The sequence below is a fragment of the Mycolicibacterium confluentis genome (assembly GCF_010729895.1).
In the GTDB taxonomy this organism is placed as follows: Bacteria; Actinomycetota; Actinomycetes; order Mycobacteriales; family Mycobacteriaceae; genus Mycobacterium; species Mycobacterium confluentis.
In genome coordinates, this window is sequence record NZ_AP022612.1 from 4,800,280 (window position 1) to 4,857,566 (window position 57,287).

The window sequence follows — 57,287 nt, forward strand, 5'->3', positions numbered from 1 at the left end:
TCGAGTCGGCGATCGGGTCGGCGCGGTTCTTCAGTCCGGTGATCAGCTTCTCGAAGTTGACCACGGTCTCGTCGAAGTCCTTCTGGTGCTTGACCGTGGTCGCCAGCACGGTGTTGAGGTTCTCGATCACCTCACCGATGGCCTGATCGCGGTCGGCCAGCGCCGACGTCAGCTGAGCGGTCTGGTCAAGGATGTCGCTGATCGTGCCGCCCTGCCCCTGGAAGACCGTGATGATCGACTGTGCGATCGTGTTCACCTTCTCGGGATCCAGGGCGCGGAAGACGGGCTTGAACCCGCCGATGAGAGCGTCGAGGTCGAGCGCGGGGGTGGTCCGCGACAACGGAATGAACCCGCCGGGCGGCAGGACCTTGTCCGCACCTTCACCCTGGCCTCGCGCAAGATCCATGTAGCGGTTGCCGATCAGGTCCTGATACCGGATCTGGGCCGTCGTCGACTGGTACAGCGGAAGGTTCCGGTCGACGTTGAAGGTGACCTTGACCCGCTGTCCGCCATCGACGAGTTCGATGTCCTCGACCTTGCCGACCTCGACTCCCGAGGCACGGACGAACTGGCCCGCACGAAGCCCGCTGGCGGTCTTGAACTCCGCGGAGTAGGTGCTGGTGCGGTCGAATCGGATCTGGCCGAAGACCACGATGATGATCGCCGTGAAGAGCAGCAGCACCAGGGAGAAGGCGCCGAGTTTGATTGCGGTTCCGGTGATTTTCATGGGTTGATCGTGTTCTCCCCGACTTGGCGTCCCCAGACGTACTCGGTGAGGATGGGCTGCCCGAGTTCAATGTGGTTGTAGGGCGCGATCGAGGCACCGGTGTCCATCACGAGATACGGGGCGGGCCACAGGTTCCGATCGATCGACTGCCAGCATCCCGGCGCACCGCCCGGACCGCCGCGCGCGTTGACCCTCGGAAGGTTGTCGGGATACACGTACGGATTCTCGGCCCCGAGGAAAGTGGTGTTGGTGTTCAACGAATACCCGTTGCCACCAAGCGAATCGGCCACCTTGGGCGCCACTCCGGCGTAGTTGCGCACCGTGCAGAACAGCGCGGGACTGTAGGTGTCGAGCAGTTGTGCGGTCGGCACCAGGTCGGCCGCACCGCGGATCAGATAGGGCCCGCCCCGCTCGAACACGTCCGCGCCGGTGTTACCGAATCCGGCGGCCGCCAGCAGGGCCGCATCGAGCTCGCCGCGCCGCTCATTGAAGGTGCGGGCCGTGGTCACCGCGCCCTCGAGCGAGTTCCACAGGTCCGGGGACGCCGCGGAGTAGACGTCAGAAAGGTCAGCCAATCGCTGTAGGTCGTAACGGATCTGCGGCATCTTCGGATTGATGTCGTCGAGGATCGTGTTGCCGTTGACCAGCGACTGACCGAACTTGTCACCGAGGCCGGTGAGTGACTCGGCCGCGGCCGACAACGTCAGGTTGAGTTTGATCGGGTCGATCTGCTCGGCGATCGAGGTGATGGTCTCGAACAGCGTGTTGAACTCGGTCGTCACGCCGGTCACGTCGATCACGTCGTCCGCGGTGATCCGCTGCGGGTCGGGGTCATCCGGTGAGGTGAAGGACACGTACTTGTTGCCGAACACCGTGGTGGCCTGGATGTTGGTGACCACGTTGGCCGGGATCAGGTCGATGTAGCGGGGATCGACGTCGAGGGTCAGCTTGGCCCGTGTGGTGCCGTCCTGGTCGAGCGGGTCCACCGCGGCGACGCGGCCGACCTGCACACCGTTGAACGTCACCTTGGACCCCGGGTCCATCACGAGGCCGGCGCGGTCGGAGACCAGCGTCAACTCGGTCTTGGAGTCGAAGCCGCCGCGGAACTGGATGTAGAGCGCGGTGGCCACGAGGACCGTGATGAGAAGCAGCACCAGACCCGCGAGCTTGTACGGCGGCGTGCGGGGTTTGTTCTCCCCCATCCGGACCTGGTCCATGTTCGCCGTCATGGCGCTACACCGTGAGGTTGAAGTTCGGGTCGGTGCCGTAGAGCGCCAACGATGCGAACAGGACGACCACCACGATGGCCACCAGCGAGGTGCGCATCGACTTGCCGACCGCCTCCCCCACGCCCACGGCGCCGCCGCTGGCGAAATAGCCGAAATAGCAGTGGTTCAGCATCACGATGATCGACATGATGATCACTTCGAGAAAGGACCAGAAGACGTCGTCGACGCGCAGGAACGTGTTGAAGTAGTGCGAGTAGGTGCCGACGGACTGGGCGTAGAAGACCGTGGTCACCAACTGCGCGGAGAAGAACGACAGCAGAATGGCCATGGCGTACAGCGGGATGATGACGACCGCGCCGGCCAGGATCCGCGTCGAGACCAGATACGAGATCGACTTGATGCCCATGACTTCGAGCGCGTCGATCTCCTCGCTGATGCGCATGGCACCGAGTTCGGCTGTGGCACCGGCCCCCACTGTCGCGGCCAAAGCCTGGCCCGTCACGATGGGCGCAACGACGCGGACGTTGGCCAGGGCCGCGAAGAAGCCGGTGAACGCCTCCACACCGATGTTGCCCAGCGAAGCGAAACCCTGGATGGCGATCAGCGAGCCCGCGGACAGCGTGACGAAACCGATGATCGCGACGGTGCCGCCGATGACCGCCATGGCGCCTGTGCCCATGCCAATCTCGGCGATCAGGCGCAGGAGTTCGCGGCGATAGTTGCGCAGCGCGTGCGGGATCGAGCCCACCGCGGTCAGCGCGAACCATGCGACGTGGCCCAGGGTGTCGAGGAACCGCCCCGGCCATCCCGCGACCTTCGTGACCTCGGTGTACCCCCGGGGGAAGCGACTTCGCAGGACTTGGGTCGTCGACACGTCAGTTCCCCGTTCCGAACCGCACACCAATTGTCGTGAGCACGACGTTCACCGCGAACAGTGCGACCACGCACAGCACCAGGGTCTCGTTGACAGCCGTGCCGACACCCTTCGCGCCGCCCGCGACCGTCAGACCGCGGTAACAGCCGACGAGGCCCGCGATCAGCCCGAAGGTCAGCGCCTTGATCACCGAGATGAGCACCTCGGGAAGTCCCGTGATGAGGGTCAGCGTCGAGACATACGCACCCGCAGAGACGTTCTGGATGTAGACGCCGAAGATGAAGCCGCCCACCAGACCGATGGTGATGACCGCGCCGTTGAGCAGGAATGCGACGAACGTCGAGGCGACCACGCGGGGCAGCACCAGACGGTGGATGGGATCGATGCCGAGCACCTCGAGCGCGTCGATCTCCTCGCGGATGGTCCGGGCTCCCAGGTCGGCGCAGATGGCCGTCGACCCCGCGCCTGCCACCACGAGAACCGTGACGAGCGGGCCCAACTGGGTGACCGCGCCGAGCGCGGCCCCGGCGCCGGACACGTCGGCCGCGCCGAACTCCGCCAGCAGGATGTTCAGCGTGAAGATGATCAGCACGGTCAGCGGAATGGAGACGGCGACGGTGGGCAGGAACGCCACCCGCATCAGAAACCAGCTCTGCTCGATGAATTCGCGCCATTCGAACGGGCGCAGCAGTGCCTTTCCGGTGAGCACGCACATGCGGAAGAAGCCGCCGACCAACTCAAGGGGTGTGCGCAGCTGGTCGCGCACATAGCCGGTGAGTCCGCCCGTCGACGCCGTCACAGAGCCGTCCCAACCCGGACGGCCGTGTGGCCGTGCAACGCTAAGCGGAACTCCACGCCCCCTCCTGCCCCCCGCCCCGAATACGTGACGGCCGCCTCCCTACCCGGGAGTAGTAAGGCGGACCACAGGAATGTACCTGATCTTGGTGCGGCGGTGTGGCCCATCGGTGGGAATGACCCACCTTTGTGACCTCGGCGTTTTCTTCGCCTACGTCAATCGGATTCAGCCGCCCCCGAAAGCCTTGAATCCGAACCCAATCCGCACCTAGAACATCATTCTCCGCCGGTGGCGAACCGCGTGCGCAACTCGGTCTTCAACACCTTCCCGGCCGGATTCCTGGGCAGCGCGTCGACGATCTCGAGTGCCTTCGGGTGCTTGTAGCGGGCCAGTCGCTCGTTGAGGAAGTCCTCCAGGTCGGCCAGCGCCAACTGATCCGACACGGCCGCCACGGCCACCGGAACCTCGCCCCACTTCTCGTGCACGCGCCCGATCACGGCGACCTCGACGATCGCCGGATGGGCGGCCAGCACGTTCTCGACCTCGGCGCAGTAGATGTTCTCGCCGCCGGAGATGATCATGTCCTTCTTGCGGTCGACGACCCAGACGTAGCCCTCCTCGTCCTGGCGGACCAGGTCGCCGGAGTGGAACCACCCGCCCGCGAACGCCTCGGCGGTGGCCTGCGGGTTATTCCAGTACCCGGCCATCAGAGTCGGTGCACGATAGACGATTTCACCCACCTCGCCGATCGGGACGTCGTTCATGTTCTCGTCGACGACACGGGCCGCCACGGTCGGGATCACCCGACCGACCGAGCCCAGCTTCCGCAGCGCGTCCTCGCCCAGCAGCATGCAGGTCACAGGCGACATCTCGGTCTGGCCGAACGCGGCCAGGATCTTGGTGTCGGGGAAGGTCTCAGCCATATCGCGCAGCAGCGTGTCCGAGGCCGGTGCCGCACCCCAGGACATGACGCGCAGCCTGAGGTTGCGTGGTTGTGCCCGCTGGGCTTCGCACACCGCCTGCCACTGCGCGGGCACCAGGAAGATGCCGGTCACCTGCTCGGCTTCGAGGACGTCGAGAAGCTGGCCCGGATCGAAGGCGCCGAGCGGGTGGATCACCGTCGGGTGACCGAGGGTCAGGCCGGTCAGCATGTTGCCGACGCCGGCGATGTGGAACAGCGGCACACCGATGAAACCGACGTCGTTGTTCAGGTCGGCACCGTTGGTGAACAGCGCCGTCATGGTCTGGCCGAACAGGTTGGCGTGCGTCAGCACGGCGCCCTTGGGCCGACCCGTGGTGCCCGACGTGTACATGATCAGCGCGGGGTGGTCGTTCGGAATGTCGACCACCGAATGGGCGTCACCCTCCTCAGCGAGCAGGTCCTCGTACCCGAGCAGATCGCCTTCGGTCGGCGCGCCGGCGACGATCACGGTCTCGGCCAGTGGCGCGATCTCACGCACGGCGCTGGCGACGGGGGCCAGCAGGGGCTCGGTGACGACGACGCGCGATTCGCAGTCCTCGACCAGGAATCCGAGTTCCGGCGGGGTGAGCCGGAAGTTGACCGGGACGGCGATGGCACCCAGCCGGTTGGCGGCCAGCACGGTCTCCATGAACTCGGGGCGGTTGAGCATCAGGATCATCACGCGGTCGCCGAACGCGACGCCGCGGCGGCTCAGGGCGTCGGCCAGCGCGCTGACCCGCCGGTCGAGTTCGGCCCACGTGATGCTCTTGCCCATGAAGCGGATCGCGGTGTCCTCGGGCTGCATGAGGGCGTGCCGTGACAGCTGGTTGGTCCAGTTCTGCCGACGGGCCAGGTAGGGCTGTTCGGTGGGCGTCTGGGCACCCACGGCTTGAGCCAGCTGCGCGGTCAACGTCGTTCCCCTCACTTCGGATCTGTGCGGACTTGCGCGAATATTACATTTGATCAAACATTGGGGTAGTCCTGGTCACACTATGAGTTCAAATCGGTCCAGACAAGCCCGAAGGATGTAGAACCACACTGTGAACGCACCGGCCAAGTCGCAGCGGTCCGCGCTGCAGCGGCCAAAGCTGCGCCGCGAACAGCTGTCCGAGGAAGTCGCCGCGCACCTGCGCGCCGAGATCATGTCGGGCGCCCTGCGGCCCGGGACGTTCATCCGCCTCGACGAGACCGCAGCCCAACTCGGCGTGAGCATCACGCCCGTCCGCGAGGCTCTGCTGACGCTGCGCGGTGAGGGCATGGTCGAACTCGAACCGCACCGCGGGCACGTCGTGGTGCCCCTGGACCGCCAGGACGTCGAGGACATCTTCTGGCTGCAGGCCACGATCGCCAAGGAGTTGGCGTCCTCGACCGTCGAGCACATCACCGACGAGCAGATCGACCATCTCGACAGCCTCACCACCACGCTCGCCGAGGCGGTGCAGGCCGCCGACGTCGACGCCGTCATCAACGCGGAGTTCGAGTTCCACCGCGCGCTCAACCGCAGCGCGGGCCGGATCAAGCTGGCATGGTTCCTGCTGCATGTGTCGCGCTACATGCCGCCGCGGGTCTACGCGGGTGACCCGACGTGGGGCACCGACGCCGTCGAACACCACCGCAAGCTGATCGGCGCGCTGCGCGAACGCAACCTGCCCGCGGTGGCGGAGCTGACCGAATGGCAGTTCACCGACGGCGTCACGCGGTTGACCAGCATGCTGGAGAAGACCGGGATCTGGGAGTAGCTCCACACCCCGGCCTCAGAACTAGACCGCGAGCTCCTCCGCACGCTTCTTCAGGTTGTCCGCAAGATGTTCGAGGGCCTCGTTGGCCACCTTCTTGACCATCATGGCGGGCACCGGGAACGTGGTCTCGACGTCCATGTCGACCGTCAGCAGCGACGTCGGGCCCATGCCCACGACACTGAACAACTGTTCCTGCTTGGAGAAGTGCTCACCCTGCTGCATCACGGTCTGGATCTGATTGGGCGCCGGGTAGTAGACGGCCTGGATGTAGGTGCCCGCGTTGCCCTGGATCAGGGTGTCGAGCCGCAACTGACTGGGCCGGCCGTCGTCGTAACGGTGCAGGATCCAGCAGCCCTGGACCTCTTCGTTCCACTGCGGGTAGGCCTCGAAGTCGGCGACGATCCCCAGGATCACGTTCTCGTCGGCGGCCACCTCGACGGTCTTGCTCACGATTGGCATGCGATGAGTGTAGGAGGGCCGAACCGTCAGGCCCGAGCCACCGAGCCTTCGCCCAACGGCGTCTCGACGCGGACCTTCTCGTCGCGGATCAGGCCACGCAGCAGCGCGGTGCTGAACTCGGCGGCGATCTCCTTCTCACTGCGGCGGCCGTGCGGGCGCAACCAGCGGTAGGCACCGAGGGTCATCCCGATGTAGCCCAGGGCCAGCACATGCGAATCGCACGGGTAGAACTCCCCGCTGGCGATGCCCCGGTCGATCAGACCGTGCACGTGCTCGTAGACCTGGGTCTCCTTCTCCCGAACCATGGCCACCTGCTCCTCGGTGAACCATTCGGTGATGTAGGGCTGCTCCTGGAAGTAGACCGCGGCACCCTCGGGGTTCTCCGCGATCTGCTCGAGCAGGCGCACGGTGTACTGGTACAGCGCCTCACGCGCCGACCACGTCGGGTCGTCGTGCACGGCGGCCAGCGTGCGTTCGGCGGCACGCTGATAGATGTCGAAGAGGATCAGCGACTTGCTGGCGTAGTAGTGGTACACCGTCGCCTTGTTCAGGCCCACGACGTCGGCCACATCGTCCATGCGCGTGCCGTGGTACCCCCGGGCCGCGAACAGCTTGGTGGCCACGGCCAGAAGCTCTTCGCGGCGGCTCAAACCGTTCTCAGGCGGCATACTCGACTCTCTGTCCCGGCCGGGGTCCCCCAGCCTCCCAATCAACTAGTTGGCTAGTTTATGCAATGCCGCCGATAAGTACTGCGTCGGTGCCCGCGTGGTTAGACTGCTCACACCGGTGACTGGGAGGTTGGCTGATGGATCCGAATCCGGATTATGACGCGAGCGACGAGATTGAGTACTTCTTCTCGTGGCTCCCGTGGGCGCTGCGCGGCGCCTATCCGCCCCCCGCATACCCGCCGGTCTAAATCGCGGGAGTGCGCTCGACCTCGCAGTGTTGGCTCACCGACATGGACGGTGTGCTGGTCCATGAGGATCGGGCCCTTCCCGGCGCCGCGGAATTCCTGGCCCGCCTCATTGAGAAGGCCAGACCGTTTCTGGTTCTGACGAACAATTCGATCTACACGCCGCGTGACCTGGCCGCACGCTTGGCCCGCACGGGCCTCTCGGTCCCCGAGCAGGCGATCTGGACGTCGGCGCTGGCCACCGCGACGTTCCTCGACGACCAACTCCCCGGCGGATCGGCCTACGTCATCGGCGAGGCCGGCCTGACGACCGCACTGCACGAGGTCGGCTACACCCTGACTGATGTCGACCCGGATTTCGTCGTCCTCGGCGAAACCCGCACCTACTCGTTCGAGGCGATCACCCGCGCCGTCCGACTGATCGGCAACGGGGCGCGGTTCATCGCCACCAACCCCGACGTCACGGGCCCCTCGGCCGAGGGTCCACTGCCCGCGACCGGAAGTGTCGCCGCGATGATCACCAAGGCGACGGGCCGAGAGCCCTATTTCGTCGGCAAACCCAACCCGATGATGTTTCGCAGCGCACTCAACCGGATCGAGGCGCATTCGGAGAGCACGACCATGATCGGCGACCGGATGGACACCGATGTGGTGGCCGGCATCGAGGCGGGCCTCGACACGATCCTGGTGCTCACGGGTTCGACCCGCGAGGCCGACGTCGAGCGCTATCCGTTTCGTCCCGGCCGGGTGCTGCCGTCGATCGCCGAGGTCATCGACCTGGTGTGACGGCTCGTCCGTCGAAAAGGCGAAATGGCGAGTCACACTCGCACTGTCGCACCCAAAGCCTTGGGCGGGAGAAGCGCGCTATGCCGCGGCGGCCTTGACGGCCTTGCCCACCTCGACCCGAAGCTTCGTGTACTCGGGTGAGCGCCGCAGCTCGTCGGGGTCCACGCCGGTGCGCGGCAGGTCGACGGGCAGGTCCAGGGCCACCTTGCCGGGCCGCCGCGTCAGCACCACGATGCGCGAGCCCAGGAAGGCGGCCTCGTCGGCGCTGTGGGTGACGAACACCGTGGTGCGTCCCGACTCCGCGCTGACCTGCCGGACATCCTCCTGCAGACGTTCCCGAGTCAGCGCATCCAGCGCCGCGAACGGTTCATCCAGCAGGAACAACGGCGTCTCGGCCGCCAGCGCCCGCGCGATCGCGACACGCTGCTGCTGACCGCCGCTGATCTCCCAGATCTTGCGGTCCGCAGTGCCCTCGAGGCCGACCCGCTCAAGCAGTTCTGCGCGACGCTGCGCGCGTCGGTCCCGTGGCACCTTCGCGTACTTCAGCGCCAGATCGACGTTCCCGCCGACCGATCGCCACGGGAACAGGCGCGGCTGCTGGAACACCACACCCGCGGTGACGCCCGGCGTGGGCGTGCGCCCGGACACCTCGACCTGTCCCTGCGTGGGCGACTCGAAGCCGGCGATCAGCCGCAGCAGCGTGCTCTTGCCGCAGCCGGACGCGCCCACGAGTACGAGGAACGCGCCCGGCTCGACGTCGAGGTCGACGGGACCCAGCGCCGTCACATCGCCGTAGCGGTGCTCGACACTGTTGATGCGCAGAGCACCGTCGGCGTCACTGGGTGATGGCACCCGGCAGCCCCTTGGTGTAGATCGCCTCCTGGAAGACCTCCAGTGGTGCGGCCGACGGGATCTGCTTCTGGTCGGCGAGGAACTGCGAGGCGCTCTGCAGGTTCGTTGCGAGGTTGCCCGGCTTGCCCTCGGTGCCCAGCCACTCCTCCGAGACCACCTCGGCCGGCGTCAGGAACACGGTCTGCTTGATCTGACCCGCGACGTCCTCAGGCGTCAGGCCGATCTCGGCGGCGATGGCCTTGGCCGCGACCTCGGGCTCGTCGTGAATCACGTTGAGCGCCCGGGCCTCCTGCTGGCGCCAGACGTCGACCACCTCGGGATGCGCGGACGCGAACTCGTCGGAGACCGTCGCCAGGTCCAGCGTGGGCTTGCCTGCCTCGGCGAGCTGGCGGCTGGAGATCAGGTCCTTGCCGGTCTTGCGCAGCTCGTCCAGCGTGGGCAGCCAGGAGTAGGCCGCATCGATGTCACCGCGCTCCCAGCCCGCCAGGATGGCCTGCGGCTGCAGGTCGATCAACTGAACGTCCTTGGCGGACAACCCCTCCTGGTCCAGCGCGGCCAGCAGGCTGTAGTGCGCGGTGGACGCGAACGGCGTGGCGATGCGCTTGCCCTTGAGGTCGGCGACGGTGTCGATGCCGGAGCCGTCACGGGCCACAAGGGCCTCGTTCTCGCCGGCGACGCCCAGGATGAACGCGACCTTGTACGGAATGTTCAGCGGCTCAGACAGACCGCGGGCGACCGGGCTGGAACCCAGCGTGCCGAAGTCCAGTTCGTTGGCGATGAACGCGGTGTTGACGTCGGCGCCGGAGTCGAACTTGGTCCACTTGATGTTGTAGTCCGGCAGGGCCTCTTCGAGCCACTTGTTGTTCTTGACGATCAGGTCACCACTGATCAGCGCCTGGTAGCCGATGCGCAGGGTGGGCTTGTCGGCGCTGTGTTCCGACTTGTCGACCGAGCAGGCCGAAAGGCCGACCACAGCAAGCGAACTCGCCGCAATCGCGGCAACCAGGGATTTGATCTTCATATCTTTCCTCTCCAGGGAACAGCGCGCCGTTCGAGGGCGCGAAGCAGACCGTCGATCACCAGGCCGGAGAATCCGATGGCGAAGATTCCGACCAGGACGACGGGGGTGTTGTTGTAGTTGCTGGCGTCTTTGACCAGGCCGCCCACGCCGGGGATGCCGTTGAACAGTTCGGCCGCGACCACCGACGAGTACGCCATGCCGACGGCCAGGCGAATGCCGGTGAAGGTCTCGGGCAGCGCCGAGGGCACCACGACGTCGCGGATCACCTCTGCGCGACTGGCGCCCAGCGCGCGGGCGGCCTCCTGCAGGCCGACCGGCGCCGCGACGACTGCGGCCGTGGTCGCGACCGCGGCGGGCGGCAGCGCGGCCAGCGCCAGCAGCGTGATCTTGGGCGCCTCGTCGATGCCCAGCCAGATCACCAGCAGGAAGAAGTACGCCAGCGGCGGCAGCGCGCGCAGAAACGTCAGCCAGGGCTCCAGCACGCTGCGCACCCAACTGACCGAACCCATCACCAGACCCAGCAGCACACCGACCGTGACGCCGATGAGGACACCGGCGAACACGCGTCGCAGCGTCATGTAGAGGTGTTCCCACAGCAGGTAGCCGGCGTAGCCGCGGACCCCGTCGTGCGTGCTCGAGATCTCCAGGAAGGCGCGCCACACCGTGGCCGGGTACGGCACGAAGGTCTGGTTCCACACTCCGGTGGCCGCGGCGATCTGCCAGGCGGCAAGGAAGACCAGCACCGACAGCACGGGCAGCGCGGCCCGGGTCAGCCGACCCTTCCAGGGATTCTTCCGGGCGGCCGCGACCGCAGGGGTGTCGGCGGCGTCAGGAGGCGTGATGTCTACGAAGACGGACACGTGGGGTTCCTTCGGGACTGAGGGCAGGAGAGGACGAGTGACCAGCCTTCAGCGACAACAGCAGTGCCCCGACGTGTTCTTCACCGCAAAGAGGTACCGCGCCTCCGACACCAGCGGCAATATTCCGACTCATCGTGAATCTAAACGCCCCCTCGCCTTGACGGCAGGCGCTGCCCGTGCGGATGGCTCCACGATCCCGGCGACCCACAGCGCTGATTCGTGCCACCATGGGTGTCATGCCCACCCACGGCAGCTCCGGCAGTGACATGAAGTCACGCCGAATCGACTTGGGGCCGGCGTCCCTGCTGTGGCGCTGGGCCGGCGACATGCGCATCGCCTTCGAGGGCGGGACGGCCGGGCTGATGCAGACCATGCACCCCGCGATCGGCCAGGGTCTGATCGATCACTCGAACTTCTTCGACGATCCCGTCGACCGGGTGTTCCGTTCTCTACCAGGGATTCTGGGGACGGTGTACGAGGGGCCGACCGCATACGACACCGGAGCGAGGGTCCGCGACTTCCACCGCGACATCAAGGGCGTCCTGCCCTCCGGCCAGCGTTACCACGCGCTGACGCCCGAGACCTACTGGTGGGCGCACGCGACCTTCCAGATGATGGTGCACCGCCTGGCTGAACACTGGGACACCCACAGGCTCACCAACGCCGAGCGGGAACAGCTCTATCTGGAGGGCTGCGAGTGGTATCGGCGCTACGGGATGACCGAGTCGGTGCTGCCGCCCACCTTGACCGAGTTCAACCGTGAGTACGAGCGCTACTGCGGCGAAGTGCTGCAGCCCAATCCGGCATCGGACTACCTCATCGAATTCATCGGGCGCCCAGCCATTCCCGACATGAGCATGTCACCGGACTACCCGACGCACCCAATGATGAAGCCGCTCACGGACCGCCTGCTGCCCAGCCTGCCGGTGCGTGTCGCGCTCGCCCCGCCGATGCGTCTGGTGATCTTCGGCGGTCTCCCACCCCTTGTTCGCGAGCGGTTCGGCATTCGGTGGCGGCGGGCCGACGAGTCGAGCTACCGCGCGGTGCGCACCGCCATCAGGTCGGGCTGGCGCACCATGCCGGCGTCGTTGAGGTGGCACAAGGCCGCTCGCAAGGGCTGGCTCCGCGAACTCGGCCGGGTGCCGCGCACCGCCCCCGTCAGCGCCCCGCGGTCTCCGGCAGCGCGAGCACGCTGACGAGACTGACCGTCGCGAGCGCGCCCATCATCACCGCGAGCGACCATCCGCCGTAGGCGTTCAACAGCATCGGTGAGACCACCGGGGGCAGCGCGCCACCGATCACCGCGCCGAAGGTGTGGCACAGCGCGGACCCGGAGTAGCGGTACTGCGGCGCGAAGATCTCCGGAAGGAACGCGGCCATGGGTCCCATGCACACGCCGATCAGCGCGTAGGTGGCCACGATTGCCACGCCGAACACCGCCTGGCTGCCCGTCTCCACCAACGGGAAGAGCGCGAATGACCAGGGCACCGCGATGGCGAACCCGATCGCGAGGATGCGCTTGCGTCCGTAGATGTCACTGAGCATCGCCGAGGCCACCACCAACAGCACCTCACACAACCCGCCGAGCACGCCCGTCAGCAGCACGAAGTTCGTCGAGAAGTGCAGATGATCGGTCGCGTAGTGCGTGAAGAACGTAGTGGCCTGGAACACCAGCATCGGCGCACACACCGCGACACCGGCGGCCAGCAGCACCTGGCGGCCCTGCCGTCGCACCAGGGCGATGATCGGGGTTGCCGGGTCGGCGGGCGTCTCGTCGGATACCGGCGACTCCTCGACGCGCAGTCGGATGTAGAGCGCCGTCACGATCAGTACCGCCGACAGTAAGAACGGAATACGCCAGCCCCACTGCAGGAAGGCCTCGCTGCCCTCGCCGAAACCGAAGTGCACGAGCAGGAACACCAGGTTCGCCATCACCACCGCGGTGCCCAGTCCAAGTTGGGTGAACATGCCGAAGAAGCCGCGCCGGTGCGCCGGCGCGTTCTCCGCGCTGAGCAGCACCGAACCGGCCCATTCGCCGCCGACGGCGAAGCCCTGGATCAGCCGCAGCGTGATCAGCAGCAGCGGTGCGGCGACACCGATCGACGCGGTGCTCGGGATCAGGCCCACGCCGACGGTGGCGACACCCATCAGCAGCAGCGTCACCACCAGCGTCTGCTTGCGGCCGATGCGGTCGCCGAAGTGGCCGAACACCGCCGCGCCCACGGGGCGCGCCAGGAACGCCGCGGCGAATGCACCCAGTGAGGCCGTCATGGCCATCACATGACCCAGTTCCGGGAAGAACACCGTCGGGAACACCAACGCCGCGGCGGTCCCGTAGATGAAGAAGTCGTAGAACTCGATGGCCGACCCGACGTAGCTCGCCATCGAGATGCGGCGCAACGACGGGGAGGGGGCGGTTGGCACCGTCACTGAAGTCATGGCGTCGATAATCGCGCGATCCGCGCGCATGCTCATCGGGCGGTTGGTGGAACGTCCGGGGGAATGCGTTGTCCCCCAATCGGAGGACCCTCACCTCTGCGTCCGGGGCGCGGTGTACTGCACCGATACAGACTGGTACCGGGGGTTACTGCTTGTGGCCTGCTCCTACACTTGCATCTTTGACCCCGCCCTGAGCCAACGAGATCGGATCTGACAAACGATGATCATCGGGATACCACGCGAGTCCCTGCCTGGGGAGACGCGTGTCGCAGCCACGCCCGCGACGGTCGCGCAGCTGATCAAGCTCGGCTATTCCGTGCTGGTGGAATCCGGCGCGGGAACCGCCGCGAGTTTCTCCGACGGTGCCTACAGCGAGGCAGGGGCTGAGATCGGCACCGCCGAACAGGCCCTGGCCTCCGACGTGGTGCTCAAGGTCAACGCCCCCGACAACGGTGAGATCGCGGCCCTGCGCGACGGCGCAACGCTGATCAGCCTGCTCTCCCCGGCCCTCAAGCCCGAGCTTGTCGAGCAGTTGGCCACCCGCCCGATCACCGCGCTGGCCATGGACGCTGTCCCGCGCATCTCGCGCGCACAGTCACTCGACGTGCTGTCCTCGATGGCCAACATCGCCGGCTACCGCGCCGTCGTCGAGGCCGCGCACACCTTCGGTCGGTTCTTCACCGGTCAGGTGACCGCCGCGGGCAAGGTGCCGCCGGCGAAGGTGCTCGTAGTCGGCGCTGGCGTCGCCGGTCTGGCCGCCATCGGCGCCGCGGGCAGCCTGGGGGCGATCGTGCGCGCCACGGATCCGCGTCCAGAGGTCGCCGACCAGGTCAAGTCCCTGGGTGGGGAGTACCTGGCGGTGGACCCAGCGGCGGCCGAGGTGTCGGCCACGGGCTACGCCAAAGAGATGGGCGACGACTACAAGGCCCGCGAGGCGAAGCTCTACGCCGAGCAGGCCGGCGACGTCGACATCATCATCACCACGGCGCTGATCCCCGGTAAGCCCGCACCGCGCATCATCACCGCCGAGATGGTGGCGTCGATGAAGGCCGGCAGCGTGATCGTCGACATGGCCGCGGCCAACGGCGGAAACGTCGAGGGCACCGTCAAGGACCAGGCCGTCGTCACCGACAACGGCGTGACCATCATCGGCTACACCGACCTGGCCGGCCGACTGCCCGCGCAGGCCTCCCAGCTGTACGGCACCAACCTGGTGAACCTGCTCAAGCTGCTGACCCCGGAGAAAGATGGGACTCTCCTCCTAGATTTCGACGACGTCGTGCAGCGGTCGGTGACCGTGGTCCGCGACGGCGAGATCACCTGGCCGCCGCCGCCGGTACAGGTCTCGGCCGCGCCCGCGGCCGCGGCCGCTGCCGCACCGGTGGCGCAGAAGCCGGCCAAAGAGCCCATCTCGACCGGACGCCGCCTCGGGCTGACCTTCGGGGTCGCCGCCGTGCTGTTCGCGCTGATCGCGCTGTCGCCCACCGCGCTGCAGGTGCACCTGACGGTGTTCGCGCTCGCGATCGTGATCGGCTACTACGTGATCGGCAACGTCCACCATGCGCTGCACACCCCGCTGATGTCGGTGACCAACGCCATCTCCGGAATCATCGTGGTCGGCGCGCTGCTGCAGATCGGGCACGGCAACGTCCCGATCACCGCTCTGGCCTTCGTGGCGATCCTGCTCGCCAGCATCAACATCTTCGGCGGTTTCGCGGTCACGCGCCGCATGTTGGCCATGTTCTCCCGCAGCTAGACGCCTGCATCCACCCACACTTTTCGGAACGGATTCATGTTCACTCTGGAAACCGCCGCCACCGCGGCCTACGTCGTTGCGGCCCTGCTGTTCATCCTCGCGCTGGCCGGCCTGTCCAAGCACGAGACGTCGCGGGCGGGAAACACCTTCGGCATCACAGGCATGGCGGTCGCGCTGGTCGCCACCATCGCGCTGGCCATCAACCACCAGATCGAGCCGCTCGGCCTGGCACTGCTGATCGGCGCGATGGCCGTCGGTGCCGCGATCGGGTTGTGGCGGGCCAAGGTCGTCGAGATGACCGGCATGCCCGAACTCATCGCGCTGCTGCACTCGTTCGTCGGCCTGGCCGCGGTCCTCGTCGGCTGGAACGGCTACCTGCACGTCGAAGGTGACGCCGGCGGGGCCGAGGCCGCGCTTCTGAGCGAGCAGGGCATGCTCGGCATCCACTCGGCCGAAGTCGTCATCGGCGTGTTCATCGGCGCCGTGACCTTCACGGGTTCGATCGTGGCCAACCTCAAGCTCTCGGCGCGCATCAAGTCCGCGCCGATGATGCTGCCCGGCAAGAACATCCTCAATGTCGGCGCGCTGGTGGCATTCCTGGCGCTGACGGTGTGGTTCGTCATCGACCCGTCGCTGTGGCTTCTCGTCGCGGTGACCGTGTTGGCGCTGCTGCTGGGCTGGCACCTGGTCGCCTCCATCGGTGGCGGCGACATGCCCGTCGTCGTGTCGATGCTCAACAGCTACTCCGGCTGGGCCGCGGCCGCCTCGGGCTTCCTGCTCGGCAACGACCTGCTGATCATCACCGGCGCACTGGTCGGCTCCTCGGGTGCCTACCTGTCCTACATCATGTGCAAAGCCATGAACCGATCGTTCATCTCGGTGATCGCAGGCGGCTTCGGCATCGAAGCAGGCCCCAGCGAAGACAAGGACTACGGCGAGCACCGCGAGATCAACGCCGAGGCCGCCGCTGACATGCTCACGTCCGCGAGCTCGGTGATCATCACCCCGGGCTACGGCATGGCCGTCGCCCAGGCTCAGTACGGCGTCGCCGACCTGACCCGCAAGCTGCGCGACCGCGGCATCGACGTCCGCTTCGGCATCCACCCGGTCGCCGGACGCCTGCCCGGGCACATGAACGTGCTCCTGGCCGAGGCCAAGGTGCCCTACGACATCGTGCTCGAGATGGACGAGATCAACGACGACTTCGACGGCACCTCCGTCGTCCTGGTGATCGGCGCCAACGACACCGTGAACCCGGCCGCCTCCGAGGATCCCAGCAGCCCCATCGCCGGCATGCCGGTGCTCACGGTGTGGGACGCCGACAACGTCATCGTGTTCAAGCGTTCCATGGCTTCCGGTTACGCCGGCGTGCAGAACCCGCTGTTCTTCCGGGACAACACCCAGATGCTCTTCGGCGACGCCAAAGACCGGGTCGACGCGATCCTGGCCGCGCTGTAGGTCAGTCGCGCACGAAATCGCTGATCGCGGCGAGGAACTCATCGGGCTTCTCGACCATCGGGGTGTGCCCCGACCCGTCGATCAGCACCGGCGCCAGGCCCACCGCGGTGTAGCGCTCGACGTTCGCGGCGGTCGGCGTCAGCACGTCGCGCTCACCCCAGATCACCAGCGCGGGCTGTTCCAGCGCGGCCAGGCGATCGGCGATGTCCTGCTGCCCGTCGAGATCCTGGACCACGTTGGAGTCGCACACCCCGGTGTGGGTCAGCCGCTGCAGTGACCGGTAGGCGAAGTCGGGTACGGGATAGTCGTCGGCGAATCCGGTCTGCAGTGAGCTGGTGTCGAACGCGTCGATGGCGCGGAACCGATCGAGCGCTGGACCCACGACGGGCCAGCAGACCATCTCCTTGAGCAGCGGCAGCGCACCCTGGTCGACCCCGGCGGGGGTGTCTGAGACGACGATCCGCTCCACCAGTTCGGGCTCGTCCTCCGCGACCGCGACGGCCACCGCGCCGCCCATCGAATGGCCCACCAGCACCGCCTGCCGGATTCCCAGGGCGTGCAGCGCCCCGCGGACCGCACCCGACTGGCCGGCCGCCCCGTAGGCGTCCTCGTCGCGGGGCGCTTCGGATCCCCCGTGACCGACCAGGTCGATGGCGACGACCCGGCGACCGTCAGCCGCCAGGGCCGGAGCGACCTGGTCCCACCACTGGACCGAGGCCGAGTAGCCGTGCAGCAGCACGATCGCCGTGTCGCTGTCTGCCCGCCCGTACTCCCGGACATTGAGGTCAGGCCCGTCGAGTGGCAGCACCCGGCCGCCACCGAAGGGTTCGGCCACATGACTGTCCCGATCCACAGCGACGGCGTTGACCAGCAGACCGGCGGCGACAACGGCCAGCACACCCACGACGATCTTGATGCCCACGGGGCCGAATGCTCCGCCGAAGGTCGGCCCCCCGTCAAGCCATTTCGGCGCTGCAATATCGTGGAGCGCGCAGCGACCAACCAATCGGTTGGGAGCATCTCGGAACGAGAGGCCATTCGGATGGATTTCGCGATGTCGGCGAAGGGTCAGGACTACCACAAGCGGCTCACCGAGTTCATGGTTGAGCACGTCCTGCCCGCCGAGAAGTCCTACGACGAGTACCGCGAGGAGAAGGGCCGCAAGGACTTCACGGTCCCGCCCGTCGTCGAGGAACTCAAGAAGATCGCCAAGTCCCAGGGCCTGTGGAACCTGTTCCTGCCCTCGGTGTCCGGGCTGACCAACCTCGAGTACGCGCCGCTGGCCGAGATCTCTGGGTGGAGCACCGAGATCGCCCCCGAGGCCATCAACTGCGCCGCACCCGACACCGGCAACATGGAGACCCTGCACCTGTTCGCCACCGAGGAACAGCGCAAGCAGTGGCTCGAACCGCTGCTGGCCGGTGAGATCCGCTCGGCGTTCTCGATGACCGAACCCGCCGTGGCGTCCAGCGACGCCCGCAACATCCAGACCGAGATCGTCCGCGACGGCGACCATTACGTCATCAACGGTCGCAAGTGGTGGACCTCGGGCGCCAACGATCCGCGCTGCAAGCTGCTGATCGTGATGGGCCGCACCAACCCCGAGGCCGCCAGCCATCAGCAGCAGTCGATGATCCTGGTCCCCTCCGACACCCCCGGTGTCAACATCCTGCGCTCGACGTCGGTGTTCGGTTGGCAGGACCAGCACGGCCACGCCGAGATCGTCTATGACAACGTCCGCGTCCCGGCCACCAACCTGCTGGCCGAGGAGGGCATGGGCTTCGCGATCGCCCAGGCCCGTCTGGGCCCGGGCCGCATCCACCACTGCATGCGCGCCATCGGTGTGGCCGAGCGCGCACTGGCGCTGATGGTCGACCGCGTGCAGAACCGCATCGCCTTCGGCAAGCCGCTGGCCGAGCAGGGCATGGTGCAGCACGCGATCGCGTTGTCCCGCAACGAGATCGACCAGGCCCGCATGCTGTGCCACAAGGCCGCCTGGGTCATCGACCAGCACGGCAACAAGGCCGCGCACGGCCTGGTGTCGCAGATCAAGGCCGTCGCTCCGCAGATGGCCTGCAACGTGATCGACCGCGCCATCCAGACCCATGGCGCCGCGGGCGTCTCCGACGACACGGTCCTGGCCAAGATGTACGGCTGGCAGCGCGCCATGCGGATCTTCGACGGCCCAGACGAGGTGCACCTGCGCACCATCGCGCGCCACGAACTCGGTGCCGAGAAGAGCCCGCTGGCCGCGGCGGTCACCCCCAAGTGACGGCAGAACTGTCCGGGGGCTGGAACTTCCGCGATGTCTCCACGTCGACCTCGCAGGCCATCGCTCCCGGACGTCTCTTCCGCGCTGGTGAGCTGAGCCAGCTCGACGACACGGGCGTGCAGCAGTTGCGCACGCTCGGCGTCACCGACGTCGCTGACCTGCGCACCGCGATCGAAGTCGAGAAGCACGGCGCCGACCTGGTTCCTGACGGGATCGTCGTGCACCTGCTGCCGTTCGTCGAGGTCGTCGTGTCGGTCGACGGGGATGCCCCGCACGAGAACGCCTTCCAGCGGCTGATGACCGAGAAGCCCGACGAGGAGTCGATGTTCGACGCCGCGCAGCGCTACATGACCGAGGAGTACACGCGCTTCGCGAAGGCGCCCGGCGCCGCGCGGGCCGTGAACCGCATGGTCACGCTGCTCGCCGGCGGATCGTCGGTGCTGACGCACTGCTTCGCGGGCAAGGACCGCACGGGCTTCTCCGTCGCGGTGATCCTCGAGGCCGCGGGCATCGACCGCGACACCGTGATGGCCGACTATCTGGCCAGCAATGCCAGCGCACCGCGCCTTCGTGAGCTGATCATGGAGCGCATCGCCCAACGCTTCGACGGCCAGATCCCCGACGAAGCACGCGAATTCACCGAGGCCCGACTCTCCGACGACGTGCTCGGTGTCCGCGCGGAGTACCTGGAGGCCGCCCTGCGCACGATCGAGACCGACTTCGGTTCGGTCGAGGGGTATGTGCGCTCGACATCGGTCAGCGACGAGGACCTCGCGCGCCTGCGCACCGCCCTCCGCGGGTGATTTCGGCGCGGTAGAAGGCGCCCAGCGCCGGAAAGCGCGCCGAAATCACGCGCTCTCAAGCGCCTCCCCGACCTCCTCCACCATCCTGCTGTGCTCGTTCTGCATCAGCAGGTGCCCGGCGCCGACAAGCAGCGCGACCGGCCAGTCGATGATCTCAAGCGCTGCCAGAATGCCGAGCGCGCCGTAGTAGGCCAGCTGCTCGGGCGGCGGCACCTGCACTCGGCCGAGCACCGGCAGCGTCGCGGTGAACCCACGCGCGTTACGCACGACGTGCACCGCGTCGCGATGCCCCTTGACCTGTGTCGAGTTTTCGGCCATTGGTCACCTTCCCGTCATGTCGACGTCGACGATTCGACGCGTCGAGTCCGCAACGTGAGTGGCGTGAAAGCACTAGGTTCAGGCGCGGCCGCCGATCCATTGACCGACGCCGTCACCCGCGCCCTGGTTGTTCCGCTGCGGGAGTTGTACGCGGTGCTGTGGCGCTGGGGACTGCTCGACATCGACGACTGAGCTGACTCGGTCGGGGGCGGCGGGTTGAATCTCGTCAGGAGCCTGGGAGCGGCCGCGGCAACACCGGTGGCCAGTCCCGCCGCGGTGAGCGCCTGCGCCCACCCCAGTGGGTCCAGCGGTGTGCATCCCAGCAGTTGGCTGATCCCGGGCGTGCTGATCACGGCTCCCAACGTCAGCAGGGACCCGGCCGCGGTGGCCACCACCAGGGGGCTGTGCGAATCGATCAGGGTCTGAGCAAGCTGAGTGGACACCAACGCCACCAACGCCACGGTGGACGCCCGGCGCGGTGCCACCGGAAATCCCGAGACCAGCCAGGCGCCGGTGGCCGCACCCGCGGTCGCGGCACCACGGATCGCCACGGTTCGCCACAGCTGCGCTTCGCGGGGACCGTGCAGGGCAGCCGAGGACCCAGCCCTGGTGGGGCTGACCGCCAGCGCGGCGGCCGGCAGCGCATCGGTCATCATGTTCACCAACAACAGTTGCCGAGTGTTGAGCGGTGATCGGCCGGTGAGTGCGCTGCCGACGATGGAGAACGCCACCTCGCCCGCGTTGCCACCCAGCAGCACCGACACCGCGGCCTGAACCCGGTGCCACAACTGCTGACCCTCATCCAGGGCGTCGATCAGCGAGCCGATGCGCCCGTCGAGCAGCAGCACGTCGGCCGAGCTGCGCGCGGGGTCGCTGCCGCGTGCGGCCACCCCGATCCCCACGGTGGCCGCCCGGATTGCGGCGGCGTCGTTGGCCCCGTCACCGACCATGGCGCAGACCCGGCCGGCGCGTTCCAGGGTCTGCACGACCTGCACCTTGTGCTCCGGTGTCATCCGGGCGAACACACGGAGTTCCCGCACGGCACGCTCCTGGCTGCGACGTGACATCGCCGCCCATTCCTCACCGCTGATGACCTGGTCGGAAGAGACGGGCAGGCCCAACTCCGCAGCGATCGCCTTTGCGGTGACAGGATGGTCTCCGGTGATCAGACGCACCCCGATCTTCCTCTGCTGCAACGTCTTCAACACCTCAGCGGCGTCAGGTCGCGGGGTGTCGGACAATCCCAGCAGGCCGACGAACCGCAACCGGCTGCCGCACAGCGCGGCGAGTTGGTCGGCGTCGGCTCGGCCCCGTTCGGCCTGCGCCGGGGTCAACGTGCGACGGGCGACCGCCAGCACCCGCAGACCGTCGCGCGCCATCTTCTCGACTGCCCGCCCGACCGCGGGGTCCAGCTCCCGGCATGCGGCCAAGACCACCTCGGGCGCCCCTTTGATCGCCAGCTCGTCGCCGATCATCGCCGCCGAGAATTTCCGGCCGGATCGGAACGGCAGGTGACTGCCGATCTCTGCGGCGGCCGGACGACCCGCTGCCGCCTCAGCGATGGCGGAGTCGGTCGCGTGTTCATGATGAGCGCCGTTCTTGGGCGGCGTGGCACGCGCGGCGCAGTCCAGTACGTCCTGCTCGGAGGCCGCTCCGCCTACCGTGCTCACCCGCGACACGCGCAGTCGGTTCTCGCTCAGGGTGCCGGTCTTGTCGAAGCACACGACGTCCACGCGGCCCAATGCCTCGACCGATCGTGGGCTGCGGACCAGCGCTCCAGCAGTGGTCAGCCGCCGCGCCGAAGCCTGCTGAGCCAGGGTGGCCACCAGCGGAAGCCCCTCCGGCACCGCCGCCACCGCAACCGCGACACCGCTGGTCACCGCACTGCGCAGGGGCAGCCGGTGCAGCAGACCCAGCCCGCTGACCAGTGCGCCACCGGCCATGCTGTAGGGCAGGGCGCGGTTGGTCAGTTCCCGCAGCTGGGTCTGTAGGCCGACCGTGGGCCCGGCACCGCGCCCGACGTCGGTGGCGCGCCGCGCCTGCGTCGCGCCACCCGCCTCGGTCACCACCGCAACGACTCGTCCGGCGACCAGCGTCGTCGTGGCGTGCAGCATGCAGTGCCGTTCGGCAAGCACCGCGCCGGGCGTGGCCGCGGCCTGTTTGGGCACCGGCAGGGATTCCCCGGTGAGCGCAGCTTCATCGGCCTCGGCGTCGAGCGCCTCGATGATCCGCGCGTCGGCCGGAACGACCTCCCCCGGCCACACCTCGATGATGTCGCCGGGTCGCAGCGCGGTGGCCGGCACGTTCTGGTAATCGACATGGTCGGGGCCACCGACGACCCTGCGGGCGGTGGGATCCTGCACGGCGAGCAGCCGACGCAGCAGCCGCTCCGCCCGAACCTGTTGAGTCGCGGCCAGCAGGGCGTTGCCGGTCAGCACCGAGCCGACCAATACGGCGTCGACCGGTGAGCCGAGCATGGCGCTGGCGACCGAGCCCACCGCGAGCACGGGAGTCAGTGGATCGCCGAGTTCGGCCCGCAGTGCCGTGACGAACTCGGTCACACGTTGCGGCATGACAGCACCTCGTCCCCGCCCGCCGACGCTCTTCGCCGAGCGCTGCACAGCCGCCGCAGCCCGACCGTCACCAAGGCGCTCGAGCACCTGCTCGGCGCTCATCGCATGCCAATCCTCGACCGACTCCGGCTCGGGTTCAGGATCCCGGAGCACACCGCGGGCCAGCCAAAGTCCACTCACCAGGCCCATCACGGCGCCCGCGGACACCGGCCCCGGGCCCCGCCCGCGCACGCCCGGGACCATCAGCAGCGCGCCCAACAGCGTGCCGCCGATGGCGAGTTCCACCCCGCGCTCGCTTGCCCGCCGTGCGGCGGGCAGGGCATGCAAGAGGCGCCACACCGCCATCAGGTCGGTGGCCAGGACGTCGGCGTGCCACGGAATGACAGGGCCCTGGCCGAGCACGCCGACCGCGAAGTCCGCGGCCAGGAGTGCACGAGGTGCAGCGGCCGAGAGCACCGCCACCGTGCGACCTTCGCGCTGCAGCGTGTCGACCGCCCGCGCCAATGCCGCATCGATACCGTCGCCACCGGGGTGCAGATCGTCGAACGACGAACGCAGCTCGCCGAGTTGGTCTAAGTCCACAGACACCGCGTGCACTCCGGCCCGGCGCATCTCGGCAAGCACCGGGCGGGCCAGTGGGTCGTGCCTGTTGCGCACCAGCACCCGTCCCCGGGCCCCGCCGTTCGTTGTCACGGTGTCGAACTTCGGCGCCACCTCGTGCCAGCCGGCGGCCAGCCGGCCCGCGCGCAGCTGCTCCTGCGCCCACTGCCAGACCGCCGCGCGATTCGATTCGTCCACATCGCGAAACTCCCCGACCTTCAGCTCGTCCCCGGCCAGCACGCGCGGGTCGACGACCACCGTGTCGACTCGATCAAGCATGCGTAATGCGTTGGCCTGTAACGGGATGAATTCGTTTCGATCAGCCAGGCCACGCCCCAAGGTGCTGGCGAACGCCTCCCGCGAACAGCGCGCCGCCTTGGGCGCGGTCACCGCGGCCGCGATCGCAGCCGAGTCGAGATCTCGCGTCAGCAGACCGACCGCCGCCGCGGCGGCCACTTGAGCCTGCGCGCAACGTTCGGCATGCCGCTCCAGCGGCCCATCCGGCAGTGCGCAGGGCCGGGGCGCGACGGGGGTTGCGGTGCGGCACTCGGCGTTCGCCGCCAACCTGGGTTCCATTGCCTGCCAGGCATTTGCGCCTGCGGCCGCCTCGGCCAGCTGCGACAGGTGCCGCAGGAATTCCACGGTGACCGCGGCGGGAGCTTGAGTCAGGGCGTAGATCGTGGCCACGCCCAGGCTCAGCGCGGCGTCGGCGGCCTGCGTGCCGAGCCGTCCCTCCACCAGAGCCCGCACCTTCGGTTGGTAGTCGACGGCGGCGAGTACGGCGCTCACACCGGTGGGCAGTCGTGGCAGCATCAACGTCCTTCCAGCGACCGCCACACCCACACCGACACCGCTGGCGACTGCGGAGATGCCCTTGAGCGCCAAGAGAATTCCGTCCCCCGGCAGATCGTTGGGCCGCCGACTCGCCGCCTGGTTCCCCGCCGCAGACTCAGCCGCGGCGACCAGCTCACGCAACCGAGCCAGCTCGGGCACGTCGGGACGGGTGCCGTCGAGTTCGACGACAACGCGTGACAACGGACAGTTCAACCGCGCTGAGCGCACCCCCGGCTGGGCCCGGAGTCCTTTCAGCACCGCCGACCCGACGCGACGGCCACCGGGGTCGTTCAGTCCGCGCACCTCGATCCAACACCGGTCCGCCCCCTGCCAGCAGCGACGGGCCGGTGGCCCACCGGCCATCTCCACGGCCGCGGCCAGGACCGTCTGCACGGGCTGCGCCAAGGGCGACACCGCCAGCGCGACGGCGCCCTGGACCTTCCGGCCGAGCGCGGTGATCACCGCGAGCGGGTTGCTGCCCCAGCGCGGCGGGCCGCAGTTTTAGCGGCGCCGGTGGTGGAGGCGGGCCGCTTGGCTGTCCTCGACGACGACTTCGCTGACGACTTCGACGGCGACCGAGACGACGACCTCGGCGACGACCCGGACGACGTCGACCGGGACGAGGATCCTGCCGCCGAAGAGGTCGACGCCGCCGATGCCGGCGGTCCCGATGATCTCTCGACCTGCCCGTCGTGGGCACGCTTGTTCAGTTCGTGGACGACGAGCGCAGTGCCGCCGACGGTCAACAGCAGCGGCCACTCGATCAGACCCGCGGCACCCACGGCGGCCAACGTGAGTGCGGCCGCCGTGGACGAGTGGCTGCCTTCACTCATTCCGTTGCGAATTCCGGCGCCGACACCCTTTACTCCTCCAATCACCCCGTTGATCGCAGCCCCGCCGATCGCGCCGGCAGTCGCGGTGGCGGCGTCCGCGGTCCGGCTGACCATCTGGGTGGCCCCTGAGACGATGTTCATTTCGGTCTCCTCCCGTTGACCGACTTCCTCACTACTCCGTATACCCAGGTTGGGAGGGGTTATCGGGGAAGTGTCACGAAAAACCAAGGAACCGCGACTGACATCACGCGCTCACGGCCACGACTGGATCCCTCGCAGGTGATTTCGGCGCGGTTACCGGCGCACAGCGCGGGAGAACGCGCCGAAATCACCAGAGGACGACCGACACCGCCCAGACGATCGCAGAAAGCAGGGCGCCGGTGAACTCCACACCCACCGACAAGGCCACGCCCTTGAGCGCGTGCACCGTCGAGACCCAGGCCCTCCGGGTGTCCTGACGCGAAGCCAATTCTGAGACAAAGACTCCCAGCACGAAGCCGATCAGCAGGCCGATCACCGGGATCACGAAGAATCCGATGACGCCGCACACCGCGCCGATCACCAGGATCGACGTGCGCACCTGCGCCTCCCGCATGCGCCGGACGGGCCAGGTGTACTTGATCACCTCGGAGGCGATGAACAGCGCCGCGCAGATGCCGAGCGTGACCCATGCCGCGGTGGTCTGCTCGACGATCGCCCACACGATGATCGCCCCGATCACCAGCAGGCCCCCGGGCAGGATCGGAATGATGATGCCAGCCAGGCCGACAGCGATCGCCAGGGCGACCAGGGTGATCCCGAGCGTGCTCATCTACGGCTCGAGGACGAGCTTGCCGTAGACCCCGCCGTCGTCGAGGGCCTGCAGCGCTGCGGCGGCCTCGGACAGCGGGTATCGCACGGGCGGAGGGGGTTTGAGGCCCGCAGCCACCAAGCCCGCAAGACCTGAGGCGACCTCCCCGGCGGTCTCGGGATGGCGCCTGATGTATTCGCCGTAACCCACGCCGAGCACACCGACGTTGCGCAGCAGCAGACGGTTGACCTTGACGGTCGGGATGCCGCCCGCGGCGAACCCGATCACCAGCAGGCGCCCGTCGGTGGCCATGGTGCGGATCGCGTCGTCGAACGGTTCGCCACCCACCGGGTCGACCACGACGTCGACGCCGCGACCGTCCGTGGCGTCCATGACGGCCTTGGCCCATCCGTCGGCGAGCGGGATCACGGCGTCGGGGCCCAGGGACTCGACGAACTCGACAGCGGCGGTGCGGTGCACCACCGCGATGACCTTCGCGCCCATCGCCTTGGCGATCTGGATGGCCGCGGTGCCCACTCCCCCGGCCGAACCGAGGACCAGCACCGTCTCACCAGCCTGCAGCGCAGCGCGCCGGGTGTAGGCGAAGTACATGGTGTTGTAGTTGACCAGCAGCGAAACCGCCTCGGCGTCATCGAGTTCGGCCGGGCTCGGCGTCACCGCGGTCACCGGGACGGCGACCTGTTCGGCGTAACCCCCGATGCCACACGAGGCCGAGACCCGGTCGCCGACAGCCAGTCCCGAGCCTTCGGGGGCCGCGGCCACCACGCCCGCGATCTCCATGCCCGGGGTGAACGGCGGCTCCAGGCGAAGCTGGTAGGCGCCCTTGGTCAACAGCAGATCGGGGTAGCACACGCCCGCGGCACGCACGTCCACCACAACGTGATCGGGCCCGGGAACGACGTCGGGCACGTCCGTGAAGGACATGCCCGACGGTCCCGAAAGCTCCTGTACTACACAGGCTTTCATCGAATCATCAACGCAGGTTGAACGATGCCTGCTTGGCGGCCGACAGATCGTCGATCTCCGACCAGCGCGACGCGATGTCGTCGACCGACGGCGGCGCGGTGAACGTGACACCCTCGTTCTGGAAAAGCGCGGTGCGCTGCACCTTGCCGCCACCGACGATGAACACCGACGCGGTGTCCGGCACCTCTTCGGTGCACAGGTAGGCGACTACGGGAGCGACGTACTCCGGCGTGAGGTTCTTGAGCACCTCCGGTGGGAGGATGTCCTCGGTCATCCGCGTCGCGGCGATCGGGGCGACCGCGTTGGCCTTGATGTCGTACTTCGCGCCCTCCTGGGCCAGGGTGTTGATCAGACCGACGAGCCCGAGCTTGGCAGCGCCGTAGTTGGCCTGACCGAAGTTGCCGAACAGGCCGCTCGTGGAGGTGGCCACCACGATTCGGCCGAAGCCCTGCTCCCGGAAATGCGGCCAGGCGGCGCGCACGACGTTGTATCCGCCGTACAGGTGGACCTTGAGCACCGAATCCCAGTTGTCGTAGGTCATCTTGTGGAACGTGCCGTCCCGCAGGATGCCCGCGTTGCTCACGATGCCGTCGATCTTGCCGAACTCGTCGAGCGCGGTCTTGACGATGTTCTCGGCGCCCGCGGACTCGGCGACGCTGTCGTAGTTGGCGACGGCGCGGCCACCGGCGGCCTTGATCTCCTCGACCACCTGATCGGCCATCGCCGACCCCGCACCGGTGCCGTCGCGAGCGCCACCGAGGTCGTTGACCACGACGGCAGCGCCCTCCTTCGCCAGCGTCAGGGCGTATTCACGCCCCAACCCGCCACCGGCGCCGGTGACGACGACGACACGATCCTGAACTCCGGGCATGAGCTTCCTTTCTCGAATCCTCTACACAGCTCGGGCGGGCATCGGCCCTAGAAGATTCGACGGGCCAACTTCCACGCCTTCTCTGTATACGGGGGGTAGATCATGGCTGTGACGTCGGGTCGGGTCGGCTTGGTCATCACGGTCTTGCGGTGGCTGAACTCCTCGAAGCCCCACTTGCCGTGGTACGCGCCCATCCCCGATGGTCCGACGCCACCGAACGGCAGCTTCGCGGTCGCGAAATGGAACAGCAGGCTGTTGACCAGCATGCCGCCGGCGGGCACCTGCTTGACCACGCGCTCGCGGACGGCCTTCGACTTGGTGAACAGGTAGGCGGCCAGCGGTTTGGGCCGCGAGTTGACGAAAGCGATTGCCTCGTCCAGAGATTGAACGGTCACCACCGGAAGGATGGGTCCGAAGATCTCGTCGGTCATCAGCGGCTCGTCGAGCGCGGGATCGACCACGACGGTCGGGTGGATCTCGATGGCGTCGGCGTTGGACTGTCCGCCGACCACCACCTGCCCCTTCGTCGCGGACAGCGCGTTGGTCAGGCGGGCGAAGTGCCGCTCGTTGACAATCCGCTTGCCGCCCTTGTTCTCGGCCTCGAACTTGGTGACGGCCTTTTTGAGCTCGTCGACCAGCTGATCGCGGACGCTGGCGTGGGCCAGCACGTAGTCGGGCGCGATGCAGATCTGGCCCGAGTTGATGAGCTTGGTCCAGGCGATGCGCTTGGCCGCGACCTCGACGTCGGCGTCCTGCGCCACGATGACGGGGCTCTTGCCGCCCAGTTCGAGGGTGACGGGGCTCAGGTGTGCGGCCGCGGCCTGGTAGACCTTGCGGCCGATCTCGGTGCCGCCGGTGAAGAACACGCGGTCGAAGCCCTGTTCGATGAGTTCCTGGCTGACCGCACCGTCGCCCTCGATCACGACGACGGCGTCACGGTCGAGGTAGCGCGGGACGAGTTCGGCCATCAGCGCCGACGACGCCGGGGCCACCTCGGACGGCTTGAGCACGATGGTGTTGCCCGCGGCCAGCGCGCCGACGGCCGGGCCCAGTGTGAGGGCGAACGGGAAGTTCCAGGCGCCGATGATCAGCACCGTGCCGTAGGGCTCGTACTCGACCCAACCTCGGCCCGGAAGCTGCGAGGACTCCAGCAGCTTGTACTTGCGCTTGGTCCACTTGCCGACGTTCTTGGCCGCATCCTTGGCCTCGGTGGCGGTGCTGGCGATGTCTGCCAGCCAGGCCTCGAAGGGTGAGCGGCCGAGGTCCTTGGCCAGTGCCTCGGCGATGGCGGGCTCGTTGTCCACCATGAGCTTCTCGAGGGCGAGAAGCTGCCGCTTGCGCCATTCGATGTCGCGGGTGCGGCCGGAGGCGAATGTCTTGCGAAGCCCGGCGACGACGGCCGGGATGTCGGGGGTGTCCGAGGCCTTCAGAGGCGCTTCGGAGAAGTCTGTGGTCACGGCGTGCCCTTCCTGGCGTTGCGGAGCCTGCAGTCCTGGGCGCCATGGTAGCCAACCATCCGGTTGGGCGGTATAGCGCCCAGTCCAAGGCCCGGGCAGCACACGTCGAGCGCGCGGTCAGGTACGGACTTCGGTGACGGAACCGTACCTGGCCGCACGCTCGCGGAGGGCAGGAACGAAGGTCAGCGCTGGGCGACGACGAAGGTCGAGAATGCGTCGTCGTTGTCACCCGACGGCACGGTCTCCTGCCAGCGGCCGAGCCTGCGCATCTCATCGGTCGACTTCAATGCGGTCGCAGTCCAGCCGTGGGCGTTGAGCCATTCGGCGACGTCAGCACGGTTGGGATCGTCGTAGACCAGCTCGGCGATATCGACATCGGGCCGTTCGATGCCCACGGTCTCGGCCAGCTTCTCGAACCGCTCCTTCATCTGCGCACGGCGGTCCATCGACTGCTTTCCGGCGGTCTCGGCGGCGATCCGACTGCCGGGGGCACTGAGCTCACCGACGTTCTCGAACAGCCGGTCCTGAGCCTCGCCCGGCAGATACATCAGCAGACCCTCGGCCAGCCACGCCGTCGGCTGCTGCGGATCGAAGCCCGCGTCCTTGAGGGCCTTGGGCCAGTCGAAGCGCAGATCCATCGCGACCTGGATGCACTCGGCGGCGGGGGCCACGCCGTGCTCGGTCAGCCTGGCGGCCTTGTACTCGAGCACCTTGGGCTGGTCGATCTCGAAGACCCGCGTGCCCGCAGGCCACGCCAGCCGGTACGCCCGCGAGTCCAGGCCGGAGGCCAGGATCACGACCTGGCGGATGCCCGCCTCGGCAGCCTCGACGAAGAACGCGTCGAAGAAGTGCGTGCGCACCGCCTGGTAGTTGCGCATATGCCGGAAGAGGCCGGCGGCCTCGAGGTCGACGTCGGCGACCTTGGCGATGATGTCCTCCTCGAGGAGGTTCTGCCACGACAGCCCCGAGACCCCGTCGACCAGCAGCCGAGCGTAGGGATCCGAGATCAGCGGTTCGGGCAGTTCGGACTCGGCGGCACGGGCGGCGGCCACCATCACTGCGGTGCTTCCGACGCTCGAGGCGATGTCCCAGCTGTCGTCATTGGTGCGAAGAGTGCTCATGAATCCTCCCAGAGTTCATCAGCCAGCCTACCTAATAAACTTAGGCAAACTATCCGATGCCCCGGAGGAGCGTCACTCGGCGACCGTCGGGTCGGTCCGCAGCTGCCACAACCGCTGCTCGAGCAGCAGCGACAGCTGCTCGGTGATGCTCTCGAGTTCCTCGTGGCCGCCGACGAAGCCAGCATAGAAACCCATGCCCCACAGGACTGCCACCAGCATCTCGACCACTGCGTCGACGTCGGTCTCCACGGTCAGTTCGCCGGAGGAGATCGCCTCTTCGACGGCCCACTTCACGAACTGACGTGAACTCTCCAGCGCGTCGTTCTGGCTCAGCTTCAACTCCGGATGGCGCTGCGACTCGAGCACGGCCGTGACGAGGAACGCCGCAGCCGAGCGATCATCGGAGTCGGCCGCCACGGCGGCGGCGATGAACGCCTGTAGCCTGCCGACCAGAGACGTGGCTGCCTGCGCCCGCTCGCTGCCCGCGGCGACAACACCTTTGTTGGTGAGCTCAAGGACTTCACCGAACAGAATCCGTTTGCTGGCAAAGTAATGGTTGATCGCGGGGCGCGTCAGATCGGCGCGGATCGCGATTGCCTGAAAGGTTGCAGCGTCGTAACCCAATTCGCTGAAAACCTCGCGAGCGGCTCGCAAGATGCGCTCACGCGTCTCCGCAGCCTTCGCTGCTGGGGGGCGGCCTGGGCCTCGACTGGCGGTATGCGGCACAGTCAAATTGTGCCATAACTCACCGTCGGCGAATTTCGGGATTTCCGCGAGACCGACAACCCTACGAATCCGTCTGCCGTCGTCCTGCAGGCCGACAATTTCGGCAACGACTGTCGGATTTGCCGACTGATTCGGTACTCGGCGTCGGCCACTGAGTGGCCGAATTCGCTGACGCATCTGTGCCCCAGGGCCGTATTCGGGCTCTCGCCGGGTCCGACATGGCAGCGTGCGTGTACTGGTGAGCATTTGCGAACTATCGTTCGAGGATGGCTACCGTCGTTTCACGGGAGGCGTACTTCCAAACGGGACTCGACGTGCTGGCCGACCAAGGCTATGGGGGTTTGAAGCTGGCCGAAGTGTGTGGCCGGCTGGGGGTGACTACGGGGTCCTTCTACCACTATTTCGCGAGCTGGTCGGCCTTCACGACCGAGTTGGTTGAGCACTGGCAGAACGACCTCACCGGTCAGCGGATCACCACGCTGCAGGAAGAACCCGACCCCCGAAGACGGATCGACCGCGTCGTGGCGATCGGTCTGGCCCTGCCGCACAGCGCCGAGGCCGCGATCCGCACGTGGAGTTCGATCGACCCGAAGGTGCGCACGCTGCAGGAGCACGTGGACCGCGAGCGCTTCGAGGTCATCAGGCAGGCGGCCATCGAAATCCTCGGCCACCCGCGGCAGGCGGAACTGTTCGCGAAGTCGATGGTCTACATCCTGGTGGGCTACGAGCAGTCGACCCTGCCGCCGGACACCCACGGCCTGGCCTGGATCAGTGCACAACTGCTCGACGCCTTGGACGACGGTCGATTCTCGACACTGCCGGACTGACGGCCGCGCTCCATGCGGGTTCCGACACCACGGCGCCTGCTCGAGCGTGTCAACGATCGTGACCCGGAACTCGACGCGCTGCGCCGCGCCGCACGGGCCGGGCTGGTCATCCCCGTCTCGGCGGCCACCGGCTTCGCGGCCGGCGGCGACCAGACCCCGCTGTTCGCGATCTTCGGATCCATCGCACTGCTGATCGCGGCCGACTTCCCCGGCAACCGGTACGGACGGGCCACCGCATACGCGGGCCTCGCGGTGCTCGGCGCGGTCCTCATCACGCTCGGCACGCTGATCTCGCCGCACGCCTGGCTCGCGGTGCTGACAATGCTCATCCTGGGTGTGCTCGTGACCTTGGCCGGGGTGCTCAGCAGCGCGATCGCCGCGGGCCAGCGCGCCACCCTGATGACGTTCGTGCTCCCGGTGTGCACGCCGCCCGGCCCCATCGACGAGAGACTGCTCGGCTGGCTCATCGCCGTGGCGGTGTGCGTACCCGCATCGTTGTTACTCCTGCCGCCACGACACTTCGACGATCTGCGCCGCTACGCGGCCGAGGTGTGCGCGACGGTGGCGGCGCGACTGGAGGGCCGGGCCACGGACCGCGACGTCAACGCCGCGATGAATGCCCTCTACGCCCATTACCTCGACAGCGACTACCGCCCGGTGGGCTTGACCGCGGGCAGTCGCGCGCTGGTCCGCGTGGTCGACGACCTCGGATGGTTGAGCGACCGGGTGCACTCCGAGACCGCGGCCGACCTCGGGGTGATGGCCGCCCCCTCGGTGCGCGTGCTGCACGCCAGTGCTCGACTCCTCCGGATCACGCGCGTGGCCGATCGGGCCGCGAGCCGGGCGGAACTCGACGACGCGCTGGCCGAGTTGCGCGCCGTGGCCCGGGGTCGGTACCGCGAGGACCTGCGCGAAATTCTGCGCGAGTCCGACGATGCCGCGGCCGTGACTGCGGGGGCGCGACTGCTGGGGCGCCGCGCATTCGGCGCAACGGTCGGGGTGACGGGCCGGGTGATCGCCGCCGCAGCGGCCGCGGACGCCCGTCCCGTCCTCATGCGCGTGCTCGGCCGCCAGCTTCCCGAGACCGGCGCCGCGGACCGCGTGCTGTCGGAGACACAGGCGATGACGACGATCCCGTCCGGATACGTGGCGACGCGGGCCGTGGTGGCCCGAAACAGCCTGCGCACGGGCCTTGGCCTGGCGGCGGCCGTCGCGACAACGCACATATTCCCTGTGCAGCATGGCTTCTGGGTGGTGCTCGCCGCGCTGTCGGTGTTGCGCAGCAGCGCGCTGACGACGGGCACCAAGGTCATGCGCGCGGTGTTGGGCACCCTGATCGGGTTCGTGATCGGCGCCCTGCTCATCGAACTTCTCGGCGTGGATCCCGTGGTGCTGTGGGTGGTGCTCCCGATGGCGGCGTTCATCGCGGCCTACGTGCCGGAAGTCGGGTCGTTCGCTGCCGGGCAGGCCGCATTCACCATGCTGGTGCTCATCGTCTTCAACCTGATCCACCCCACGGGCTGGCAGGTGGGCCTGGTACGCATCGAGGACATCGTCGTCGGCGGCGTGGTGGGTCTGATGGTGTCGACACTGCTGTGGCCGCGCGGAACCAGTCGGGCCGTCTCCGCCGCCATCGACGCGGCGTACACCGTGGGCACGCGCTACCTGCGCACCGCGGTCACCCGTGTCACCCATGACACCTCGGCGGCTGCGGTCGGAGTCCTGAGCCACCAGGCGTTAACCGCCTCGCGCACCGTGGACAGCGCTGTGCGGCAGTATCTTTCCGACAGCGGCGGGCCGGCCGACGACCGTGCCCCGGTCATCCGGCGCGCCACCCGCGCGATCCGGCTGCGGGCCGCGGCCGACCTGATCACCGACATCCCCACACCCCCATCGCCCGGTTCCTATCCGCGGACCCGGGAGGTGCTGGATACGCACACCGCGCTGGTCGCCGACCGGATGTCGGGCCTCTCGGACCAGCCCCTGCCGGTCACAGCCCTCGTCCACGATTTCGTCACCGCACTGCGCGCCGAGTCGACGCAGGCGGCCCAGCCGGTCGCGGATGCGCTGCCACTTGTGACGGTGGCAGCCAACATCGGCGAACTGGAACTGCTGTACCCCGCGCCGAGATGATCAGCGCATCCGGTGGGGCTTCAGGGCATCGGCCGGGATGGCGCCGAACCTGCCCGCATTGAAATCCTCGAGCGCCTCGACGATCTCGGACTTCGAGTTCATCACGAACGGCCCGTAGGCGAACATCGGCTCGCGAATCGGCTTGCCGCCCAACAACAACACTTCCATGGCAGGCCGGTTCGAATCCTGGCCCGCATCCGCCGCGACGGTGATGCGGTCACCCGGGCCCAGCACGGCCAGCTGCCCCTGGTGAATGGGGTGCCCCACGGGCCCGACGGATCCCCGGCCCGACAACACATACACCAGTGCGTTGAAGTCGCGGTTCCACGGCAGGTTCACTCTCGCGCCGGGCTCAATGGTCGTGTGGGCCAACGTGATCGGCGTGTGCGTCAGCCCCGGTCCCGGCAGGCCGTCGAGTTCACCGGCGATGACGCGGATCAGGGAACCCCCGTCTGGGGATGCCAACAGTCTGACCTGCTGGCCCTCGATCGCCTGGTATCGCGGTGCGGCGAACTTGTCCGCCTTGGGCAGGTTGACCCACAACTGGATGCCGTGGAACAGGCCGCCGCGTTCGACGAGTTCGGCGGGGGGAGTTTCGATGTGCAGGATTCCCGACCCCGCGGTCATCCACTGCGTGGCGCCGTCGGAGATCAGACCACCGCCGCCGTGCGAATCCTGGTGGGCGAATCGGCCGTCGATCATGTAGGTGACCGTCTCGAAGCCGCGGTGCGGGTGCCAGTCGGTACCGCGAGGTTCACCGGGTTGGTACTCCACCTCGCCCATCTGGTCCATGTGGATGAACGGGTCGAGGTCGGCGGCACTCACGCCGGCGAACGCGCGCACGACGGGGAAGCCCTCCCCCTCGAAGCCGCGTGGACCGGTGGTCAGGGACCGCACGGGGCGTTCGGTGTCTCCGACGGCGGGAGCCTGCAGGCGGGGCAGGGTGACGGCGTCGGCTGTGATGGCGGGCATTGGGCACCTCCTGGTTAGAGTCACCCCATATAACCGGACTGCGGTCCGGTTATTCCGCGGGCCCTAACCGAGCGCTGCCAGCGCCGCGGCGCGGGCCTCCGTGGCACTCGAGGTCGCGAGCACCGCCTCGGCGGCCCGCTGACACTGTTCGAGCGTGACCGAGGCCAGCTTCGCCCCGACGGCCGTGACTGCGGCGGATGCCGCCGACAGCGAGGTGATACCCAGGCCCGTCAGCACGCAGGCCAGCAGTGGATCGGCCGCGGCCTCCCCGCACACGCCGACGGGCTTGCCCACTGCGGCCCCGGCCTTGGCGGTCATGGCGACCAGCAGAAGCACCCCCGGCTGCCACGGGTCGGTCAGCGTCGCGAGGTCGGGCGACATCCGGTCGGCCGCCATCGTGTACTGCGCCAGGTCGTTGGTGCCGATGGACAGGAAGTCGACATGCTCGAGGATGCGGTCGGCCAGCAGGGCCGCAGCCGGAACCTCGATCATCACACCGGGCACCAGTCCGTGCGCGCGCACCTTGGCCGCGAAGTCCTTGGCCTCGTCGGCGGTCGCGATCATGGGTGCCATCACCCACGGCGAATTTCCGGTCTGCTCGGCAGCGGCGGCGATTCCCGCCAACTGGTTGTCGAGGATCGCGGGGTTGTTGAAGGACACCCGGATGCCGCGCACGCCGAGTGCCGGGTTGGCCTCCTCGGGGTGGCCGGCGAACTTCAGCGGTTTGTCGGAGCCGGCGTCCAGGGTTCGGATGACGACCTTGCGCCCCGAGAACGCCTCCAGCACGTCACTGTAGATGCGCGCCTGCTCCTCGACCGACGGCTCGGACTCCGCGTTGAGGAAGCAGAGTTCGGTGCGGAACAGACCCACGCCTTCGGCCGGAGTGTCACGCGCGGCACGGGCCGCGGCGCCGTCCTGCACGTTGGCCAGCACCCCCACCGCGTGACCGTCGGACGTGGCACCGGGGCCGTGCCAGCTTGCCGCCGCCGCAGCAGCCTCCTTGGCGGCCGCGACCGCGGCTTCGGCGGTCCCCTCATCCGGGTCGACCGCGACGGTTCCGCCCGTCCCGTCGAGCAGCACGCGGGCACCCGCGGGCACGTCGTCGAGGCCCGTGACCGCGACGACGCACGGAATAGCCAACTGCCGAGCGATGATCGCGGTGTGGCTGGTGGGCCCGCCGAGGGTGGTCGCGAGTCCGACGATCAGGGCGGGATCCAGGCCCGCGGTGTCGGCTGGGGCGAGATCCTCGGCCAGCAGCACCGACGGCACCTCCGGCACCGGCACACCGGGTTCGGGCAGCCCACTCAGCTCCGCGATCACGCGGTCCCGGATGTCACGCAGATCGGCGACCCGCTCGGCCATCAGGCCGCCCATCTTGGTGAACATCTCGACGAACTGCTCCACGGCCTCCGCAGTGGCCTTCACCGGCGGAACACCCTGCCGGATCCGCTTCTCCGCGGCGCCCAGCCAGGCCCGGTCGGTGGCCAGCTGGGCCGTGGCGCCCAGCACCTCCGACGCCGCGCCGGTGGCATGCGCGGCGCGCTCACGCAGACGTTGCGCGACGGCCTCGGCGGCCGCGGTGAAGCGTGCGGCCTCCTGATCGCGATCGGACTCGGCGACCTCGCCCACCGAGACCAGTTGGTCGATGCCAGGCAGCCGTCCGGGCCGGATGACCGGCGCGTATGCGACGCCGGGAACCACGGGAACGCCCGTCAACGCCGAGTGTGAGGTGTCCCGCGCAGCCGAAGTCATGTGAACCAGATTACAGAGAATCATTGACACGTCAACACAATCAAGCGTAAAACAACGCATATCAACATTCGAATCGGCCCATCTCCCGCACGTAACCACACAAACGGAGTTGCGACGTTGTACCCCGAAGAACGCCAACAGGCCATCGCCTCGCTCGTGCTGGCGCGGGGTCGCGCCTCGGTGGCCGAACTCGCAGAGAGCTACGCCGTGACCACCGAGACCGTGCGCCGGGACCTGGCGGTTCTCGACCGCGCCGGCCTGGTGCGCCGCGTCCACGGCGGCGCGGTCCCCGCCCGGGCACTGCACGTCGTCGAGGCTGGAGTCTCCGAACGCGAAGGCACCCGCGCGAGCTTCAAGGACGCGATCGCCGCCGCCGCGGTCGACTTCCTGCCGTCGTCGGGTGCCAGCGTCCTCTTCGACGCCGGCACCACCACCGCGCGGATCGCCGCGCTGCTCCCCTCGGATCGCGACCTCGTGGTCGTCACCAATTCTGTGCCGATCGCCGCACGGTTGGCCGCCGTCCCCTCGGTGACTCTGCACCTGCTTGGCGGTCGAGTCCGCGGCCTCACCCAGGCCGCGGTCGGCGAACCGGTGCTGCGCGGCCTCGACACACTGCGGGTGGATGTCGCGTTCATTGGCGCCAACGGCATCAGCGTCGGACACGGCCTGTCCACACCCGACAGCGACGAGGCGGCTGTGAAGCGGGCCATGGTTCGGAGCGCGAACTACGTTGTCGTCGCTGCGGATTCATCGAAGATCGGGCATGAGGAGTTCATCAGCTTCGCCCCGATCGAGAGCGTCGACACCGTGATCACCGACTCGGAGATCAGCGCGGCCGACCGAAAAGCACTCATCGACAACGGACTAGAGGTGGTCGTGGCATGAGCAGTTCATCTGAGGCGACGGTGGTCACGGTCACGCCCAACCCCAGCGTCGACCGCACCGTAACCCTGCCCACCGCGCTGATCCGAGGGGCCGTGCTGCGTGTGACGTCGGTGTCCAACGAGGCAGGCGGCAAGGGTGTCAACGTCGCCCGTGCGTTGACCCTCGCAGGCGTCGACGCACTGGCGGTGCTGCCCGCGGCGGAGGACGACCCGTTCCTGTCCGCGCTGCGGACCACGGGCGTACGGTACGCCGCGGTGCCCATCGCCGGCGCCGTCCGCACCAACCTCGCGATCACCGAGAATGACGGCACCACAACAAAACTCAACGAGCCCGGCGCGTCCCTGGACGCCGCCGCACTGGCCGCGCTGACCGACGCCGTCGTCGACTGCGCCGAACATGCCGCATGGGTCGTGATGTCGGGATCGCTGCCTCCGGGCATGCCCGACACCTGGTACGCCGACGTCGTGGCCCGCCTGGCCGGGATGGGGTGCAGGGTTGCGGTGGACACCTCGGAGGGGCCACTGAACGCGCTGGCCGCAGGCTTCGATCGAGCCGCACCCGACCTCATCAAACCCAACTCCGAGGAACTCGCCGGGCTGGCAGGCACCAGCGCCGAGATGCTCGAAGCGGCTGTCCAGCAGGGTGATCCGACGCCCGTGGTCAAAGCGGCCACCGACCTGGTGAACCGCGGTGTCGGCGCCGTGCTGGCGACGCTGGGCGCCGCGGGCGCGGTGCTCGTGGACCGCACCGGCGCCTGGTTGGCGACACCCCCGCCGATCACCCCGAAGAGCACAGTCGGCGCGGGGGACTCGTCGCTGGCCGGCTATGTGCGCGCCCACATCGCCGGATCCGAGGCCCCCAGGCGACTGCAGATGGCCGTCGCGTACGGCAGCGCCGCCGCGGGACTGCCGGGGTCCGCCCTGCCCGCACCGGCACAGATCGACCTCGACGCCGTCCGCGTGGTGTCCATCGCGCCGAACCTCCTGTAGCTCCACACCCACCGATCCGCCGAACACCAAGGTGAACCCATGACCACTTCCAGCCAACCGATCACCACGACCGACCTGGTGCTGCTCGACGTCGACGCAGGCCCCGACAAGGAGGCCGTGATCGGTCGCCTCACCGGCAGTCTCGCCGCTGCGGGACGCACCCAGGACCCGAACGGCCTACAGACCGCGGCCATGGCCCGCGAGGCCCAGTCGGCCACGGGCCTGCCGGGCGGAATCGCCATTCCACACTGCCGCTCCCCCTACGTCGACGTTCCGACCATCGGTTTCGCGCGCCTCGACCCGGCGGTCGACTTCGGTGCGCCCGACGGTCCGGCCGACCTGGTCTTCCTGATCGCGGCCCCCGAATCCGGTGGGACCGAGCACATGAAGCTGCTGTCCAGTCTGGCGCGGGCATTGGTCCGCCCCGAGTTCGTCGCGTCGCTGCGCGAGGCGGGTACAGCCGAGGACGTGGTGACCCTGGTCGACGGCGTGGTCAACCCCGCGCCCGCCGCGGCCACCCCGGCGCCGGCGACCGAGCCCACACCAGCGGCGCCAGCCAAGAAGACCATCGCCGCGATCACGGCATGCCCCACCGGCATCGCCCACACCTACATGGCCGCCGACGCACTGAAGTTGGCGGCGCAGAGGGCCGATGTCAACCTGGTGGTCGAGACGCAGGGTTCGTCGGGCAGCACGCCGTTGTCCGCGGACGCCATCGCCGCCGCGGACGCGGTCATCTTCGCCACCGACATCGGCGTCAGGGACCGGGGGCGGTTCGCGGGCAAACCGGTCATCACGTCCGGCGTCAAACGCGCGATCAACGAACCCGACGCCATGATCAGCGAAGCCGTTGCGGCCGCCGACAATCCGAACGCGGCGCGCGTCGAGGGCGCCGCCGCCGATCAGGTCGCCGCGACCGAGGGTTCGTCCGATGTCGGGTGGGGCACCCGCACGCGGCAGATCCTGCTCACCGGTGTCAGTTACATGATCCCGTTCGTCGCCGCGGGCGGTCTGCTGATTGCGTTGGGCTTCCTGCTGGCCGGGTACGAGGTGGGCAACAACCCCGACGGTTCGAGCACATCGTTCGGAAACCTCATCGCCACCACCAACTCACTGACCAACCTGCCGGAACCGCTGCGCGAACTGCCCTCCTGGCTGGCGCCGGTCAATCCCCTCATGACCTATCTGGGCGCGGTGCTGTTCAGTCTCGGCGGCCTGGCGTTCGGCTTCCTGGTCCCCGCCCTCGCCGGCTACATCGCCTTCGCGATCGCCGACCGCCCCGGTCTCGCACCCGGTTTCACCGCGGGCGCCGTGGCGGGATTCGTCGGGGCCGGATTCATCGGCGGCATCGTGGGCGGCGTGATCGCGGGCTTCGCCGCGCTGTGGATCAGCCGATTCGACGTACCGCAGTGGTTCCGCGGCCTGATGCCGGTGGTGATCATCCCGCTGTTCGCCTCGCTCATCGTCGGCTTGGCGATGTTCCTGCTGCTCGGCCGACCATTGGCGTGGGTCAACACCGGCCTGACCAACTGGCTCAACGGGCTCACCGGCACCTCGGCGGTGCTGCTCGGTGTCATCCTGGGCCTGATGATGTGCTTCGACCTGGGCGGTCCGGTGAACAAGGCGGCCTATGCATTCGCCACCGCGGGTCTGGCGGCCGCGACCACGGGGTCGTATCAGGTCATGGCGGCCGTGATGGCCGCCGGCATGGTGCCGCCGCTGGCCATGGCCCTGGCCTCCACGGTGCGCCCCGCGCTGTTCACCGAACCTGAGCGCGAGAATGGTCGGGCCGCTTGGCTTCTGGGTGCCTCGTTCATCTCCGAGGGCGCGATCCCGTTCGCCGCGGCCGATCCGCTGCGGGTGATCCCGTCGATGATGGCCGGTGGAGCGGTGACCGGCGCGATGATCATGGCGTTCGGCGTCACGCTGCGCGCCCCACATGGCGGAATCTTCGTGTTCTTCGCCATCGGCCACCTACTGTGGTTCCTGCTGGCCCTTGTCGCGGGCACGGTGGTCGCCGCGGTCGCGGTGATCGCGGCAAAACAGTTCATCGGCACGAAATCCGAGTCGGTCGCCGTGGCCACCGCCTGAAGTTCCACCGACACCAACACAAGAGGAGCAACCGATGCCCAGCAAGACCGTGACCGTCGGATCCGCCGTCGGCCTGCACGCCCGCCCCGCCGCGATCATCGCCGAGGCCGTCGTCAACGCGGGGGTGCCCGTGACCCTCGCATCCGATGGCGGTGAACCTGTGGACGCCGGTTCGGCGCTGATGATCATGACGTTGGGTGCGGCCAAGGGCGCCCAGGTCACCGTCGAGTCGGAGGACGCCGCAGCGGTCGACGCCATCGCGGCACTGGTCGAGAAGGACCTCGACGCCGAATAGGCCGAACGGTCAGCGCGTCCGCTCGAGGATCAGCAGAGGGATCTCGCGTTCGGTGTTGCGCTGATATCCCTCGTAACCCTTGTAGACCTTGACCACCTGCGGCCAGATCTCGGCACGCTCCTCGGCCGTCGCCTTACGCGCGCGCATCGGAATGTCGGCGCCGTCGACCGTCACCCGCACGTCGGGGTGGGCCAGCGCGTTCTTGTACCAGTCCGGATTGTCACTGTGCCCGCCCTTCGACGCCACCACCACGATGCGGTCCTCATCGTGGACCGGACTGGTCAACAGGTTCGCGAAGGGCTTACCGGACTTTCGGCCCACGGTGTGCAACTCGACGGTGAGCATCCCCATGACCGTGCGGGGGTACCTGCCCCCGGTGAGCGCAAGCAGTACGCGATGCCCGGTCTCGAGCAGCCAGGCGCCGGTCTCGGCGACGCGATCGGATTTCCGCATCACCAGACGCTAGCGCGCTTGAGACAATGCGTAAATGAGGCTGCGCAGGGTTCGCACCACGACCGGACTGGAACTCCAGCACGACGACGCCGGCACGTGGCGCGCCTTGGTTGGACCGTCACCGTTCGGTCCGTCACCGTTTCGTGCCGAATGGGAAGTCGCCACTGCCGACCGCCACCTGCGCGACACCGATGCCGTGCTGCCGTTCTCGCCGCTGTCGTTCCGTGATTTTCTGCTCTCCGAACGCCATAACGTCGACGCCGCGCGCGGCATGATCAACCGCTTCTACCCGCGAACCGCCCGAATCACCAATGTCTATGAAAGACTCACCAGGGCAACGTTTCCCGCGTTCCGGCCACGCCGGCTGTTCTACCAGCAGCCCATCTACTACATGTCGAACGCCATGACGATCGTGCCGACCGGAACCCCGGTGGCCATTCCGAGCTACACGCGCGGCCTCGACTTCGAACTCGAGATCGGCTTCATGCTCAACGCCCCGCTGTACAACGCGACCCCCGCCGACGCGGTCTCGGCGATCGGCGCCTTCGTCCTGGTCAACGACTTCAGCGCGCGCGACGTGCAGCGCGCCGAGATGGACAGCGGCATGGGCCCGCAGAAGTCCAAACACTTCCTGTCGTCCATGTCGCAGACCGCGGTCACGGCCGACGACGTGCTGCCCCGCCTGACGGAACTGACAGGCTCGGTGAACATCAACGGCACGGTGGTGAGCACCGTCAGCAGCGCGGGACTGCAGTGGAGCATCGGTGACGTGCTCGCGCACGCCAGCCGCGACGAGCAGCTCCTGCCCGGCGAATTGATCGCCCTGGGCACGTTGCCGGGCGGATCCGGGATGGAGACCGGCCACTGGCTCAAGTCCGGCGACGAACTGCATCTGGTGCTCGACGGCATCGGCGAAGTCCGGCACCGGATTCGCTGACGGCCTGCACGCAGTAACATTCCGCACCATGCCTGTGGCCGAGTTCGGTGCCTTCGTCCGCAACTCGGGACACCTGCGCAAGTGGCTGATCCTCGGGGTCATCATCGGCGTCATCGCGGGACTCGGTGCGGTGGCGTTCTACCTCGCGCTGAAGTACACGACAGATCTCCTTCTCGGCCACCTCGCGGACTATGACCCGCCCACCGCAATGGGCGATGGCGGGAGTGCGGGTTCGGGCGGATTCACCCGGCCGTGGGCCATTCCGCTGGTGACCACGCTCGGCGCACTGCTCTCGGCCGCGATCGTCGCGCGCTTCGCCCCCGAGGCCCAAGGGCACGGCACCGACGACGCCATCGAGGCCGTGCACACCGATCCGCGCGCGATCCGCTCCCGCGTCGTCCTGGTGAAGATGGTGGCCAGCGCGTTGACCATCGGTTCGGGCGGTTCCGGCGGCCGGGAGGGGCCGACGGCGCACATCTCCGCGGGATTCGGCTCACTGCTTACCCGTTGGCTGAACCTGAGCGACGAGGACGGCCGCGTCGCGGTGTCGCTGGGCATCGGGTCGGGCATCGGCGCGATCTTCGGCGCCCCGCTGGGCGGGGCCGTGCTGGCCGCCTCGATCATCTATCGCCGCGACTTCGACTACCGCGCGCTCGTGCCCGGCTTCATCGCCTCCGGCACCGCCTATGCGGTGTGTGGGTCGATCCTGGGTTTCGACCCGCTGTTCGGCAGCCTGGTCACCGACCATGTCTTCGACCCACTGCAGATTCCGTGGTTCCTCCTGATCGGAATCGCCTCCGCCGCAATCGGGTACCTGTATGCCCGGGTCTTCTACGGCACCGCGGCGCTGTCGTCTCGCATCCGGTTCCGGGGCGCCGCGGTGCTGCGTCCGGCGGTGGGCGGGCTGCTGGTCGGGCTTCTGGCGCTGGCCATCCCGCAGATCCTGTCCAGCGGTTACGGCTGGGTGCAGATGGCCGCCGCCGAGGACACCCTGTTGTCCATTCCGCTGTGGATCGTCCTGGTGCTGCCCCTCGCGAAGATCGTGGCCACCTCGCTGTCGATCGGCACCGGCGGGTCCGGCGGCATCTTCGGCCCCGGCATCGTCATCGGATGCTTTGTCGGGGCGGCAATCTGGCGGTTGGCCGATCTGGCGGGCGCTCCTGCCGTGCCGGCCGGACCCGCGGTGTTCATCGTCGTGGCAATGATGGCGTGCTTCGGCAGCGTGGCGCACGCCCCGCTGGCGGTGATGATCATGGTCGCCGAGATGACGGCCTCGTTCTCGGTGCTGCCCGGCGCGATGATCGCCGTGGGTGTCGCCTATCTGCTGATCTCCCGCACCAACGTGTCGATCTACCGGGCTCAGCGCGCCGATCGCGAGGCCGCGGCGGCCGAACGGGCGGGTCTGCGTACCCATTCCGACTCCTGTGCGTGAGCGTCTCGATCCGGACACGAATCAGCGACGACGGTTCCGTGCAGGGTCCGGGGCCTGCCACCGTGGACACGGGGGCCACCTCCGAAGAAGAAGGAGCTTTCATGACCCCACCCAAGATGTTCCATCGACTCAGCGCGGAGTTCATCGGCACGCTCTGGCTGGTGCTCGGCGGCTGCGGCAGCGCGGTGTTCGCGGCTAAATTCCTCTCCGACGACATCTCCGTCGGAATCGGTTTCCTCGGAGTCGCCCTGGCCTTCGGTCTGACCGTGCTGACCGGCGTGTACGCGTTCGGGACCATCTCCGGTGGGCACTTCAACCCCGCGGTGACCCTCGGCGCAGCGCTGGCCGGACGCGTGGAATGGCGTGCGGTGCCCGGGTATTGGGTCGTGCAGGTGCTCGGCGGTCTGGTGGGCGGCCTGATCATCTGGGTGATCGCCAGCGGCCGGGACGGCTTTGAGGCCACCGGCAACATGGCCGCCAACGGGTACGGCGCCCACTCCCCCGGTGGCTATTCGCTGGGCGCCGTGCTGATCGCCGAGATCGTGTTGACGGCGATCTTCCTGCTGGTGATCCTCGGGTCCACCGACGACCGAGCGCCCAAGGGATTCGCGGGCCTGTCGATCGGCCTGACATTGACCCTGATCCACCTGATCTCAATCCCGATCTCCAACACATCGGTGAACCCGGCCCGGAGCACGGGTGTCGCATTCTTCAACGGCGACGGCGCCCCCGCGCAGCTGTGGGTGTTCTGGCTGGCGCCGCTGGTGGGGGCCGCCATCGCGGGCGTCGCCTACCCGCTGCTGTTCGGGCGCACCGACCAACTGGCGCAGCGCCCAGTCCGCGACGAACTCCTCGAGGAGGGGCCTCGCTGACCGGGCACTGAGCAGCCGGTGAGCTACTTGGTGGAGCGCGCCTTGCTGGCGGCACCCTTCTCTGTCGACTTGCCCTCATGCGTCAGCTTGCCCCCGGCGTTCTCCAGGTGCGCACGCACGAACCACTGGAACTTCTCGAGTTCCGCGGCGTGTCCGATCAGCATGTCCTGCGTGATCGGGTCGAGGTCCTCGGTCTTCGAGATGGACTTGCGCAGGTCCTCGATGACACCGTTGTAGACCAGGTCCAGCGCGGCGAGGTGCGCCTGCACGGTGTCGCGGCCCACGGAGTAGTCATCCCACTCGCGGTCGCGGATGATGGCGCCGGGCGTGCCCTCGGGGGCGAAGCCCAGGGTGGCGATGCGTTCGGCGACTTCGTCGGCATATCCGCGCACCAGTTCGACCTGCGGATCGATCATTTCGTGCACGCCGATGAAGTTGGGCCCCACCACATTCCAGTGGACGTGCTTGAGCGTCAGGTGCAGATCGTTGTAGGTCGAAAGCTGGTGCTGCAGCAACTCGGCCACCTGAGCACCCTGCTTGTCGGTCATGCCGGGGATGGTGAACTGGCTCGTCATGGTCACTCCTTCTCAGACGTGGCAGTACGTCTTCTCAGACGTGGCAGTACGTCGGTGGTCGACAGCCGCATACCCACCTGAACGGCGGGCCAACCATGGCCCGCGCTACAGCGACCGGATGTCCTGCACTGGGAGTCGCGGCCCGCGCCTGGGCTCGTGCGCCAGACCGCTCTCGTACAGCAGGCGCACGACACGGTGCCGGTGCGGCCGCATGGGCTCGAGCAGTTCGACCATGCCGTCGTCGTCCACGGCGTGGCCCACCAGAGTCCAACCGATCATCTTGGGGACGTGGTAGTCACCGACCGACACCGCGTCGGCGTCGCCGAACGCGCGCTGGGCCACTTCGGCCGCGGTCCACACTCCGATGCCGGGCAGCGACGTCAGCGCCGCACGCGCGTCCTGCGGAGGCCGGGTGACGAGACGTTCCAGGGAGTCGGCCCGCTGTGCGCACGCCACGATGGTGCGCGCCCGGCCGGGATCGACGTTCGCGCGATGGAACTCCCAGGACGGCACGCGCCGCCAGGCCTCCGGTGACGGGAAGACCCGCATCCGAGTCGGCGCAGGGCCGGGTGCGGGGGTGCCGTACCGACTCACCAGCACCCGCCACGCCCGAAAGGCGTCGGCCCCCGGCACGCGCTGCTCGATGACCGCGGGGATCAGCGCCTCAAGCACCCGCCCGCTGCGGCCCAAGCGCAGATGTGAGGCCCGGCGCGCCGCTTCGGCGACCACGGGATGGGTCGGGACGAAATCCGACCAGTCGTCGTCGGCCCCGAGCAGCGCAGGCACCTCGGCGAGAAACTGCGACGCACCCGGGCCCCAGGCCTGGACCCGCACGGCCGTCACCCCGCTGCGGGTGATGCGCGCCGTAACGGGACCCGACGCCAGCAGGCTCGTGCGCCAGATCGCCCGGTCGGGGGTGATCTGGAATGTCGGGTCCAGTGGGCCGCGTCGCCATGGCGCCAGCGTCGCTCCCGGGCTCACCGGCCCGGCGAACTCGACGGTGGTCTCGGCGGCCTCGTTGGGCGAAGGCGCATCGGTGTCTACCCGGCACACGGTAGTCCGGCGTTGACGGCACCCGCGCGTAGGCGACAGGATGGTCTCCCGTGACCACGCCGTTCGATGACCCGCAGGCCGAGCTCGCGTGGATGTTCGTGCAGAGCCTCTCCGGCGACGGCGACCTCGACGAGGGGTTCTCACTGCTCAGCGATGACTTCACGTACTGGAGCAACACCACACGAGAGACGTGCGACAAGGCTCGGTTGCGCCGGATCGCCGAGTGGGCCAGGGCCGTCGGACCCATTGCATTCGACCTGATCAGCTGCCTCAACGAGGGCGAGAATGTGGTCATCGAGGCCCAACCCGACGCCGTCTCGGCGACCGGGGTGCGCTACGACAGCCCATGCGTGTTCCTCTTCGAAACGCGCGATGGGTTGATCACATCGCTGCGGGAGTACTGCGACACCCGTCAGGTCGCGGAGGCCTTCGGCGTCATTCCCCAGTGACGGTGATGTGGGCCCGGTCGGGGTAGAACGCCACGTGCCCGGCGATCGGGGCAACCGCGGGATACGGGTGCTCGTAGAACCAGATCAGGTCGGGTTGCACCCCGTCGGGTCCGGTGAAGGTCAGGTAGCCCGCCTCACCCTTGTAGGGGCAGTAGGTCGTGGTGTCCGAGCGGGTGAGATGGGTCTGGTCCACGTCAGCCAACGGGATGTACTGCACCGCCGGATAGGTGGATTCCTGCAGGGTCAGGGCTGACTGGGTGTCGGCGACGACCGTTCCGCCCACCCGAACGACCACGTGGCCGACGGTCGGGGTGACGGTGATGGGATGTTGCGCGGTGGGCTCGTGCACGGGTCGTTCGGTCATGTTCACAGACAACACCTCAACGCAGGAGTGATTCCCTAGACTCGTCCCATGGCATCCCAGGGATTGCCGGCAGCGTCGTCCGATGTCACTATCGACGCTCCCCCGGCCGCCGTCTACAGCGTGATCACCGACCTGTCGGCGATGGCCGAACTGGCCGAAGAGACAGTCGCGATGAAGTGGCACAGGGGTGACTCGGCCCAGCCCGGTGCGGTGTTCAAGGGCACCAACCGCAGCGGCAAGCGGTCGTGGACCACGACGTGCACCGTGACCGATGCCGAACCTGGCCGGGTGTTCGCCTTCGACGTGAAGAGCCTGGTGGTTCCGGTCGCGCACTGGCGCTACGAGATCACCCCGACCGAACAGGGCTGTACGGTCACCGAGAGCACGTGGGACCGTCGCCCGGGCTGGTTCAGGGGCATCGGGGAGCTCGCGACCGGCGTGCGCGACCGGGTCTCGGCGAATGCCGATCACATCAAAGCCACCCTGGAGCGGCTCAAGGCGTACGCCGAACGGGGCTGACCCACCCGGCTCAGTACGGCATGCAGACCTTCCAGCCGTCTTCGCGTGCCACACGTAGTTCGATGGTCCTGCGGCCCAGCATCTCGTTCTGAGCGTCCAGGGTCGCGATGCCGGTGTCGCCGTCGATCTGCACGTCGGTGACGGCGACGTTGGTCAAGCCCTGTGCGTCCCGGGTGGTCTTGAGCGTGTCGATCACCGGGCCGACGAACTGATCCCGCATCGCCGTGCACATCAGGCTCAGGTAGGTGTCCCACTTCTTCGTGTTGTAGGCGTCCTGAAAGTCCATGACGGCCTTGTTGATCAGGTCGGCGTCGGACGGCGCGTCGGCCGTCGAGGGTGCAGCGGCCGACGGCGACTCGTCGGGGGCCGTCATGGTCGTGGTCTCCGGGGCCAGCACCGGGTCCGGGGCGACCTGTCTGCTGCACCCGGCGAGCACCACGGCGCCCACCATCAACGTCACCGCAAAGTCACGAGCGCGAAGCATCGAAGAGAACCTCCTGTGTCGACCGATCTCACTGCTGCCGAGGCATCTTCGCCGCGATCGCGGCGACCAACGCGCTGACGTCGGTGCTGCCCACCGGTCCGCACCGCTTGACGTCGATGAGCACGTTGGCGCGCGCTGACAGGGCGTGCTGGCACGTGACGTCGGATCCCGGCGGGGTGGCCTCCAGGGTGTAGGCCCCGGTCCGGTTGACGGGTTGACCGAACTGCCACGGCTGCCCGGGTTCGCCCGCCGGGGTGACGGTGACGGTGGTGCCCGCACACTGCTCCCACTTCTGTCGCTGCAACTGCAAGGACACCCCGGCCTCGTCGGCCGTCGGGAAGGCGACCACGGCCTGCACCACACCATTGCGCCACGGCTTCTCGTACAGCGCCCGCAGGGTCTGGACCGCGACACCGGAGTGGCCGCTGCCGCCGTAGACGGCCTGCTGGGCTGGAGCCCACGCACCGAGGCAGGTCTGGTTGTCGATCGTCGCGGAGTCGTCGAGCAGTTGGTCGCCGTCGGTCTCGAGGACCACGGCCTGATCACCGGTGTTGCCGGGAATCTCGTCTGTGGTCAACAGCAGCGGGCGCAGCTCACCGGGCGCGACGTCGGCCAGGGGGGCGGAATTCGGCACGGCAGCAGTCTTTTCCGGATCTGCTGGCGCATCCGCGTCGGCGCCGCCGGAGTCGGGCCACACCGCCACCGCGGCACCGATACCCGCGACCAGCACCACGACACCCGCGAGTGCGCCGATGAGGGCGCCGTGGCCAGTCCGCCGAGGCGCGGGCACGCCGGGGGCGGTGTAGATCGGCGGCGCGGTGAACACCGGCGGCGCACCGGGGGTCGTGTGCGGGTAGGAGATGACCTCGGGACCCGGCACGGGGACCACGGGCGGCGACGGGAGGCGACGGGGGGTGTTCGGATTGCGCAGCGCCTCGGTCGCGGCGGCGGCCAGGGCCGCGGCCGCCGGGAATCGGGCCGCAGGGTCCTTGGCCATCGCGATCGCGATGACGTCGTCGAAGGCCGCGGGCAGCGCCGGCACCACGTCGGTGACTCTCGGCGGCTGGTCCATCAGATGCGCCTTCATCACCGCGGCGGGTCCGTTGGTGGCCGCGAACGGCGCCTTCCCCGTCACGAGTCGGAACAGTGTGCAGCCCAGGGAGTAGATGTCGGCGCGGCCGTCGAAGACCTCACCGGAGATGACCTCGGGCGCGGCGTAAGCGATGGTGGCCATCACCAGACCGGTCGCGGTGAGGCCGACATCGTCGAGAGCCCGCGCGATCCCGAAGTCGCCCAACAGGACCCGCTCTCCTGCTCCGGCATGACCGGACAGCAGGAAGTTCGCCGGCTTGATGTCGCGGTGCACGATGCCACGGCCGTGCGCGTAGTCGAGCGCCTTGGCCACCTCGCCGATGATGTGGACCGCGCGTTCGGGTGTCATCTGCCCGGCCCGCAGTGCGGCGTCGGCGTCGGTGCCGTCGACGTACTGCATGGCGATCCACAGTTGACCGTCCTCGGTCTGCCCTCGGTCGTACACCGCCACGATCTGCGGCAGGTCGAGTGAGGCCGCGACGTCGGCCTCGCGCGTGAACCTGGTGCGGAAGTCGGCGTCCCGGGACAGTTCCGCGGACAGCACCTTCAACGCGTCACGCCGCGGCAGGGTCGGATGAGCCGCCAGATACACCGCGCCCATGCCGCCGGTCCCCAGGATGCGTTCGATCCGGTACCCGGCGACCTCGGAGCCTTCGGTCAGCATCATCCCCCTCGGCAGTCGCTGGCCGGCATGCCCCCAACGGGGTTCAAGCCGTCTGGACGAGAGTATCCGGGGGCAGCAGCCCGCACCGGCAACCCGCAGGGACGAGAAGACCGCGGCGTGCGTGGTCGTCGCCTGCGCCCCCGTGCGTGCACGCCTCCCCCAATCTTCGGCCGCGTCAAAAACTGTAGCGACCCCTTAAATTGCGTGAACAAACCGTAGCAGATGCTACAGTTTTACGCGGAGGCGCGTGGGACACCGTGACTACCGCTAGGTTCGGCAGCAGCGAGAGAGGACTTCGATGACCTATCCCCCGCAGTGGAACCCTCCCGGCGGCCCGCCTCAGGGCGGAGACCCATTCCAGCACGGCGGTCCCCCGCCGCCCTACGGCCACAACCCGTTCGGCGTACTCGGACAGCCTCCGCACGGACAACCACCGCAGGGGTATCCGCCGCAGGGGTATCCGCAGCCGGGCTGGGGGCCGTACGGCGAGGCGCCGCCACTGGGCGGACCACCTCCGCGGCGGAGCAACACCCCGTGGATCGTGGGCACCATCGCGGTGGTCGCCGTGATCACGGTGCTGGTGTCCACCCTGTTGTGGCAGTTGAACTCCGGCGACGACGACACCGTCACGACCGCGGCCACCACGACGTCCGCCACGACGACGGCGCCGACGACGACCACGACCACCACCACCACGTCGTCACCGACTCCGACGCCGACCGTCGCACCCGCGGGCGCCTGCGAGGGGTTCAAGGGCGGACCCGGCCCCACCACCCCGGCAGGCTGGTCCACCGTGGTGAGCCCACGGGGTCTGCTCTACGACGTCCCACCGGGGTGGACCGTGCACAAGTGCGGCACGTTGATCGGCTGGGAGAAGCCGTGTGCGGACGGACCTTTCGGGTACTGCCCGATCCGGACCATGAGTGGGGCCGCGACGCTGCCCACCGCGGACCTGAACTGCGATGTCACCTGGGCCGACGCGGGCGTTCCTGGGGCGAAGAACATCACCGACATCAACGAGGCCGTACGCTCGGAGGCCACCCTGGTCTCCGACATCTACACCTCGAAGAACGGTGTGGTGCCGCAGGTTTCGCTGAGCCCGCCCCGCAACCTGACCGTCGGCGGGGCGCCCGCGGTGCAGATCGTGGCGACCGTCACCGGAATCGAGGCCGACAGCTGCCACGCGCCCAAGGTCCTGCACTCCATGCTCGCCACCACCGTGCCGGGCCAGGAGGGCAGCGTGCTGTTCATCGTGGCGCTGAGCCAGGATGCGCCCGGCGCACCGGACGGGGGCCTGATGGACCAGATGGTCGGGACGCTGCGCGCCGCCGAACCGGCCTGACCCTCACGCCGGGATGCGGGCCACGATCCTCTTCGCGATCGTGGCCGCCTCCCCGGAGACAGCGCTGCCGATGATCCAGACGTCCACCAGCACATTGTTCTTCGTCGCGACGGCCCTGGTCACCGAGACCGGCGAGGCGTCGTTGTTCGACCGCAGCGTGCTCACGCCGTCACCGGCGTCCTCCGGTGCGCCGAGGGTCCACATCGAGAACTCGCCCTGCGGCACGTGCGTCCACTGGAACCGCTTGCCCGCACACCCCCGCCACAGATCGACGTAGGCCGTCACTGCCCGTTGTGCGGCGGCAGGGTCGGGGAAGTCCGCAACCCCCTCGGCGACCTGCATCGACGGGGTGGGCTGCTGCATATGGTTCTTGGCGTACACCGAGACATACCCGCTGTTCTCGTAGGCCGGGGGCAGATGCGCCCCGAACGAGCTCATGCACTCCGGCGGGTCGAACGTGGCCACATTGGCAGGCGGCGCCTCAACCCTGGTCGTGACTCCGGCATCCACCAGGCCGGCGTTGCCGGTGATCTCCTTGATCTCCTCAAGGCTGAGCAGCAGCGGCGGCAGGCCTGCGGTGCTGACGGTCTTCGGTGCCGGCGGCGTTGTGGTGGTGATGATCTCGCTCGACGGCGCGGTGGCGGGTTCGGCCGCTGGCTCCGGATCCGGACCCCCGCTGCGGCCGAACACGAGCCAGGCCACCAGCGCGAGGATCGCGACCACCGCGACCGCGGTCAGCACCCCGACCAGGATCCGCGGGCGACCGCGCCGCGGTGGATTCTGCGTCGGCCCGGGAGGGAAAGGCTGGCCCGGTGGCGAATTCGGCGGTGGTGCAAACGGATCACCGGCGAACGGTGCGCCCCCGAACGGATCCCGTGGCGTGTCGGCGCCACCCCCCGCACCCGTCATACCCGTCCTTCCTCTCGACTCCCGACCCGACCTCTCACAGCACTCCGAAGCTCGACGTGATCCACCGCACCGGATCGGCGCAGCGGAACGGTGCGATGCCGCGCGAGTGCAGACGGTTGCCACTCGGCGGCTGCCCGAGCGCGGACACCACGAAATAGCGATGCGCCAACGGCCTTCCAGTTGATGGGTTTTCGACGGCCGCGACGATCGATCCGCCGTGCAGGCGGGTCAGCAGACTGCGCACCTCCTCGTGCAGCAGCGCGCCGTCGGCCATGTCGTAGCGAGGCTGATCAGAGGTGTCCCGCAGATACGCCGCACCGGAATTCGACATGATCAGGCTCCAGTCGGAGCCCTCCACACCACGCAGCACCCGCAACGCGTCGAACTTCGACAGGATCACCGCCAGCCTGGGCTGCCCCGTCCCGATGGCCATCTGCACATTGTTCAGGACCGCACGGGGGTCGCCGCCGCCGAACATCTGTGCGGGCAGCAGGTCCTGCAACTGATCGCGAATCGCCTTGACCCGCAGCGGATCGAACATGAAGAAGACGCCGTCGGCGTTCGCGAAGAACCGGAATGCCGGCGTCCGCAGGTCGCCGGACTCCATGTCCTCCCCCGCCACGTCGCGCAGCACGAGGTACCGGCGCACGCCACCCCACACCCCCAGGGAGAACATCAACGGTTCGCGCTGATGGCTCGACTGCGTCGCCACCGTGGGAGTCGGAGCGATCAGGCCGCGCTGCACATACAGCGGGTTCTCGTAGTTGACGGCGTACGCGTCCGCGGTGGCTCGAGTCACCGGGCTCATCGCGACGCCGAGGCGCTCACACAGAAGTTCAAGCTGTTTCACCAGGACCGCGATGTAGAGGCTCTTGCCGGTCGCGCGCGCACCCGCCATCGCGATGCACACCGCGTGCCCCTCGCGCCACCCTTCGGGCAGTTCGAAGTGGCACACCGGACACACTTCGACGGCTGGGCCCTGCAGGGCCCGGCTCGCCTCGAAAGCCGGTGGCGGCGGGCCGTTGTAGCCGGGTGGCCTGGTCCAGGTGTAGAACGGGCCGCAGTCGACGGGTGCGCCGGCGTACGCCGAACCGACATCGTCGTGGTAGCGCTGTCCGCCGGCCTGCGCCGGCAGGGTCCACAGATGCTCGACGGGGCTCAAGACGCTGAAGCAGCGGGGGCACTTCGTCACATCGGCCTCGCCTGCAGCGCCAGTGCCAGCGGCACCACCACGCGTTCGATCACGCCCGGATGCGCCAGCATCGCGGCCGCGGCGTCCTGGCCGGGCGGCGGTGACGGCAACCGGGGGCCGCCCGCCGCATCCAGGCGGTGGTCATTCGACAGGGTGATCGTGGGAAACGACTGTCGCACAGCCTCGGTGACGAAGTCTGTGCAGACCACGGTGCGGGCCGGCCCCGGAGCCAACCGGGACCACCGCGCACCGGCACACCATCGGGGCGCAGCGGCATGCACCGCGGCCGAGAGGTCGGCACCAACGACGGGCGGCACACCCGCGACGTCGGCGCCGACGTAGACCGCAGAGACCTCGCCGGCACCCACGGCGTCGGCCACTCCCACGACGACGTCGGCCACCGCGGCCACCGTGCCGTCGGTGAACCAGGACCGCATCGACGCCGAGGCGTCCACCGCCAGCACCAGGCCGCCACCGGAGGCCGCAGCCTGTCCGCGGCCGATCGCATTGCGGGCCGCGGTGCGTGCCGCGGCGGCCAACGGGCCCAACGCACGATCCGCGACCGCGCTGACCCCCACCTCGATCTGCTGTCCACGCGGGGTGAGCGTCGCGAACACCACGCCGGCGTCGCCGCTGACGTCGACGGGGTCGAACACCACCTGCACGGGGTCGGCCTCGGCGGGGTTGTCCGGGGAGATCGCGAGGTGGATCGCGGTGCCGGGCGCGAACCTCGGTGCACCGACGGGCCGCACTGCGATCGAGACCCCACCCAGCAGGCGCGGCAGCACCGCGAGGTGGGCGGAGTTTCGTATCACGGGCTGCTCTGCACCACAACGAATCTCGAGCTCAGCGCCGGACACCGCACCGGTGATCGACACCGAGATCGGCTGGTGAGGTATATGCACACGCTGATTGCGCGCGCCGACAACGTAGATGGGCATCAACGGCTCCGATGTGTCACGGCGGTGTCGACGGCAAGCGGCGCGGTGCGCTCGACATCGTGCACCAACCTGCCGATCATCTTGCGGTGGCGGCGCAGCGCGCCGCCGGAGTCCTGTCCCGTCCACTGCGCCATCAGCGCGGCGGCGGAATCGACTTCGCTGTCGGTGAATTCGCGGGTGGCCGCGACATGCGCAGCCACCTGCCGAAGCAGCGCCGCCACCGATGGCGTGACCACGGGTTCGTCCGTGCGATCCGGATCATCCTGCGTCAGACTGACGGCCACCAGCACGGGTGCGCTCAGCACCCCGGAGTCCACCAGCGCGCAGACGCGGGAGACCGCGGCGACCGCACATCCCGGGAGCCGCGCGAGGCGGTCGCAACTCGGGGGGAAGGGCTGATGTCCCACCAGCGCCAGCATCGACAGCGCCAACAGTCGCACCGTGGCATCGTCGTGCAGCACACCGGGACGCAGCGCCGCGAGTTCGGCCTCCCACAGCGGCCAGTACGCGCGCTGATGGGTCTCGACGTATCCCTGCTGCACCCAGGTCCCGAGGTCGGTGACGCGCAGCGCCGCCCAGGCCACCATCGTGTCTTCGCGGTGCGCCTCGATCACCGCGGCCGACAGTTCGGACAGCCCCACCGAGTCCGCGGCGCCCATCAGGGTCGGAAGCACCGCGCGGCCCGTGAGCCCACGGCCCCCGATCGCCAGGAGGTCGCTGGGATCCCACGCCTGGGCCGCGACCAGTGCGTCGAACTGCGGTGCGTCGTGAATCCTCAGCCACCACAACGCGGCGCGGCGATCACCGGGTGCCTGGCGCGCCGGATCCGTGCCGGCCTGCAGCGACCGCACCCCTCGAACGGCGGCACGCAGCCACACACCGTCCCACGCGCGGGCGGACGTCAACTGCGCCGCGGCGGGGGCCTCGACGCCGGACGCCAACCAGTCCACGACGTCGATCGGCACCGCGACCTCGCCGTCGGGCGTCGTGCGGGTCCGCAACAGCTGGGCCGCCACGGTCAGGCGGGTCCGCGCGTCGATCCGGCCGCCGAGACGGCGGACCAACCGCGCCCCGATGCTCTCGTCGAGCAGTGCCGGCGCCACCTCCTCGGCCAGGCTGCGCCGGATCGCGTCGTCGTCGATGCCCGAGCGGATGGTCAGATCCGCGAGGCGCAGCAGCCTCTCGGGGCCGGCGTCGCGCGCCTGTGTGAGGCCCTGATCCAGCGCATTCGAGAGGTCATGAGGCACCGGGCGGCCATGGAAAGTGGACGGCGGGTGCGGGATCCGGCTCGGCTGGTCGAGCCACGCCGGATCGGTGACGGCGCGGGACAGATAGATCCGGTCGATCATCTCGCCCGCGGCACCGTCCGCACCCTGCTGCACCGCGCGCCAGGCGTCGGCCGTGCTGACGCCGACGCGGTCGGCCACCACCGCAGCCAGGGTGCGGCCCACCGCCGAATCCAGCGCCGCGCCGCGCGGTGAATGTGCCGCGATGACCGAGGCGGCCTCCTCTTCGGCGTCGGCGAACTCGGGGCGTGCGGCCACCGCCATCGCCATCGGCCACGCCGGATGCAGTCCCTCGTCCCCGGCCGCCGCAGCGTGGTGATCGATGTCGTCGAACAGTCCCCGGGCGGAGGCCGAATCCAGAAGCGCCACTTGTGCCATCGCCGACCATGGGGTGACCTCGATGGCTTGGCCGGCGGCGGTTCTGTGCGGTTCGACACCGAGTTCGCCCAGCGACATGGTGGCCGTGTCGTCGATCGCGACGACCCGTGGTGGAAGCGCGGCGAGGTCAGCCCGGGGCATGGCGATCAGATGTTGTCCCGCGCGTACGGCGGCGGCAAGGCCGTCGGCGCGGTCGAACGTCGAGAAGCTGAACCGGGATGCCGTGCCCGCCGACATCAGAAAGCTCAGCAGGCCCGTCCACTGCGCGGCATCGTCCGGCGAGTCGACGCCGAGAACCACCGGCGCCTGGCCGTCCATTGCCGCTGACACCGCGTCGAGAAGCCCGAAAAGCGTTCCCAACCGCCAATGTCGGGGGTCCAGCAGGAAGTCGATCACGCTGTCGGGGGTCACCGCGACGCCGGGTTCCGGCGGGGTGGGAGCCAACTGGGCGGCGGCCACCGGGCCGGGACCGTAGGGGCGCAGCCACTCGCCCGAACGCCACCACTGGATCGGCCGCCGCGGCGATTCGTCGGGGCGCCGATCCAGCACGACATGGGCGAACACGTTGCCGGGCCGCCCGGTGGCATCCGAACCGGCGGGCACGCTGTGCCAGTAGGCGGCCGCACCCGTATCCAGCCGACCGAATGCCAGTCGACGGGGCCCCTTTTCGAGGTCCTCGGATGTCGGGTAGGCGGGCAGCGGCGGGTCTGGATGGAACACCGTGCGCACGCCCGCCACCAGTCCGCGCTCCTCCTCGGCGGAGATGTCGCCACTGCGTTCCTTGACCTGCCACCCGCCCGCACTGCCCGCGGCGTCGAACGAGGTGTAGGTCAGCTGGCCATACCTCGACGCCGTCACTGTGGCGGCCCGGGCGGCATCGGGAACAGTCGCAGCGACTCGACGGGCGGGTCGAGCAGGGCGATCGTGCGCAGTCGCGCGGGTGACGGCGTGTTGACGAACAGGCGCAGCCACCCCGTGGTGAGGTCACGCAGGTTGGCCGCCCACAGTTCACCGTTGCCGTGCGTGGTCAGCGCCGACCACCGCAGTTCCTTCGACGGCGCGTCGGTGAGCCGCCCCTGCTCGTCGACGGGTGCCACATCGACCGCCGTGCCGTCGCTGACCGACAACGGGATTCGCGAGGCGTTGTGGACCAGCACGAATGCCGGCGACCCGGGCAGGTCGTGTTCGGAGCGCATCGCCACCGTCGCGTGGGTGGGCACGCCCCTGTCGTCGCGCCCGATCCGGATGGCGTACTGAAGCCGCAGCAGGCCCTCGTAGTCGATGCTGCGGACCGCACCGAGCACGCGTTGCCCGCGGGTGAAGGCCACCGGCGCCAGGTGCAGCGA

Annotated in this window: 53 protein-coding genes and 2 pseudogenes (2 of these 55 only partly in view); 22 read left to right on the forward strand and 33 right to left on the reverse strand. The window is 68.6% G+C overall.

What is annotated here, in order from left to right:
• The 5 genes from G6N34_RS22655 to fadD5 all read right to left on the reverse strand — a co-directional run.
• Positions 1-727 carry the 5' portion of a virulence factor Mce family protein gene (locus tag G6N34_RS22655; protein ID WP_085157236.1) on the reverse strand. It extends 314 nt beyond the left edge of the window, so only the first 727 of its 1,041 coding nucleotides appear in the window; the start codon lies at positions 725-727; its stop codon lies beyond the left edge, outside the window.
• Positions 724-1,956: an MCE family protein gene (locus G6N34_RS22660; RefSeq protein WP_085157239.1), complete on the reverse strand. Its 1,233-nt coding sequence runs from the start codon at positions 1,954-1,956 to the stop codon at positions 724-726. The genes G6N34_RS22655 and G6N34_RS22660 overlap by 4 nt, the downstream gene beginning before the upstream one ends.
• A 4-nt stretch (positions 1,957-1,960) precedes the next feature.
• Positions 1,961-2,830 (reverse strand): MlaE family ABC transporter permease, encoded by an 870-nt coding sequence (locus G6N34_RS22665; RefSeq protein WP_085157242.1) that lies wholly within the window; start codon positions 2,828-2,830, stop codon positions 1,961-1,963.
• 1 nt (position 2,831) lies between these two features.
• Positions 2,832-3,629 carry an MlaE family ABC transporter permease gene (locus G6N34_RS22670; protein ID WP_085157245.1) on the reverse strand — a complete coding sequence of 266 codons (798 nt, stop codon included), beginning with the start codon at positions 3,627-3,629 and terminating at the stop codon, positions 2,832-2,834.
• Between the two features lie 272 nt (positions 3,630-3,901).
• A complete protein-coding gene (gene fadD5, locus G6N34_RS22675) occupies positions 3,902-5,497 on the reverse strand; it encodes a fatty-acid--CoA ligase FadD5 (protein ID WP_085157249.1) in 1,596 nt (531 codons plus the stop codon).
• A gap of 130 nt (positions 5,498-5,627) precedes the next feature.
• Here fadD5 and G6N34_RS22680 point away from each other — a divergent pair, with 130 nt between their 5' ends.
• Entirely contained in the window at positions 5,628-6,326 is a 699-nt protein-coding gene (locus tag G6N34_RS22680; protein ID WP_085157252.1) for a GntR family transcriptional regulator, read from the forward strand.
• Between the two features lie 21 nt (positions 6,327-6,347).
• Here the strand turns inward: G6N34_RS22680 and G6N34_RS22685 are convergent, their stop codons facing one another.
• Both G6N34_RS22685 and G6N34_RS22690 read right to left on the reverse strand, forming a co-directional pair.
• Positions 6,348-6,785, reverse strand: coding sequence for an SRPBCC family protein (locus tag G6N34_RS22685; RefSeq protein ID WP_085157255.1), 438 nt, complete (start codon positions 6,783-6,785; stop codon positions 6,348-6,350).
• A 26-nt stretch (positions 6,786-6,811) separates the two neighbouring features.
• Positions 6,812-7,453 (reverse strand): TetR/AcrR family transcriptional regulator, encoded by a 642-nt coding sequence (locus G6N34_RS22690; protein ID WP_085157258.1) that lies wholly within the window; start codon positions 7,451-7,453, stop codon positions 6,812-6,814.
• A 137-nt stretch (positions 7,454-7,590) separates the two neighbouring features.
• Between G6N34_RS22690 and G6N34_RS28140 the strand changes: the two are divergent.
• Together G6N34_RS28140 and G6N34_RS22695 are read left to right on the forward strand one after the other, a co-directional pair.
• A pseudogene (locus G6N34_RS28140) lies at positions 7,591-7,701 on the forward strand (CAP domain-containing protein); the annotation flags it as partial.
• 9 nt (positions 7,702-7,710) lie between these two features.
• The gene (locus tag G6N34_RS22695) at positions 7,711-8,484 is read left to right on the forward strand and encodes an HAD-IIA family hydrolase (RefSeq protein ID WP_085157261.1); all 774 of its coding nucleotides are present in this window, start codon (positions 7,711-7,713) and stop codon (positions 8,482-8,484) included.
• A gap of 78 nt (positions 8,485-8,562) precedes the next feature.
• Here G6N34_RS22695 and G6N34_RS22700 read toward each other — a convergent pair whose 3' ends face one another.
• The 3 genes from G6N34_RS22700 to G6N34_RS22710 are packed head-to-tail and all read right to left on the reverse strand — an operon-like array spanning position 8,563 to position 11,217.
• The gene (locus G6N34_RS22700; protein ID WP_085157264.1) at positions 8,563-9,336 is read right to left on the reverse strand and encodes an ABC transporter ATP-binding protein; all 774 of its coding nucleotides are present in this window, start codon (positions 9,334-9,336) and stop codon (positions 8,563-8,565) included.
• Positions 9,320-10,357, reverse strand: coding sequence for a taurine ABC transporter substrate-binding protein (locus G6N34_RS22705; protein WP_085157267.1), 1,038 nt, complete (start codon positions 10,355-10,357; stop codon positions 9,320-9,322). Before G6N34_RS22705 ends, G6N34_RS22700 begins: the two co-directional genes overlap by 17 nt.
• Positions 10,354-11,217: an ABC transporter permease gene (locus G6N34_RS22710; protein WP_085157270.1), complete on the reverse strand. Its 864-nt coding sequence runs from the start codon at positions 11,215-11,217 to the stop codon at positions 10,354-10,356. The genes G6N34_RS22705 and G6N34_RS22710 overlap by 4 nt, the downstream gene beginning before the upstream one ends.
• A 236-nt stretch (positions 11,218-11,453) precedes the next feature.
• On the opposite strand from G6N34_RS22710, the gene G6N34_RS22715 reads away from it, so the two are divergent.
• On the forward strand, positions 11,454-12,413 hold the full coding sequence (locus G6N34_RS22715) for an oxygenase MpaB family protein (RefSeq protein WP_407663242.1): 960 nt from the start codon (positions 11,454-11,456) through the stop codon (positions 12,411-12,413).
• Here the strand turns inward: G6N34_RS22715 and G6N34_RS22720 are convergent.
• Positions 12,376-13,656 carry an MFS transporter gene (locus tag G6N34_RS22720; protein ID WP_085157273.1) on the reverse strand — a complete coding sequence of 427 codons (1,281 nt, stop codon included), beginning with the start codon at positions 13,654-13,656 and terminating at the stop codon, positions 12,376-12,378. The genes G6N34_RS22715 and G6N34_RS22720 overlap by 38 nt on opposite strands.
• A 220-nt stretch (positions 13,657-13,876) precedes the next feature.
• Here G6N34_RS22720 and G6N34_RS22725 point away from each other — a divergent pair, with 220 nt between their 5' ends.
• Both G6N34_RS22725 and pntB read left to right on the forward strand, forming a co-directional pair.
• The gene (locus G6N34_RS22725; protein ID WP_163645474.1) at positions 13,877-15,412 is read left to right on the forward strand and encodes a Re/Si-specific NAD(P)(+) transhydrogenase subunit alpha; all 1,536 of its coding nucleotides are present in this window, start codon (positions 13,877-13,879) and stop codon (positions 15,410-15,412) included.
• Between the two features lie 36 nt (positions 15,413-15,448).
• Positions 15,449-16,870 (forward strand): Re/Si-specific NAD(P)(+) transhydrogenase subunit beta, encoded by a 1,422-nt coding sequence (gene pntB, locus G6N34_RS22730; protein ID WP_163645475.1) that lies wholly within the window; start codon positions 15,449-15,451, stop codon positions 16,868-16,870.
• A 1-nt stretch (position 16,871) separates the two neighbouring features.
• Here the strand turns inward: pntB and G6N34_RS22735 are convergent, their stop codons facing one another.
• On the reverse strand, positions 16,872-17,792 hold the full coding sequence (locus G6N34_RS22735) for an alpha/beta fold hydrolase (RefSeq protein WP_085151351.1): 921 nt from the start codon (positions 17,790-17,792) through the stop codon (positions 16,872-16,874).
• 132 nt (positions 17,793-17,924) lie between these two features.
• Here G6N34_RS22735 and G6N34_RS22740 point away from each other — a divergent pair, with 132 nt between their 5' ends.
• Positions 17,925-19,142, forward strand: coding sequence for an acyl-CoA dehydrogenase family protein (locus tag G6N34_RS22740; RefSeq protein WP_085151443.1), 1,218 nt, complete (start codon positions 17,925-17,927; stop codon positions 19,140-19,142).
• Positions 19,139-19,945: a tyrosine-protein phosphatase gene (locus G6N34_RS22745; RefSeq protein ID WP_085151352.1), complete on the forward strand. Its 807-nt coding sequence runs from the start codon at positions 19,139-19,141 to the stop codon at positions 19,943-19,945. The genes G6N34_RS22740 and G6N34_RS22745 overlap by 4 nt, the downstream gene beginning before the upstream one ends.
• A 45-nt stretch (positions 19,946-19,990) precedes the next feature.
• On the opposite strand, the gene G6N34_RS22750 is transcribed toward G6N34_RS22745, so the two are convergent.
• Entirely contained in the window at positions 19,991-20,263 is a 273-nt protein-coding gene (locus tag G6N34_RS22750; protein ID WP_085151353.1) for a hypothetical protein, read from the reverse strand.
• Between G6N34_RS22750 and G6N34_RS28340 the strand changes: the two genes are divergently transcribed.
• The gene (locus G6N34_RS28340) at positions 20,231-20,455 is read left to right on the forward strand and encodes an Rv1535 domain-containing protein (protein ID WP_237671823.1); all 225 of its coding nucleotides are present in this window, start codon (positions 20,231-20,233) and stop codon (positions 20,453-20,455) included. The two genes, G6N34_RS22750 and G6N34_RS28340, sit on opposite strands and share 33 nt — an antisense overlap.
• Here the strand turns inward: G6N34_RS28340 and G6N34_RS28395 are convergent.
• Positions 20,410-24,732: pseudogene (locus G6N34_RS28395) on the reverse strand (HAD-IC family P-type ATPase); the annotation flags it as partial. The gene G6N34_RS28340 and the pseudogene G6N34_RS28395 sit on opposite strands and share 46 nt — an antisense overlap.
• Positions 24,733-24,801: 69 nt before the next feature.
• Here G6N34_RS28395 and G6N34_RS22760 point away from each other — a divergent pair.
• Entirely contained in the window at positions 24,802-25,263 is a 462-nt protein-coding gene (locus G6N34_RS22760) for a hypothetical protein (protein ID WP_163645476.1), read from the forward strand.
• A gap of 168 nt (positions 25,264-25,431) precedes the next feature.
• Here the strand turns inward: G6N34_RS22760 and G6N34_RS22765 are convergent, their stop codons facing one another.
• The 6 genes from G6N34_RS22765 to G6N34_RS22790 all read right to left on the reverse strand — a co-directional run bounded on the left by G6N34_RS22765 (position 25,432) and on the right by G6N34_RS22790 (position 31,055).
• A complete protein-coding gene (locus tag G6N34_RS22765; RefSeq protein ID WP_085151356.1) occupies positions 25,432-25,914 on the reverse strand; it encodes a DUF456 domain-containing protein in 483 nt (160 codons plus the stop codon).
• The gene (locus tag G6N34_RS22770; protein ID WP_085151357.1) at positions 25,915-26,880 is read right to left on the reverse strand and encodes an NADPH:quinone oxidoreductase family protein; all 966 of its coding nucleotides are present in this window, start codon (positions 26,878-26,880) and stop codon (positions 25,915-25,917) included. It abuts the gene before it with no gap.
• Positions 26,881-26,887: 7 nt separating this feature from the next.
• On the reverse strand, positions 26,888-27,751 hold the full coding sequence (locus G6N34_RS22775) for an SDR family oxidoreductase (RefSeq protein WP_085151358.1): 864 nt from the start codon (positions 27,749-27,751) through the stop codon (positions 26,888-26,890).
• 47 nt (positions 27,752-27,798) lie between these two features.
• Positions 27,799-29,208, reverse strand: coding sequence for an aldehyde dehydrogenase family protein (locus G6N34_RS22780; RefSeq protein ID WP_085151359.1), 1,410 nt, complete (start codon positions 29,206-29,208; stop codon positions 27,799-27,801).
• Positions 29,209-29,390: 182 nt separating this feature from the next.
• On the reverse strand, positions 29,391-30,329 hold the full coding sequence (locus G6N34_RS22785; protein WP_085151360.1) for a class I SAM-dependent methyltransferase: 939 nt from the start codon (positions 30,327-30,329) through the stop codon (positions 29,391-29,393).
• A gap of 72 nt (positions 30,330-30,401) precedes the next feature.
• Entirely contained in the window at positions 30,402-31,055 is a 654-nt protein-coding gene (locus G6N34_RS22790; RefSeq protein ID WP_085151361.1) for a TetR/AcrR family transcriptional regulator, read from the reverse strand.
• Positions 31,056-31,321: 266 nt separating this feature from the next.
• Between G6N34_RS22790 and G6N34_RS22795 the strand changes: the two genes are divergently transcribed.
• Together G6N34_RS22795 and G6N34_RS22800 are read left to right on the forward strand one after the other, a co-directional pair.
• Positions 31,322-31,882 carry a TetR/AcrR family transcriptional regulator gene (locus G6N34_RS22795; RefSeq protein WP_085151362.1) on the forward strand — a complete coding sequence of 187 codons (561 nt, stop codon included), beginning with the start codon at positions 31,322-31,324 and terminating at the stop codon, positions 31,880-31,882.
• A 12-nt stretch (positions 31,883-31,894) separates the two neighbouring features.
• Complete coding sequence (locus tag G6N34_RS22800; protein WP_085151363.1) at positions 31,895-34,015, forward strand: FUSC family protein; 2,121 nt, start codon at positions 31,895-31,897, stop codon at positions 34,013-34,015.
• Here G6N34_RS22800 and G6N34_RS22805 read toward each other — a convergent pair whose 3' ends face one another.
• Positions 34,016-34,987: a pirin family protein gene (locus G6N34_RS22805; RefSeq protein ID WP_085151364.1), complete on the reverse strand. Its 972-nt coding sequence runs from the start codon at positions 34,985-34,987 to the stop codon at positions 34,016-34,018.
• Positions 34,988-35,050: 63 nt separating this feature from the next.
• The gene (ptsP, locus tag G6N34_RS22810; RefSeq protein ID WP_109788440.1) at positions 35,051-36,739 is read right to left on the reverse strand and encodes a phosphoenolpyruvate--protein phosphotransferase; all 1,689 of its coding nucleotides are present in this window, start codon (positions 36,737-36,739) and stop codon (positions 35,051-35,053) included.
• 117 nt (positions 36,740-36,856) lie between these two features.
• Here ptsP and G6N34_RS22815 point away from each other — a divergent pair, with 117 nt between their 5' ends.
• From G6N34_RS22815 to G6N34_RS22830, 4 genes are read left to right on the forward strand one after another with little or no spacing between them, the layout of a single operon-like run.
• Positions 36,857-37,624, forward strand: coding sequence for a DeoR/GlpR family DNA-binding transcription regulator (locus G6N34_RS22815; protein ID WP_085151366.1), 768 nt, complete (start codon positions 36,857-36,859; stop codon positions 37,622-37,624).
• Positions 37,621-38,613: a 1-phosphofructokinase family hexose kinase gene (locus tag G6N34_RS22820; RefSeq protein ID WP_085151367.1), complete on the forward strand. Its 993-nt coding sequence runs from the start codon at positions 37,621-37,623 to the stop codon at positions 38,611-38,613. The genes G6N34_RS22815 and G6N34_RS22820 overlap by 4 nt, the downstream gene beginning before the upstream one ends.
• A gap of 39 nt (positions 38,614-38,652) precedes the next feature.
• A complete protein-coding gene (locus G6N34_RS22825) occupies positions 38,653-40,704 on the forward strand; it encodes a PTS fructose transporter subunit IIABC (RefSeq protein WP_085151368.1) in 2,052 nt (683 codons plus the stop codon).
• 34 nt (positions 40,705-40,738) lie between these two features.
• Entirely contained in the window at positions 40,739-40,999 is a 261-nt protein-coding gene (locus G6N34_RS22830; protein ID WP_068245498.1) for an HPr family phosphocarrier protein, read from the forward strand.
• Between the two features lie 9 nt (positions 41,000-41,008).
• Here G6N34_RS22830 and G6N34_RS22835 read toward each other — a convergent pair whose 3' ends face one another.
• Positions 41,009-41,452, reverse strand: coding sequence for a nitroreductase/quinone reductase family protein (locus G6N34_RS22835; protein ID WP_085151369.1), 444 nt, complete (start codon positions 41,450-41,452; stop codon positions 41,009-41,011).
• Between the two features lie 34 nt (positions 41,453-41,486).
• Between G6N34_RS22835 and G6N34_RS22840 the strand changes: the two genes are divergently transcribed.
• The 3 genes from G6N34_RS22840 (at position 41,487) to aqpZ (ending at position 44,693) form a co-directional block, all read left to right on the forward strand.
• Entirely contained in the window at positions 41,487-42,389 is a 903-nt protein-coding gene (locus G6N34_RS22840; RefSeq protein WP_085151370.1) for a fumarylacetoacetate hydrolase family protein, read from the forward strand.
• Between the two features lie 28 nt (positions 42,390-42,417).
• The gene (locus tag G6N34_RS22845; RefSeq protein WP_085151371.1) at positions 42,418-43,821 is read left to right on the forward strand and encodes a chloride channel protein; all 1,404 of its coding nucleotides are present in this window, start codon (positions 42,418-42,420) and stop codon (positions 43,819-43,821) included.
• Between the two features lie 101 nt (positions 43,822-43,922).
• Positions 43,923-44,693 (forward strand): aquaporin Z, encoded by a 771-nt coding sequence (aqpZ, locus tag G6N34_RS22850; RefSeq protein WP_085151444.1) that lies wholly within the window; start codon positions 43,923-43,925, stop codon positions 44,691-44,693.
• 23 nt (positions 44,694-44,716) lie between these two features.
• On the opposite strand, the gene G6N34_RS22855 is transcribed toward aqpZ, so the two are convergent.
• A complete protein-coding gene (locus tag G6N34_RS22855; protein ID WP_085151372.1) occupies positions 44,717-45,268 on the reverse strand; it encodes a Dps family protein in 552 nt (183 codons plus the stop codon).
• A gap of 105 nt (positions 45,269-45,373) precedes the next feature.
• Positions 45,374-46,321, reverse strand: a complete 948-nt coding sequence (locus G6N34_RS22860) for a DNA-3-methyladenine glycosylase family protein (protein ID WP_407663243.1) — start codon at positions 46,319-46,321, stop codon at positions 45,374-45,376.
• Between the two features lie 92 nt (positions 46,322-46,413).
• Here G6N34_RS22860 and G6N34_RS22865 point away from each other — a divergent pair, with 92 nt between their 5' ends.
• Positions 46,414-46,770, forward strand: a complete 357-nt coding sequence (locus G6N34_RS22865; protein WP_109788444.1) for a nuclear transport factor 2 family protein — start codon at positions 46,414-46,416, stop codon at positions 46,768-46,770.
• Here the strand turns inward: G6N34_RS22865 and G6N34_RS22870 are convergent.
• Positions 46,757-47,134, reverse strand: coding sequence for a DUF427 domain-containing protein (locus tag G6N34_RS22870; protein ID WP_085151374.1), 378 nt, complete (start codon positions 47,132-47,134; stop codon positions 46,757-46,759). The two genes, G6N34_RS22865 and G6N34_RS22870, sit on opposite strands and share 14 nt — an antisense overlap.
• Positions 47,135-47,182: 48 nt before the next feature.
• On the opposite strand from G6N34_RS22870, the gene G6N34_RS22875 reads away from it, so the two are divergent.
• Entirely contained in the window at positions 47,183-47,653 is a 471-nt protein-coding gene (locus G6N34_RS22875; protein ID WP_085151375.1) for an SRPBCC family protein, read from the forward strand.
• 10 nt (positions 47,654-47,663) lie between these two features.
• On the opposite strand, the gene G6N34_RS22880 is transcribed toward G6N34_RS22875, so the two are convergent.
• Positions 47,664-48,137: an Rv0361 family membrane protein gene (locus G6N34_RS22880; RefSeq protein ID WP_085151376.1), complete on the reverse strand. Its 474-nt coding sequence runs from the start codon at positions 48,135-48,137 to the stop codon at positions 47,664-47,666.
• A 28-nt stretch (positions 48,138-48,165) separates the two neighbouring features.
• Entirely contained in the window at positions 48,166-49,896 is a 1,731-nt protein-coding gene (locus tag G6N34_RS22885) for a serine/threonine-protein kinase PknH/PknJ (RefSeq protein ID WP_234812845.1), read from the reverse strand.
• Positions 49,897-50,191: 295 nt separating this feature from the next.
• On the opposite strand from G6N34_RS22885, the gene G6N34_RS22890 reads away from it, so the two are divergent.
• The gene (locus G6N34_RS22890) at positions 50,192-51,235 is read left to right on the forward strand and encodes a DUF8017 domain-containing protein (RefSeq protein WP_179965792.1); all 1,044 of its coding nucleotides are present in this window, start codon (positions 50,192-50,194) and stop codon (positions 51,233-51,235) included.
• Between the two features lie 3 nt (positions 51,236-51,238).
• Here the strand turns inward: G6N34_RS22890 and G6N34_RS22895 are convergent, their stop codons facing one another.
• The 5 genes in view from G6N34_RS22895 to G6N34_RS22915 are tightly spaced (at most 34 nt apart) and all read right to left on the reverse strand, a layout consistent with a single transcriptional unit that may run on beyond the window.
• A complete protein-coding gene (locus tag G6N34_RS22895) occupies positions 51,239-52,144 on the reverse strand; it encodes a sensor domain-containing protein (protein WP_085151377.1) in 906 nt (301 codons plus the stop codon).
• A gap of 34 nt (positions 52,145-52,178) precedes the next feature.
• Entirely contained in the window at positions 52,179-53,336 is a 1,158-nt protein-coding gene (locus G6N34_RS22900; RefSeq protein WP_085151378.1) for a hypothetical protein, read from the reverse strand.
• Entirely contained in the window at positions 53,333-54,277 is a 945-nt protein-coding gene (locus tag G6N34_RS22905) for a hypothetical protein (RefSeq protein WP_085151379.1), read from the reverse strand. The genes G6N34_RS22900 and G6N34_RS22905 overlap by 4 nt, the downstream gene beginning before the upstream one ends.
• Positions 54,277-56,799, reverse strand: coding sequence for a GAP1-N2 domain-containing protein (locus tag G6N34_RS22910; RefSeq protein WP_085151380.1), 2,523 nt, complete (start codon positions 56,797-56,799; stop codon positions 54,277-54,279). Before G6N34_RS22910 ends, G6N34_RS22905 begins: the two co-directional genes overlap by 1 nt.
• A protein-coding gene (locus G6N34_RS22915; RefSeq protein ID WP_085151381.1) for a SaeA-related protein crosses the window boundary here: on the reverse strand, positions 56,796-57,287 show its 3' portion. 1,602 nt of this gene lie beyond the right edge of the window; the window shows 492 of its 2,094 coding nt (coding positions 1,603-2,094); its start codon lies off the right edge, out of view; its stop codon occupies positions 56,796-56,798. The genes G6N34_RS22910 and G6N34_RS22915 overlap by 4 nt, the downstream gene beginning before the upstream one ends.

Coding starts and splice junctions, on each gene's coding strand:
- G6N34_RS22660 (WP_085157239.1), bottom strand. CDS start 1,956: ATGACGGCGAACATGGACCAGGTCCGGATGGGGGAGAACAAACCCCGC.
- G6N34_RS22685 (WP_085157255.1), bottom strand. CDS start 6,785: ATGCCAATCGTGAGCAAGACCGTCGAGGTGGCCGCCGACGAGAACGTG.
- G6N34_RS22690 (WP_085157258.1), bottom strand. CDS start 7,453: ATGCCGCCTGAGAACGGTTTGAGCCGCCGCGAAGAGCTTCTGGCCGTG.
- G6N34_RS22705 (WP_085157267.1), bottom strand. CDS start 10,357: ATGAAGATCAAATCCCTGGTTGCCGCGATTGCGGCGAGTTCGCTTGCT.
- G6N34_RS22715 (WP_407663242.1), top strand. CDS start 11,454: ATGCCCACCCACGGCAGCTCCGGCAGTGACATGAAGTCACGCCGAATC.
- G6N34_RS22720 (WP_085157273.1), bottom strand. CDS start 13,656: ATGACTTCAGTGACGGTGCCAACCGCCCCCTCCCCGTCGTTGCGCCGC.
- G6N34_RS22725 (WP_163645474.1), top strand. CDS start 13,877: ATGATCATCGGGATACCACGCGAGTCCCTGCCTGGGGAGACGCGTGTC.
- pntB (WP_163645475.1), top strand. CDS start 15,449: ATGTTCACTCTGGAAACCGCCGCCACCGCGGCCTACGTCGTTGCGGCC.
- G6N34_RS22740 (WP_085151443.1), top strand. CDS start 17,925: ATGTCGGCGAAGGGTCAGGACTACCACAAGCGGCTCACCGAGTTCATG.
- G6N34_RS28340 (WP_237671823.1), top strand. CDS start 20,231: ATGCCCCTTGACCTGTGTCGAGTTTTCGGCCATTGGTCACCTTCCCGT.
- G6N34_RS22750 (WP_085151353.1), bottom strand. CDS start 20,263: ATGGCCGAAAACTCGACACAGGTCAAGGGGCATCGCGACGCGGTGCAC.
- G6N34_RS22765 (WP_085151356.1), bottom strand. CDS start 25,914: ATGAGCACGCTCGGGATCACCCTGGTCGCCCTGGCGATCGCTGTCGGC.
- G6N34_RS22770 (WP_085151357.1), bottom strand. CDS start 26,880: ATGAAAGCCTGTGTAGTACAGGAGCTTTCGGGACCGTCGGGCATGTCC.
- G6N34_RS22775 (WP_085151358.1), bottom strand. CDS start 27,751: ATGCCCGGAGTTCAGGATCGTGTCGTCGTCGTCACCGGCGCCGGTGGC.
- G6N34_RS22785 (WP_085151360.1), bottom strand. CDS start 30,329: ATGAGCACTCTTCGCACCAATGACGACAGCTGGGACATCGCCTCGAGC.
- G6N34_RS22795 (WP_085151362.1), top strand. CDS start 31,322: ATGGCTACCGTCGTTTCACGGGAGGCGTACTTCCAAACGGGACTCGAC.
- G6N34_RS22800 (WP_085151363.1), top strand. CDS start 31,895: ATGCGGGTTCCGACACCACGGCGCCTGCTCGAGCGTGTCAACGATCGT.
- G6N34_RS22805 (WP_085151364.1), bottom strand. CDS start 34,987: ATGCCCGCCATCACAGCCGACGCCGTCACCCTGCCCCGCCTGCAGGCT.
- ptsP (WP_109788440.1), bottom strand. CDS start 36,739: ATGACTTCGGCTGCGCGGGACACCTCACACTCGGCGTTGACGGGCGTT.
- G6N34_RS22820 (WP_085151367.1), top strand. CDS start 37,621: ATGAGCAGTTCATCTGAGGCGACGGTGGTCACGGTCACGCCCAACCCC.
- G6N34_RS22825 (WP_085151368.1), top strand. CDS start 38,653: ATGACCACTTCCAGCCAACCGATCACCACGACCGACCTGGTGCTGCTC.
- G6N34_RS22830 (WP_068245498.1), top strand. CDS start 40,739: ATGCCCAGCAAGACCGTGACCGTCGGATCCGCCGTCGGCCTGCACGCC.
- G6N34_RS22835 (WP_085151369.1), bottom strand. CDS start 41,452: ATGCGGAAATCCGATCGCGTCGCCGAGACCGGCGCCTGGCTGCTCGAG.
- G6N34_RS22840 (WP_085151370.1), top strand. CDS start 41,487: ATGAGGCTGCGCAGGGTTCGCACCACGACCGGACTGGAACTCCAGCAC.
- G6N34_RS22845 (WP_085151371.1), top strand. CDS start 42,418: ATGCCTGTGGCCGAGTTCGGTGCCTTCGTCCGCAACTCGGGACACCTG.
- aqpZ (WP_085151444.1), top strand. CDS start 43,923: ATGACCCCACCCAAGATGTTCCATCGACTCAGCGCGGAGTTCATCGGC.
- G6N34_RS22855 (WP_085151372.1), bottom strand. CDS start 45,268: ATGACGAGCCAGTTCACCATCCCCGGCATGACCGACAAGCAGGGTGCT.
- G6N34_RS22865 (WP_109788444.1), top strand. CDS start 46,414: ATGTTCGTGCAGAGCCTCTCCGGCGACGGCGACCTCGACGAGGGGTTC.
- G6N34_RS22870 (WP_085151374.1), bottom strand. CDS start 47,134: ATGACCGAACGACCCGTGCACGAGCCCACCGCGCAACATCCCATCACC.
- G6N34_RS22875 (WP_085151375.1), top strand. CDS start 47,183: ATGGCATCCCAGGGATTGCCGGCAGCGTCGTCCGATGTCACTATCGAC.
- G6N34_RS22880 (WP_085151376.1), bottom strand. CDS start 48,137: ATGCTTCGCGCTCGTGACTTTGCGGTGACGTTGATGGTGGGCGCCGTG.
- G6N34_RS22885 (WP_234812845.1), bottom strand. CDS start 49,896: ATGATGCTGACCGAAGGCTCCGAGGTCGCCGGGTACCGGATCGAACGC.
- G6N34_RS22890 (WP_179965792.1), top strand. CDS start 50,192: ATGACCTATCCCCCGCAGTGGAACCCTCCCGGCGGCCCGCCTCAGGGC.
- G6N34_RS22895 (WP_085151377.1), bottom strand. CDS start 52,144: ATGACGGGTGCGGGGGGTGGCGCCGACACGCCACGGGATCCGTTCGGG.
- G6N34_RS22905 (WP_085151379.1), bottom strand. CDS start 54,277: ATGCCCATCTACGTTGTCGGCGCGCGCAATCAGCGTGTGCATATACCT.